The following is a 56,414-nucleotide window of genomic DNA, read 5'->3' on the forward strand; positions in this document are numbered from 1 at the left end:
GAGGACTTCCAGCCGCCGAAGGAGTAGTAGGCGACCGGCACCGGGATCGGTACGTTGATGCCGACCATGCCGACCTCGACCTCGTGCTGGAAGCGGCGGGCGGCGCCGCCGTCGTTGGTGAACAGCGCGGTGCCGTTGCCGTACGGATTGGCGTTGATCAGCGCCAGGCCCTCCTCGTAGGAGGCGACGCGGACGACGGAGAGCACCGGGCCGAAGATCTCGTCGTCGTAGACGGACATGCCGGGGCGGACCCGGTCGAAGACGGTGGGGCCGAGCCAGAAGCCGCCGTCGCCCTCGGCGCCGGTGACGGGGTGCCCGCGGCCGTCGACGGCCAGTTCGGCGCCGTCGGCGACGCCGGAGTCCAGGTAGGCGGTGACCTTGTCGCGGTGCGCGCCGGTGACCAGCGGGCCCATCGCGGACCCGGCGGCGCAGCCCGGGCCGACGGTCAGGCCCTTGATGCGCTCCTTGATCCGCTCGACCAGGCCGTCGCCGACCGGGTCGACGGCGACCAGCACCGAGACGGCCATGCAGCGCTCGCCGGCGGCGCCGAAGCCGGCGTTCACGGCGGCGTCCGCGGCCAGGTCCAGGTCGGCGTCGGGCAGCACCAGCATGTGGTTCTTGGCGCCGCCGAGCGCCTGGACGCGCTTGCCGGCCCGGGTGCCGGTCTCGTACACGTAGCGGGCGATCGGCGTGGAGCCGACGAAGGAGACGGCCTTGATGTCGGGGTGCTCCAGCAGCCGGTCGACGGCGGCCTTGTCGCCGTGCACGACGTTGAAGACGCCGTCGGGCAGGCCGGCCTCCTGCCAGAGCCCGGCGAGGAAGTTCGCGGCGGAAGGGTCCTTCTCGGACGGCTTGACGACGACGGTGTTGCCTGCGGCGATGGCCAGCGGGAAGAACCACATCGGCACCATGGCGGGGAAGTTGAAGGGCGAGATGATCGCGACCGGGCCGAGCGGCTGGCGGATGGAGTAGACGTCGACGCCGGTGGACGCCTGTTCGGTGAAGCCGCCCTTGATCAGCTGCGGGATGCCGCACGCGTACTCCACCACCTCGATGCCGCGGGCGACCTCGCCGAGGGCGTCGGAGTGCACCTTGCCGTGTTCGGCGACGATGACCGCGGCCAGTTCGTCGCGCCGCGCGTTGAGCAGTTCGCGGAACGCGAAGAGCACCCCGGTGCGCTTGGCGACGGAGGTGTGCCGCCACTGCTGGAACGCCTCGCGCGCCGCGTCGACCGCCTGGTCGACGACGTCGGCGGAGGCGAAGTCCACCTGCCCGGTGACCGCGCCGGTCGCCGGGTCGTACACGTCGCCGTGCCGCTCCGCGCCGCCGGTCCAGCCCTTGCCTGCGATCCAGTGGGTGATGTGCTTGGTCGTCACGGGCTGACCCTTCCGTCGATGTCTCATGTCAGTCTCCCCACGCCGGGGAGCCGGTCACAAGCACCGTGCGGTGGGCTCGCCGCGGTGCCTGTCGTCAGCCGCCGTCCGCGATCCGGGCGGCGGCCTCGTGCATGGCCAGTTCCAGCAGCACCGGGTCGGTGAGGTGCCCGCTGCCGTCCGGCGGCACCAGCCACCGCACCCCGCCGGTGGCCCGGCCCGGGTACGGGACGACGATCCAGGTGCCGCGTCCTGCCGTGCGCACGCCGGTGGCCAGCCAGCGTGCCGCGGTGCCCGGCGGGACGAAGAACCCCATCCGGGAGTCGCCGAAGTCGGCGAGCACCGGGCCCGGCCGCTCCACGAGCCGGGCGAGGACGTCCAGGGTGGGATAGCCCAGTTCCCCGGTGAGGATCAGGACGTCCCACAGCCGTCCGGCGGGCAGCAGCGCGACCCCCAGCGGGTTGCGTTCCCATTCCCACCGGCAGCCCTCCGGGTCCGCCGCCACCGACACCAGCCACTCGACCGCGCTTCTCGCACCGGTGCTGACCATGACCGGCCCCTCCGCTTCTTCCGTGCCGACCGCCGTGGACGGTCGCTGTCAGGGGAGAGAGCGGGTTGGGCGCGGATCATTACGCGGGTTTCACTACTCATTGGTAGTGAACAGGCTCACAGCGCGGGGGTGTTGTGCGCCGGTTCGCTCATCCGGGAGCGCGGCCGATGATCGGATCAGCGCATGACCTGCGTGATTGTCGAAAGGACATGACTCAGCTGTCGAAGCCGAGGCCGGCGCGGTCCATGGCCTTGAGCCACAGATTGCGCCGCCCGCCGGTCCGGTCGGCGCGGGCCAGCGACCACTGGGTGAGGCCGATCCCGACGGTGGCCAGCGGCTCGGGCGGGAAGGGCAGCGGCTTCCTGCGGACCATCTCCAGCCGGGTCCGCTCGGTCTCCTCCCCCGCCAGCAGGTCGAGCATCACCTCGGCGCCGAAGCGGGTGGCACCGACGCCGAGCCCGGTGTAGCCGGCCGCGTAGGCGGTCCTGCCGCCGTGCGCGGTGCCGAAGAAGGCGGAGAAGCGCGAGCAGGTGTCGATCGCGCCGCCCCAGGCGTGGGTGAAGCGGACGTCCGCCAGCTGCGGGAAGCAGGTGCGGAAGTGCTCGGCGAGCCGCAGGAAGGTCGCCGGCCGCTGGTCGTACTCGGCGCGCATCCGGCCGCCGCGCGGGTACACCGCGTCGTAGCCGCCCCACAGGATGCGGTTGTCGGCGGTGAGCCGGAAGTAGTGGAAGTGGTTGGCGCTGTCGCTGAGCCCCTGGCGGCCCTTCCAGCCGATGGCCGCGCGCTGCTCGTCGGTCAGCGGCTCGGTCATCAGCGCGTAGTCGTAGACCGGCACGGTGTACGGGCGGGTCCGGCGCACCAGTGACGGGAAGGCGTTGGTGCCGAGCGCGACCTGCCGGGCGGTCACCCTGCCGTACGGGGTGCGGACGGCGAGCGCGGTGCCGTGCCGTCCCAGGTCGCTGCCGGGGGTGCGCTCGTGGATCCGTACGCCCGCCTCCTTGGCGGCGCGGGCCAGGCCCCAGGCGAGCTTTGCCGGGTGCAGCATGGCCACGCCGTGCCGGTCGTACAGGCCGCCGAGGAAGGTCGGCGAGTCGACCTCGGCGCGCACCTGGTCGCGGTCGAGCAGGGTGACGTCCAGGCCGTGCTCGGCGCCCTGGGCGGCGGCCTCGCGCAGCTCCTCGTACTGGTGCGGCGCGGTCGCCACGTCGATCTCGCCGGTGCGCTCGAAGTCGCAGTCGATGCCGTAACGGGCGACCGCCTCCTCGATGGCGTCGAGATTGCGGGCGCCGAGCCGCTGGAGGGTGTCGAATTCGTCCGGCCAGCGGGCGAGGCCGTTGGCGGCGCCGTGGGTGAGGCTGGCGGCGCAGAAGCCGCCGTTGCGGCCCGAGGCGGCCCAGCCGATCCTGTCCCCCTCGATCAGCACCACATCACGGCCGGGGTCGCGCTCCTTGGCCAGCAGCGCCGTCCACAGCCCGCTGTAACCACCGCCGACCACCAGCAGGTCGCAGCTCTCGTCGCCGGTGAGCGCGGGTTCCGGGTCCGGCCGGCCGGGGTCGTCCAGCCAGTACGGCCGGGGCTCGGCCTCGGCGAGCGAGCGGGCTGCGTCCTTGGTGGTCACTGCGGTCACCGCACCTTTCTGCGACTGCTGCCGAGGAGCTGCCCGGCCAGCACGAGCAGCACCGCGATCACGAACATCGCCGTACCGATCACATTGACCTGGACCGGGGTGCCGCGCTGCGCGGAGCCCCAGACGAACATCGGGAAGGTCACGGTGTTGCCGGCGTTGAAGCTGGTGATGATGTAGTCGTCGAAGGAGAGCGCGAAGGACAGCAGCGCGCCCGCGGCGATGCCGGGCGCGGCCAGCGGCAGCGTGACCCGCAGGAAGGTCTGCGTCGGCGAGGCGTAGAGATCCTGGGCGGCCTGCTCCAGACGGGGGTCCATGCTCATCACGCGGGCCTTGACGGCGACGACGACGAAGCTCAGGCAGAACATGATGTGCGCGATCAGGATGGTCCAGAAGCCGAACTGGATCCGCATGTTGAGGAAGAGGGTGCCGAGCGAGGCGCCCATCACCACCTCGGGCATCGCCATCGGCAGGAAGATCAGCATGTTGGTGGTGGCGCGGCCCCGGAAGCGGTAGCGGGCCAGCGCGAAGGCGGTCATCGTGCCGAGCACGGTGGCGCCGATCGTCGCGTACACGGCGAGCTTCAGGCTGAGGGTGAGGGAGTCGCACATGCCCGCGACGCCGCAGGGGTGCTGCCAGGCGTCGGTGGAGAAGCGGGTCCACGTGTAGTTGTAGCGGCCGTTGGGCTTGTTGAAGGAGAACAGCAGCACCACGAGGTTCGGCACGATCAGGTACACCAGGGTGAGCACCCCGAAGACGACCACGAGGTTCTTGCGCAGCCAGCGGATCGGACGCATCAGACCAGTTCCTCCGTTCCCGCGCGGCGGACGTAGACCATGACGATCGCCAGGATGACCGCCATGAGGATGAAGGACAGGGCGGCGGCCGTCGGGTAGTCCAGCACCCGCAGGAACTGCGACTGGATGACGCTGCCGATCATCTTCTGGTTGGTGGAGCCCAGCAACTCGGCGTTGATGTAGTCGCCGGAGGCCGGGATGAAGGTGAGCAGGGTGCCCGCGACCACGCCCGGCATGGACAGCGGGAAGGTCACCTTGCGGAAGGTGGTGAACGGGGTCGCATACAGGTCGCCCGCCGCCTCGTGCAGCCGTCCGTCGACCCGCTCCAGCGAGGTGTAGAGCGGCAGGATCATGAACGGCAGGAAGTTGTACGTCAGGCCGCAGACCACGGCCAGCGGGGTGGCCATCACCCGGTCGCCCTCGGTGATGCCCAGGGCCGAGGTGACGTCCAGCAGGTGGATGGTGTTGAGGAAGTGCACCAGCGGGCTCTCGTCGGCGAGGATCGTCTCCCAGGCCAGGGTGCGGATCAGGAAGCTGGTGAAGAAGGGCGCGATCACCAGGATCAGCACCAGATTGCGCCAGCGTCCGGCCCGGAAGGCGATGGTGTACGCCAGCGGGTAGCCGATGCCGAGGCAGAGCACGGTGGCGATGCCGGAGTAGACCAGGGACTTCACGAACTGCGGCCAGTAGGCGTCGAAGGCGTCCCAGTAGGTCGAGAAGTGCCAGGTGACCTTGAAGCCCTCGTCGAGGGAACCGGTCTGCACGGAGGTCGACGCCTGGTAGACCATCGGGGCGACGAAGAACACCAGCAGCCAGGCGACGCCCGCGAGCAGCAGCAGGTACGGCACGGCACGGCGCCTGCGGGCGGCCTTCTTCAGCGCGGCGGGCAGCGGGGCGGGCGCGGCGGGGTCCGGCAGCGGCGCGGGCCCGGCGACCGGGGCGGTCGCGGCGCTCACGCGGCGCCCCCGCCGGCGGAGGCGGTGCCGGACTCGGCGTCGGTGTCGGTGTCGGTCCCGGCGTCGATGTCCTGGGCGGCGTCGAGGCCGAAGGTGTGCTCGGGGTTCCAGTGCAGGACGACGGGGGCGCCGGGCAGCAGGCGGCCGTCGCGCTCCACATTGGGCACGAAGACCTCCAGCTCCGGGCAGACGGGGCTGTCGATCACGAACTGCGTGGAGACGCCGATGAAGCTGGAGTCGACGATGGTGCCGCGCACCTGGTTGCGGCCGGCGGGTATCGCGTCGGCGTCGTCGGCGTGCGCCAGGGTGATCTTCTCCGGCCGCACCCCGGCCAGCACCCGGCCGCCGGCCGTCACGTCGGGGCGACATCGGGCGGCGGGCAGCGTGAGCCGTTCGCCCGCGGCGCCGAGCGTCAGCGTGTCGCCGTCGGCGCCGAGCACCTCGGTCTCGATCAGGTTGGAGGTGCCGAGGAAGTTGGCGACGAAGGTGGAGGCGGGGTTCTCGTAGAGGTCGGCGGGGGCGCCCATCTGCTCGACGCGTCCGGCGTTCATCACCGCGACGGTGTCGGCCATCGTCATGGCCTCCTCCTGGTCGTGGGTGACGTGGATGAAGGTGATGCCCACCTCGGTCTGGATGCGCTTGAGTTCGAGCTGCATCTGGCGGCGCAGCTTGAGGTCGAGGGCGCCGAGCGGTTCGTCGAGGAGCAGCACCTGCGGCTGGTTGATCAGCGCGCGGGCGACCGCGACGCGCTGCTGCTGGCCGCCGGAGAGCTGATGCGGCTTGCGGCGGGCCAGTGCGCCGAGCTGGACCAGGTCGAGCATCTCGGCGACCTGCTTCTTGACCGACTTGATGCCGCGCCGGCGCAGCCCGAAGGCGACGTTCTCGAAGACGTCGAGGTGCGGGAAGAGCGCGTAGTTCTGGAAGACGGTGTTGACCGGCCGCTTGTACGGCGGCAGCGCGGTGACGTCGGCGCCGCCGAGCCGTACCGAGCCCGACGACGGGTCCTCCAGTCCGGCGATCATCCGCAAGGTGGTGGTCTTGCCGCAGCCGGAGGCACCGAGCAGCGCGAAGAACGAACCGGCGGGCACGGTGAGATCGAGCGGGTGGACGGCGGTGAAGGAGCCGTAGGTCTTGCTGATCCCGGTCAGGCGTACGGCGTCGGCCGGGGCTTCGGCCGCGGTGCCGGACACGGCGGTGGCGGCGGCGTCCTTGTCGGCCGGGCCGTTGAGCGTTTCTGGCGTCGTCATGAGGGGTCCAAGTGAGTCGTCGTCGGGGGCGTCAGGCGCCGATGAGCTTGGAGAACTTGGCCTCGTACCGGGTGTCCTCGTCCTCGCTGAGCGAGCGGAAGGCGTGCGACGTGGCGTTCATCTGTGCGTTCGGGATGATCAGCGGGTTGTCGGCCAGCGACTGGTCGATCTTGGCCAGCTCCTCGCGGACGCCCATCACCGGCGACACGTACGTGGTGTACGCGGCCAGTTCCGCGGCGATCCGCGGCTGGTAGTACCAGTCGATGAGCCGCTCGGCGTTGGTCTTGTGCCGCGCCTTGGCGGGGATCAGCAGATTGTCGGTGGACGTCATGTATCCGGCGGCCGGGAAGGCGTATTCGATGTTGGGGTCGTCGAGCCGGAGCTGCACCAGGTCACCGGCCCAGGCGATGCACGCGGCGATGTCGCCCTTGCTGAGCCCGTCGGTGTACTCGCCGCCGGTGAACTTGCGGATCTGCCCCTTGTCGACCGCGCCCTGGATCCGGGAGAGCGCCGCGTCGTAGTCGTCGTCGGTGACGGTCTCCGGCTTCTTGCCCATGTCGAGCAGCGTCATCCCGACGGTGTCGCGCATCTCGGAGAGCATCGCGGCCTTGCCCTTGAGCGCGGGGTCGTCGAGCAGTTGGGACACCGAGGTGACCTTGCGGCCCTTGGTGACCTTCTTGTTGTAGGCGATGCAGGTCGGGATGCCGGCCCAGGGGTAGGAGTAGGCGCGGCCCGGGTCCCAGTCGGGGCTGCGGAAGCGCTGCTCCAGGTTGGCGAAGGCGTGCGGCAGGTGCGCGGCGTCCAGCTGCTGCACCCAGCCGAGCCGGATCATCCGGCCCGCCAGCCAGTCGGTGAGCACCATCAGGTCGCGGCCGGTGTCCTGCCCCGCGGACAGTTGGGGCTTGATCTTGCCGAAGAACTCGACGTTGTCGTTGATGTCCTCGGTGTAGTCGACCTTGATGCCGGTGGCCTTGGTGAACTGCTCAAGGCTGGGCCGGTGTTTGCCGTCGTCGCTGACGTCGATGTACTGGTCCCAGTTGGAGAAGTTGACCACCTTCTCCTGCGCCGAGTGGTCGGTCGACGCGGCGGTGTCGCCCTTGCGGCCCGCGGCCGGGATGCCGCACGCGGTCAGCCCCGCGGTCGCGACGGCGCCCAGGCCCGCGGCGCGCAGCAGCGACCGGCGGCCGAGGGCGGCGCGTCCGCCGTTCATGCTGCGGAGCAGCGCCGCGCGCTGGGGCGGGGACAGGGTCTCGTGGTGCTCCATGGGTGGTGTGCCCTTCCGCTGACGTGACGGACGTGACGGGACGTTGGGGTATGTGCGGGACGTGGGGACGTGGGGTGCTAGACGGCTCCGAAGACGGTGCGGTGCCAGTCCTTGCGCGCCACCCCGGTGTTGTCCGACATGACGTGCTTGACCTGGGTGTACTCCTCGAAGGAGTAGGAGGACATGTCCTTGCCGAAACCGGACCGCTTGGCGCCGCCGTGCGGCATCTCGCTGACGATCGGGATGTGGTCGTTGATCCAGACACAGCCCGCGGTGATCTCCCGCGCGGCCCGCCCGGCCCGGTAGACGTCCCGCGTCCAGGCGGACGCGGCCAGCCCGTACGGGGTGTCGTTCGCGTACGCCAGGCCCTGCTCGTCGCCGTCGAAGGGCAGCACGGTGAGCACCGGGCCGAAGATCTCCCGCTGCACCGCCTCGCTCTCCTGCGGGGCGCCGGTCAGCAGTGTCGGCCGGTAGTACGCGCCGGCCGCGAGCTTGTCGCCGGGCGCGCTACCGCCGGTGACGACGGTGGCGTACGCGCGGGCCCGCTCGACGACGGCCGCGACACGGTCGCGGTGCGCGAAGGACGTCAGCGGGCCGAGGTCGGTGGCCGGGTCGGCCGGGTCACCGAGCCGCACGGTCGCCATCAGGTCGGCGACACCGGCCACGAAGGCGTCGTACAGCGGGCGTTGGACATAGGCGCGGGTGGCGGCGGTGCAGTCCTGGCCGCTGTTGATCAGCGCGGCGGCGACCGCGCCGTGCACGGACGCCTCCAGGTCGGCGTCGTCGAAGACCACGAAGGGCGCCTTGCCGCCGAGTTCGAGGTGCAGCCGCTTGACGGTGCCCGCGGCGAGCGCGGCGATCCGGGTGCCGACGGCGGTGGAGCCGGTGAAGGACGTCATCGCGACATCGGGGTGCGTGACGAGGTGTTCGCCCGCGACGGGTCCGGTGCCGGTGACGATGTTGAGCACGCCGTCGGGCAGTCCGGCCTCGGTGGCGGCCCGGGCGAACAGCAGGGCGGTCAGCGGGGTCAGTTCCGACGGCTTGAGCACGATCGTGTTGCCGGCCGCGACCGCCGGGAGGATCTTCCAGCCGGCCATCTGCAGCGGGTAGTTCCAGGGCGCGATCGAACCGACGACACCGACCGGCTCGCGCCGCACGTACGAGGTGTGGTCCGGGCTGTACTCCCCCGCCGCCTTGCCCTCCAGGTGGCGGGCGGCACCGGCGAAGAAGGCGGTGTTGTCGACGGTGCCCGGCACGTCGAAGCCACTGCTGAGCCTGATCGGCTTGCCGCACTGGAGGGTCTCGGCGCGGGCGAGTTCACCGGCCGTGGCGTCCAGGGCGGCGGACAGCCGGTGCAGTACGGCCGAGCGCTCGGCGGGCGCGGTGGCCGCCCAGCCGGGCAGGGCGGCCTTCGCGGCGGCGACGGCGGCGTCCACGTCCGCGGGCCCCGCGGTGGCGTAGCTCCACACCGTGCGGCCGGTCGCCGGGTCCACCACCGCGTGCGGGGCGCCGCCGCCGGCCCGCGGCCGGCCGTCGATGTACTGGGCTCCGCCCGCGACGCGTTCCAGCACGTCGGCCACATCCGCATCCGTGGCGCCGGTCGCGTCCGTCGCGTGGTCCATCACCGTTCTCCTCGCCTCCGCGCCCACATCTGGCGGCGTGGCCAAAGTCTGGATTGGTCGCCGATCCTGGCAGAGGAGCCGCCCTTCAACAAGTGATTCCGTTGTTGCCTTTTGGTTACGCGACGAATTCTGTGCACATCCGGTGGCCGGAACGACGGTCCGCGTCCCTTCCCTGGCTGTCCGAGGGCGCCGTTTACGATGAACCGCACGCACCGGCCCCTGGGAGGACACCGCATGCCCGACACCGCACCCGGCCCCGTACCCGGCACCGGCCCCTCCGGCGGCCCCGGTCCCGCGGGCCTGGACGCCTTCATCGCCGGGCTCCCCAAGGCCGAGCTGCACGTCCACCACGTGGGGTCCGCGTCGCCGCGGATCGTCGCGGAGCTGGCCGCCCGGCACCCGGATTCCGCGGTCCCCGCCGACCCGGCCGCGCTCGCCGACTTCTTCACCTTCCGGGACTTCGCGCACTTCATCCAGGTCTATCTCTCGGTGGTCGACCTGATCAGGGACGCCGAGGACGTCCGGCTGCTCACCTTCGAGGTGGCGCGGGACATGGCCCGGCAGAACATCCGCTACGCCGAGCTGACCGTGACCCCGTTCAGCTCGACCCGGCGCGGCATCCACGAGCAGGCGTTCATGGAGGCGATCGAGGACGCGCGCAAGGCCGCGGAGTCCGAGCTGGGCGTGACGCTGCGCTGGTGCTTCGACATCCCCGGTGAGGCGGGCCTGGAATCGGCCGAGCAGACCGCGCACCTGGCGCTCGACCTGCGACCCGAGGGCCTGGTCTCGTTCGGGCTCGGCGGCCCGGAGATCGGCGTGCCCCGCCCGCAGTTCAAGCCGTACTTCGACCGGGCCCGCGCCGCCGGTCTGCACAGCGTGCCGCACGCGGGCGAGACCACCGGGCCGGAGACGATCTGGGACGCGCTGCGCGACCTGGGCGCCGAGCGGATCGGCCACGGCACCAGCGCGGTGCGGGACCCGCGGCTGCTGGAGCACCTGGCCGAGCACCGCGTCCCGCTGGAGGTCTGCCCGACCTCCAACATCGCCACCCGCGCGGTGGCCACGCTCGACGAGCACCCGATGAAGGAGATGGTGGCGGCCGGCGTCCTGGTCACCGTGAACAGCGACGACCCGCCGATGTTCGGCACCGACCTGAACACCGAGTACGCGGTCGCCGCCCGGCTGCTCGGCCTGGACCACACCGGGGTCGCGGCCCTCGCCCGGAACGCCGTCGAGGCGTCCTTCCTCGACGCGGCGGGCAAGCGGGCGCTGGCCGCCGAGATCGACGCGTACGCGGCGGCATACACGGCGGCGGGGCCCGGCGCGCGGACGGCATCATGACGGCGCCGATCGCGGTCGCGCACCGCGGCGACCCGTACGTGGTCCGCGAGAACACCCTGCCGTCGGTGCGGTCCGCGCTGGTCAAGGGCGCCGGCGCGGTCGAGGTCGACGTCAAGATGACGGCCGACGGTGTGCCGGTGCTGCTGCACGACGACACCCTGGAGCGGCTCTGGAAGGTCCCGGAGGCGGTCGGCGACCTGACGTCGAAGGACGTCACGGACCTCACCGACGGCGGGGTGCCGACCCTGGCGGACGCCTTCGCCGAGCTGCGCCGGCACCCGACCGGCGGCCGGATGATGCTCGACCTGACCGGGGTGGACCAGGTGGAGCCGACGCTCGCCGCCGTCGTGGAGGCGGATGTCGCCGACCGGGTCTACTACTGCGGCGGGCTCGGCGCGATGCGCACCCTGCGCGAACGGGACGCGGACGCCGAGATCGCCATGACGTGGAAGACGGTGGCCCGGCCGCCGCAGTCGCTGCTGGACGAGCTGCGCCCGCGCTGGATCAATCTGCGCTTCGGCCTCGTCGACGAGTCGACCGTACGGTGGGCGGCGGCGCACGGTCTGCTGGTCGGCGCCTGGACGGCGGACTGGCGGCGCAACATGGTGCGGCTGCTCGACCTCGGCGTGGACGCGGTGACCACCAACCGCCTCGACACCTTCCAGCGGCTGCTGGTCAAGCGCGCCGCGTCCGTCCGGGCGTGAGTCCCGTCCGTCCGGGCGTGAGTCCCGTACGACCGTAGGCAGTCTCGTACGCACGGTCCGGCCCCCGCGGGCACTTCTCCGCGGGGGCCGGACCGTACCGGTACGGGGAGGGCTCAGCCGTCCAGCGACGTCATCACGTGCTTGATCCGCGTGTAGTCCTCGAAGCCGTAGCCCGACAGGTCCTTGCCGTAGCCGGACTGCTTGAAGCCGCCGTGCGGCATCTCGGCGACCAGCGGGATGTGGGTGTTGATCCACACGCAGCCGAAGTCGAGCCGCTTGGACATCCGCATGGCGCGCGCGTGGTCCTTGGTCCACACCGAGGATGCGAGCGCGTAGTCCACCCCGTTGGCCCAGGCGACGGCCTGCTCCTCGTCGGTGAAGGACTGCACGGTGATGACCGGGCCGAACACCTCGCGCTGGATGATCTCGTCGTCCTGCCGCAGCCCGGAGACGACGGTCGGCGCGTAGAAGAAGCCGCGCTCACCCACCCGGTGGCCGCCGGTCTCGACCTTGGCGTGCGCGGGCAGCCGCTCGATGAAGCCGCTGACCTGGGCGAGCTGGTTGGCGTTGTTCAGCGGCCCGTACAGCACGTCTTCGTCATCGGGCAGGCCGGTCTTGGTGTCGGCCGCCGCCTTGGCCAGCGCCGCGGTGAACTCCTCGTGGATGGACTCGTGCACCAGCACGCGGGTGGCGGCGGTGCAGTCCTGCCCGGCGTTGAAGAAACCGGCGACGGCGATGTCCTCGACGGCCTTGGCGATGTCGGTGTCCTCGAAGACCACGACGGGCGCCTTGCCGCCCAGCTCCAGGTGGACCCGCTTGACGTCCTTGGCGGCGGACCCGGCGACCTCGATGCCGGCCCGGACCGAGCCGGTGATGGAGGCCATCGCGGGCACCGGGTGCTCGACCATCGCGCGGCCGGTGTCGCGGTCACCGCAGACGACGTTGAAGACGCCCTTGGGGAGGATGCCGCCGAGGATCTCGGCGAGCAGCACCGTGGAGGCGGGCGTGGTGTCGGACGGCTTGAGGACGACGGTGTTGCCCGCAGCGACCGCCGGGGCGAACTTCCACACGGCCATCATCATCGGGTAGTTCCACGGCGCGACCTGCGCGCAGACCCCGACCGGCTCGCGCCGCACGATCGACGTCATGCCCTCCATGTACTCGCCCGCCGAGCGGCCCTCCAGCATCCGCGCGGCGCCCGCGAAGAACCGGATCTGGTCGACCATCGGCGGGATCTCCTCGCTCGCGGTCAGCCCGATCGGCTTGCCGGTGTTCTCGCTCTCCACCGCGACCAGTTCGTCGGCCCGCGCCTCGATCGCGTCGGCGATCTTGAGCAGCGCCTTCTGCCGCTCCGACGGGGTGGTGTCGCGCCAGGCCGGGAAGGCCGCCGCGGCGGCGGCCATCGCCGCGTCCACATCGGCAGCGCCGGACAGCGGCGCGGTCGCGTACGCCTCGCCGGTCACCGGATCGACCACATCGGTGGTGCGGCCGTCGGCGGCGTCACGGAATTCTCCGTCGATGTAATTGCGCAGAGTACGGAGTTCGGTCACGGCGCTTGCTCCCTGGTCGTACGAGTCCGGTCGGTCGGGCGGCCACCCGGGACGCGGGGTGGGCGCCGCCGGATGTCCACGTGCTGAGACGCCTCCAGCTTAGCCGCAGGACTGCCGTATTCGACATACCCACCACCCCCCAACAACCGATTCGGTACCCCAGAGGGCCATGAGCAACGGTTTTCATCGTGGAGGGCTTGCGCGACCGTCGACCTCTCCTGCACAGTGGGGCGCGTGGCCACTCGGGACAGGAACGGCGCGGCGCCGCAGATAGACGCGGTGTCCAACGCGATCATCGAACAGCTCCAGCAGGACGGACGCCGTCCGTACGCGACGATCGGCAAGGCCGTGGGCCTGTCCGAGGCGGCCGTGCGACAGCGCGTACAGAAACTGCTCGACCAGGGCGTCATGCAGATCGTCGCCGTCACCGACCCGCTCACCGTGGGCTTCCGGCGGCAGGCGATGGTCGGCATCAATGTGGATGGCGACATCGATCCGGTCGCCGACACGCTGACCGCGCTGGACGAGGTCGACTACGTCGTCGTCACCGCCGGCTCCTTCGACCTGATGGTGGAGGTCGTCTGCGAGGACGACGACCACCTGCTCGACCTGGTGAACAAGCGGATCCGCGCGCTGCCCGGCGTGCGCTCCACCGAGACCTTCGTCTACCTCAAGCTGCGGAAGCAGACCTACACCTGGGGAACCCGATAGCCATGACGCCTTCCTCCGATTCCTCCGCCTCGCCCGTGTCGTCCGACGCCTCCTCGAAGACCGCCCGCGACCACCTGTGGATGCACTTCACCCGCATGTCGTCGTACGAGAACGCGCCCGTGCCGACCATCGTGCGCGGCGAGGGCACGTACATCTACGACGACCACGGCAAGCGGTACATCGACGGTCTGTCCGGGCTGTTCGTGGTCAACGCCGGGCACGGCAGGCACGAGCTGGCGGAGACCGCGTACAAGCAGGCGCAGGAGCTGGCCTTCTTCCCGATCTGGAGCTACGCGCACCCCAAGGCGATCGAACTGGCCGAGCGGCTGGCGCAGTACGCGCCCGGCGACCTCAACAAGGTCTTCTTCACCACCGGCGGCGGCGAGGCCGTCGAGACGGCCTGGAAGCTGGCGAAGCAGTATCACAAGCTCAACGGCAACCACACCAAGTACAAGGTGATCTCGCGGGCCGTCGCCTACCACGGCACCCCGCAGGGAGCCCTGTCCATCACCGGCCTGCCCGCCCTCAAGGCGCCCTTCGAGCCGCTGGTGCCCGGCGCCCGCAAGGTGCCCAACACCAACATCTACCGGGCGCCGATCCACGGCGACGACCCGGTGGCATTCGGCCGCTGGGCCGCCGACCAGATCGAGCAGCAGATCCTCTTCGAGGGCCCGGACACCGTCGCCGCGGTCTTCCTCGAACCCGTGCAGAACGCCGGTGGCTGCTTCCCGCCGCCGCCCGGCTACTTCCAGCGGGTCCGCGAGATCTGCGACCAGTACGACGTGCTGCTCGTCTCGGACGAGGTGATCTGTGCCTTCGGGCGGCTCGGCACGATGTTCGCCTGCGACAAGTTCGACTTCGTCCCGGACATGATCACCTGCGCCAAGGGGATGACGTCCGGCTACTCCCCCATCGGGGCCTGCATCGTCTCCGACCGGGTCGCCGAGCCCTTCTACAAGGGCAGCAACACCTTCCTGCACGGGTACACCTTCGGCGGCCACCCCGTCTCGGCCGCGGTCGGCCTCGCCAACCTCGACATCTTCGAGCGCGAAGGGCTCAACCAGCACGTCCTCGACAACGAGGCGCGCTTCTTCGAGACGCTCAGCCGGCTCAACGACCTGCCGATCGTCGGCGACGTCCGCGGCAACGGCTACTTCTACGGCATCGAACTCGTCAAGGACAAGGCCACGAAGGAGACCTTCACCGACGAGGAGACCGAGCGCGTCCTGTACGGCTTCCTCTCCAAGGAGCTGTACGCCTCCGGCCTCTACTGCCGCGCCGACGACCGCGGCGACCCCGTCGTCCAGCTCGCCCCGCCCCTCACCGCCGACGCCGCCCTCTTCGACGACATCGAGGCGATTCTGCGCGGCGTGCTGACGGAGGCATGGAAGAAGCTCTGACGCTTCCAGCGCGGTTCCCCTCGTCCCCGGGTGCCCCCGGCCGGCCCGCTCCCGCGGAGCGGGGTGCCTTCTCGCCTGACGGCGAGTCAGGTCTTTTAGGGGCGCGGGGAACTGCGCGCTCAGCCCGCGCGGGGCTGCTGCTGACAAACCGCCCCCAGCGGGGCAGACGCTGTTTGTTTTGCGACCACCGGGCCGGTGGGGGCGGGCCGCGCAGTTCCCCGCGCCCCTAAAGACATCAGGCACCGCACTCCGCAGGAGGAGACGGGTCACCCGGACGAGGGGTACGGGGGTGGCCCCCGACGTGCCTGCGGGGAGAACGGGGCGCCGTTGTCTAGCGTGCCCTCCCGGAGGGAATGTCTCGCGAGACGCGGAGGTACGGGATGGCGCCGCCCGACAATGACGTGTTGTGGGCGAGGTCGCTGCGCCACGCGCACAACGGCTCGCCGGCACTGCTGGGCGTATCGCTGGGGGTGCGGCAGGGCGAGATCCTGGCGGTGGTCGGCCCGCGCGGCGCGGGCAAGTCGACACTGCTGCGCTGCCTGTCGGGCCAACTGGTGCCCGACCAGGGCGAGGTGTGGTTCAACAGCGCCCCTGTGCACACCCTCACCGAAATCGCCCGGGACGAACTGCGCCGGGACCGCTTCGGCTGGGTGGGCAGCACCGCCCAGCTGCTCCCCGAGCTGACGGCCTGGGAGAACGCGGCGTTGCCGCTGCTGCTGACCGGCACCAAGTACCGCGCGGCCCGGGCCGCGGCCCAGGAGTGGCTCGACCGGCTGGACATCGGCGCCGCGGCCCGCAAACGCCCGGCCGAGCTGCTGCAGGCGCAGCGGCAGCGGATCGCGGTGGCGCGCGCCCTGGTCACCACCCCGGAAGTGGTCTTCGCGGACGACCCGGGCGCCCCGCTGCACCGCCCCGACCGGGCCCTGGTGATGCGGACGCTGACCAGCGCGGCCCGTTCGCACGGCATCACCGTGGTGTTCAGCGCCTGCGACCACGAGATCGCGCCCTTCGCGGACCGGGTGATCCCGCTGGTGGACGGCCGTATCAACGCGTCGATGCCGACGCAGGACCGGGACGACCGGGACGACTCCACGACGACCGCGCGGGCCGCGTCCGTATGACGACGGACGCGACGGCAGCCGTCGTACGGAATTCCGCCGCACCGACGTCCGTGGGGCCGCGGCGCGCGGCGCGGGAAGGGAGCCGGACGTGATGGGTCTGCGGGTGCTGCGCGGGGCACGGTTCGCCGCGCTGGCACGGTGGGTGCTGGTGGCCGCCGCGTCGGCCGGGACCGGCATGCTGCTGCTGGCGGCGCTGGGCTGGGCGCTGGCCCACCCGCACCGGCCGTCGGACGCGGCGGTGCGGCTGGTGTGGTGCGCGGTGCCGGTGGTGGTGACCGTGCAGTTCGCGGTCGCCGCGGGCCGCGCGGTGCCCGGCGGGTGGCCGCGGGCCGGTCTGGCCGCGGTGGGCCTGGGCCGGGCCGGTGTGGCGCTGCTGGCCGCCTCGGCGACCGCGATCGCCTGCGCGGCCGGCAGCGCGGTGGCGCTGCTGGTCTTCCTGCACCTGCGCGGCGACCTGGGCGGCCTGCCCTTCCACGGCGCCGCCTCCGACGTCCTGGGCGGCGGCGGATCGGTGCCGCTGGCGGGCGCCTTGACGCTGCTCGCGGTGGTGCCGGTGAGCGCGGCCGTCACGGGCGCGGCCCGGCTGTGGCCACCGCGTACGGTCTCCACCGCGCCCGCGCCCGCCGAGGTGTCCGCCACGGCGCCGCCGAAGGGGCTGCCGTGGGGTGTCGCGCTGACCGCGGTCGGCCTGGCCGCGGAAGTGGCCGCGCCGCACGGTCACGGGATGCCGCTGCCGGGCGGTCTCGGCTCCATCGCGCCGCTGGCGTTGGGCGGTTGGGCCGTCGCCACGGTCGGCATGGTGCTCGCGGGCCCCGGTGTGGTGCACGCCTGCGGCCGGCTGCTGGCCGCCTTCCGGCCGGGCGCGCTGCGGCTGCTGGCCGGGCGGGCGCTCCAGGAGGAGTCCCGTGCGATCGGCCGCCCGCTGGGCGCGCTGTGCGCGACGGCCGCGGCGGTGCCCGCCGTCTACGACCTGCACCGCGGCGGGCGTCCCTTCGGCCCGCTGACGGCGCTGGCCGCCGTCCTGGTGGTGCTGTGCGTCCTGGCCACCGTGGGCACCGCGCTGCTGGAGGCCAAGCGGGGGCGCGAGCCCGCGAACGCGGCGCTGCGGCAGTTCGGGGCGTCGCCCGCGCTGCTGCGTGGCGCCGTCGCGCTGCGTGCCGGGGTGGTGCTGGCCGCGGCCGTTCCGCTGACGGCTCTGGTGGCCGCGCTCGCCACGGTCCCGCCCGGCCGGTGAAGCGGGCCGGGGACTATCGTGGCGCCGTGCCCGCCGACACCCCGCCCGATTCACCGTCAGGTTCCCCGTCCGCCGACGCCCCGCGCCCGCCGGGCCGGGACCGGGAGATCGAGTCCCTGGTGGAGTTCGACCGGGTCGCGCTGACCGGTTCCTTCGCCGGCTACCGGGTGCAGGCCGTCGACCTGACCGACCGTACGTTCGCGCTGCTGGTCGCCGACACCTCGCGGGCCGTCTTCCTCGGCTGCCCGATGGAGCCGCAAGCCCTCGCGCACGTCCGGGCCGGCGGCGCCCTGGTCTTCCCGCCCGTTCCCGACCTGCCCTTCGACCCGTACCGCGGCGCGCTCTACGCTCCCGACGAGCTGTACGCGGGCCTCGCCGACGACGGCTACCCGGCCACCCCCGACGCCCGTACGTATGCCTGGGCCCGGAGCACCGCGGCGGACGGCGACATACTGGCCTCGATGCTGCGCTCGATCCACGACGACGCGGTCTCCGACGCGCTCGACGAACTCCTCGGCGGCCTCAAGGTCGTGGGCGTCATGGGCGGCCACGCCATGGAGCGCGGCACCGACGCCTACGCGGGGGCCGCCCGCCTCGGGCGCGACCTCGCCCGGGCCGGCTTCACCGTCGCCACCGGCGGCGGACCCGGCGCCATGGAGGCCGCCAACTTCGGTGCCTACGCGGCGCCCTTCGACGATCTGATGCTCCGCAAGGCCCTGGACGTCCTCGGCGAGGTGCCCTCCTTCCGGCCCTCGGTCGCCGCCTGGGCGCGCACCGCCTTCGAGGTCCGGGACCGCTGGCCCGGCGGCGGCTCCTCCTACGGGCTGCCCACCTGGTTCTACGGCCACGAGCCGCCCAACGCCTTCGCGTCCGGCATCGCGAAATTCTTCGCCAACGCGACCCGGGAGGACGGTCTGCTCTCGCGCTGCTCGGGCGGCGTCGTCTTCCTGCCCGGCGCGGCCGGCACCGTCCAGGAGATCTTCGACGCCGCGACCCCGGCCTACTACTCCTCCCGAGGGAAGCCCGTCCCCCTCGTCCTGGTCGACCGCGCCCACTGGACGTCCGTCCTCCCCGCCTGGCCCCTCCTCCAGTCCCTCGCCACCGACCGCCCCATGTCCACCCGCATCACCCTCGTCGACTCCGTCACCGAAGCCCCGGCCGCCCTGGCCGCCCTCTCCGAGGGCGCCCGATAGGGGCTGCGCCCCTGGAAGACCTCACTCGGCCGGGAGGAGGACGACCTCGTCCGGGGTGAAGGTCACCGCGACCTCGGCGCCCACTTCCGGAGCGCCCCGCAGGGGGGCGGCGGCGTCGATGCGGGGGGCGGCGTCGGGCGGGGCGAGGGTGAGGGCGAGGTGGGAGCCGCGGAAGGTGCGGGCGAGAACGGTGCAGCGCAGGCCGGAGGAGGCGTCGGTGAGGCGGACCCCGGCGGGCCGGACGAGGATCTGGCAGGGGCCGGAAGGGCTCCCGGTGGGAACCGGCACCTTGCCCCAGGGGGTGTCGGCGTAGGCACCGGCGACGACCGCGTCGGCGACATTCTCGAAGCCGAGGAAGCGCGCGACGAAGGCGGAGGCCGGCCGCTGCCAGACGTCGAGCGGGGTGCCGGTCTGCGCGATCCGTCCGTCGCGCATGACGACGACCCGGTCGGCGAGCGCGAACGCCTCGCCCTGGTCGTGGGTGACGGCGAGCACCGTGGTCCCGAGCCGCCCGAACAGCTCACGCAGTTCGACCACGAGGCGTTCCCGCAGCGAGCGGTCGAGTTGCCCGAGCGGCTCGTCGAGCATGAGCAGCCGCGGCTCGGGCGCCAGCGCCCGGGCGAGCGCGACGCGCTGCTGTTCGCCGCCGGACAGCGTGCCGACGGCACGCCCCGCGGCGCCGGGCAGCCCGACGAGGTCGAGGAGTTCGCGCACCCGCGCCTCCCGTCGCTCGCGCGGCACCTTGTGCATGCGCGGCCCGAAGGCGACATTGCCGCCGACGTCGCGCTGCGGGAAGAGCTGGTGGTCCTGGAACATCAGCCCGACGCCGCGCCGGTGCGCGGGCACGGCGCCCTGGTCGGCGCCGTCGAGCAGCACCCGGCCGCCGTCCAGCGGCTGGAGCCCGGCGACCGCCCGCAGCAGCGTGGACTTGCCGCTGCCGCTGGGCCCGAGCACGCACACGGTCTCGTGCGCGGCGACCTCCAGGGTGACGGCGTCGAGCGCGGCCCGCGGCCCGAACCGTACGGTGGCGTCCTCGACGCGCAGCAGCGCCCGCTTCGACAGTGGAGACGTCATCAGAACTCCCCGGGGGACGGGTCGGCGCCCTTGGCGCGGGGCCGCAGATTCTCCAGCACCAGCAGGGACGCGGCGCAGACCAGCATGAGGATGGTGCTGAGCGCCATCGCCTGGCCGTAGGTGTCGGGCCCCGCCCGGCCGAGCAGGCGGGCGACGGCGACCGGCAGGGTCGGGCTGTCGGGCCGGGCGATGAAGACGGTGGCGCCGAATTCGCCGAGCGAGACGGCGAAGGCGAAACCGGCGGCGACGGCCAGCGCCCGTCCCACGAGCGGGAGTTCGATCTCCCGCCAGACCCGGAGCGGCGAGGCGCCGAGCACGGCCGCGGCCTCCCGCAGCCGGTCGTCGACGGCCCGCAGCACCGGCAGCATGACGCGTACGACGAACGGCACGCCGACCAGCGCCTGCGCGAGCGGCACGAGGATCCAGGAGGAGCGCAGGTCCAGCGGCGGCTTGTCGAGGGTGATCAGGAAGCCGAAGCCGACGGTGACGGCCGAGGTGCCCAGCGGCAGCATCAGCAGCGCGTCGAAGCCGCGGACCAGCCGTCCGGCCCTGCGGACCAGCGCGGCGGCGGCGAGCCCGCCGACGGCGAGGGCGATGACGGTGGCGACGGCCGCGTACCGCAGCGAATTCCCGACCGTCTCCAGCGGGGCGACGACGAAGGTGCTGCTGGTGCCGAGGGAGTTCAGGGAACGGTAGAAGGTGAATCCGTAGCCGTCGGGGCCGTCGAGGGAGCGGGCCACGAGGACGCCGAGCGGCAGCAGGATGAGCAGCGCGATGACGGCGAGCACACCGCCGAGCAGGGCGCGTTCGCCGCCGCGCGGGCGGTGCGCGGTGGTGCCGGCGTCCACGAGCCGCAGCGTGGATTCGCGGCGCCGCACCGTCCACGCGTGCACCGCGAGGATGGCGCCGACGGCCGCGAACTGGACGAGAGTGAGGACGGCGGCGGTCGGCAGGTCGAGAAGCTGCGCGGTCTGCCGGTAGATCTCCACTTCGAGGGTGGAGTACGTGGGGCCGCCGAGGATCTGGACCACGCCGAAGGAGGTGAAGGTGAACAGGAACACCATCAGCGCGGCGGCGGCCACGGCCGGGCCGAGCGCCGGCAGCGTGATCTGTCGCCAGGCGGCGGGCCGGCTCGCGCCGAGCATCCGCGCGGCCTCCTCCTGGCGCGGGTCGAGCTGCGCCCACAGGCCGCCGACGGTGCGGACGACGACCGCGTAGTTGAAGAAGACGTGCGCGATGAGGATCGCCCACACACTGGTGTCCAGGCGCACCCCCCACAGCGAGTCGGTGAAGCCGCCGCGGCCGAGCAGCGCGAGGAAGGCCGAGCCCGCGACGACCGTCGGCAGCACGAACGGCACGGTGACGACCGCCCGCAGCAGCCGCTTGCCGGGGAAGTCCAGCCGGGCGAAGACGTACGCGCCGGGCAGCGCGACGGCGAGGGTGAGCGCGGTGGACGCGGCGGCCTGCCAGCAGGTGAACCACAGCACATGCCGGATGCCGGCGTCGCCGAGCACGTCGCCGATCCGGCCGAACCGCCAGTGCCCGCCCTCGTGCAGGCCGCGGCCGACGATGGCGGCGACGGGGTAGGCGAAGAAGACGCAGAAGAAGGCGGCGGGCACGGCCATCAGGCCGAGGCGTACGACGATGCCGCGGCGGCGTACGGCGGCGGCCCGCCGCCGTACGACCGTCACGTCCGTCGCGTCCGTCACCTGTGGTGTCACTTGAGGACGATCGACGACCATGACTTGGCCCACTCGTCGCGCTTGGCGGCGATCTTGTCGGGCGCCATCGACTCGGGGTCGGTGATCTTCGCGCCGTACTTGGTGAACACCTCGGGCTCGGCGGCGTCCTTGCGCACCGGGTCGACGTACATGTTCAGCGGCATGTCCTCCTGGAACGCCTTGCTCAGCATGAAGTCGATCAGCGCCTGGCCGCCCGCGGTGTTCTTCGCGCCGTGCAGCAGGCCGGCGAATTCGATCTGCCGGAAGCAGGTGCCGGTGGCGACGCCGACCGGGGATTGCGCGGGCGCCGGGGTGACGCCGACGACCTCGGCGGGCGGGCTGGAGGCGTAGGAGACCACCAGCGGCTTGTCGCCCTTGGCCTTCTTCCCGGCCGCCGAGCCGGAGAAGCGCTCGTTGTACGCCTGCTCCCAGCTGTCGACGACCTCGACGCCGTTGGACTTGAGCTGCTTCCAGTACGCCTGCCACTGGTCGTCGCCGTAGCTCGCGGCGCTGCCCAGCAGGAAGGCCAGGCCGGGCGAGGACGTGGCGACGTTCTCGGTGACCAGCAGGTTCTTGTACTGCGGTTTGACCAGGTCCGCGAAGGTCGTGGGCGGGGTCAGCTTGTGCGTGGTGAAGTACGCCCGGTCGTAGTTGACGCAGACATCGCCGGAGTCGATGGGCGTCACCCGGTGCTCGGCGGCGTCGAGTTGCACGTCGGCGGGCACCTGGCCGAGGTCCTTGGCGGTGTACGGGGTGAACAGGCCGTTGTCGAGCGCGCGCGAGAGCAGGGTGTTGTCGACGCCGAAGAAGACGTCGCCCTGCGGGTGGTCCTTGGTGAGGATCGCCTGGTTGACGGCGGCTCCCGCGTCGCCGCCGCGCAGCACCTTGACGGTGTAGCCGGTCTCCTTGGTGAACTCCTTGAGCACGGCGTCGGAGGCCGCGAAGGAGTCGTGGCTGACCAGGGTGACGGTCGTGGACTTCTTGGCGGAGCCGCCGGTGCCGGGGCTACTGGTGTCGCCGGAACCGCCGCTCGAATCGCTGCCGCAGGCGGCGAGGACGGTGGCGCCGACCGTGGCGAGCACGAGCGCGCCCACGGCACGCCGACGGATGGTGTTCATGATGCAGACTCCCTACGCCGGTATGACCCGGATCAGGTCCGAGGGTCTGCGGTCTCGTGGAGGTCCCCGGGATTCCCCGGGTCTCCATGGGCCGCACTCTCAGCGCCGTCGCAGGCGCTCCCCTGTCGGAATGTTCACTTGTGCGATTGCACGAGCACGATAGCAGCAGCGGAAAAGCCGCTGGTCAGCGCACCCGATCCGTTACCTTTCGGCGGCGGCGAGCTGGCCGCACGCGCCGTCGATCTCCTGCCCACGGGTGTCCCGTACGGTCACGGGCACACCATGGCTTTCCAGCGCGGCCACGAACGCCCGCTCGTCCTCCGGGCGGGAGGCCGTCCACTTGGAGCCGGGCGTCGGGTTGAGCGGGATCAGATTGACGTGCACCCGGTGGTTCTTGAGCATCCGGCCGAGCCGGTCGGCCCGCCACGCCTGGTCGTTGATGTCGCGGATCAGCGCGTACTCGATGGAGATCCGGCGGCCGGAGACCTCGGCGTAGTGCCAGGCCGCGTCCAGCACCTCGCGGACCTTCCAGCGGGTGTTGACCGGCACCAGGGTGTCGCGCAGTTCGTCGTCCGGGGCGTGCAGCGAGACCGCGAGGCGGCACTTCAGGCCCTCGTCGGCGAAGCGGTATATCGCCGGGACCAGGCCGACGGTGGAGACGGTGATGCCGCGCTGCGACAGGCCGAGCCCGTCCGGCTCGGGGTCGGTCAGCCGGCGGATCGCGCCGATCACCCGCTTGTAGTTGGCCAGCGGCTCGCCCATGCCCATGAAGACGATGTTGGACAGCCGCGCCGGGCCGCCGGGCACCTCGCCGTCGCGCAGGCTCTTCATGCCCGCGACGATCTGGTGCACGATCTCGGCCGTCGACAGATTCCGGTCGAGACCGGCCTGTCCGGTCGCGCAGAACGGGCAGTTCATGCCGCAGCCCGCCTGCGAGGAGATGCACATCGTGACGCGGTCCGGATACCGCATCAGCACCGACTCGACCAGCGTCCCGTCGAACAGCTTCCACAGCGTCTTACGGGTCTCCCCGTCGTCGCACGCCGCGTGCCGCACCACCGTCATCAGCTCCGGCAGCAGCTCCTCCGCGAGCTTCCCGCGCGCCCCGGCCGGAATGTCCGTCCACGCCGCCGGATCGTCGGCGTACCGCGCGAAGTAGTGCTGCGACAGCTGCTTGGCCCGGAACGGCTTCTCGCCGAGCGCGGCCACCGCCTCCCGCCGCTCGGCGGGACTGAGATCGGCAAGGTGCCGCGGCGGCTTCTTGGCCCCCCGCGGCGCGGCGAAAGTGAGTTCTCCGGGTACAGGCATGATCTGTCAAGTGTCGCAGATCGGGAGCGGTGGTCCGGCGCGCCTGTGGACAACCTTCTGGCCGTGCGGCCGGCGAGCCAAAGGGCACCGGGCATGAGCGCCCGGAGGCGGGAAGGCGGGAAAAAATCAGCCCGAGCCGACGAAGACGACCAGCAGGAGCCAGACGACCGGGGCGGTGGGGAGGAGGGAGTCGAGGCGGTCCATGATGCCGCCGTGGCCCGGGAGGAGGGTGCCCATGTCCTTGATGCCGAGGTCGCGCTTGATCATGGACTCGCCGAGGTCGCCGAGGGTGGCGCTGGTGGCCGCCGCGAGGCCGAGCAGCAGGCCCTGCCACCACCGGCCGTCGTCGATGACGTACTGCATGAGCAGGGCGCCGGCGACCATGGCGAAGGAGATCGCGCCGAGCAGGCCCTCGCGGGTCTTGCCGGGGCTGATCCGCGGGGCGAGCTTGTGCTTGCCGAAGCGCCAGCCGACGGCGTAGGCGCCGGTGTCGCTGATCACGGTGAGCAGCAGGAAGACCAGGACGCGGCGCGGGCCGTCGTCCGCGGCGAGCATCATGACCACGAAGGTGGCCAGGAACGGCACGTAGAAGGCGGCGAAGACGCCGGCGGTGACGTCCCGCAGGTAGTTCTCCGGCGGCTGCGCCATGCGCCAGACGAGGATGGCGAGCGCGGTGAGCGCCATCGCGACCCAGGCGCCGACGGCGCCGCTCGCGTACCCCGCGATGACCATGGCCGCGCCGCCGGCCGCGATCGGGACCAGCGGGGCGCGGATGCCCTTGCGCTCGGCGAGCCGGGAGGTGAGTTCCCAGACGCCGACCAGGACGGCGGCCACGACGACGCCGACGAAGACCGCCTTCACGATGAACAGCGACGCGATGATGATCACGCCGAGACCGAGACCGACCCCTATCGCCGCCCGCAGATTGCGCCCGGCGGACTTCTTCGCGGGCGGCTGCGACGACGGTGCGGGCTCCGGAGAGGGCTCCGGTGCGGGCGGCTCGGACGGGGCGGATGGCGGCATAGGAGGAGTCTTCCTCCCGCGCCCGGATTCGGGTGCGGAACCCGCCGGATACATGATCGAGTCGTCGAGGACCGCGTCGTTCGCCGCGGCACGGCCGGTGACCGCGTCCTCGGGCGCTCCCCAGTGACCGGCGCGTGGCGAAGCGCCCCAGGAAGAGTCGTTCACTGAGCTTCGCCTCGCGTCGTCGTGTGTCGGCCGGGAAGGGCTGAGGGCGGGATCGTGGATGCGGTCGCGGGTACGGTCACCGGAAGGGGTCCCGGTCAGACTTCCAGCAGCTCGGCTTCCTTGTGCTTGAGCAGCTCGTCGACCTGGGCGACGTACTTCGCCGTGGTGTCGTCCAGCTCCTTCTCCGCGCGGCGCACCTCGTCCTCGCCCGACTCGCCGTCCTTGACGAGCTTGTCGAGCGTCTCCTTGGCCTTGCGGCGGACGCTGCGGATCGAGATCTTCGCGTCCTCACCCTTGGTCTTGGCGACCTTGATGTACTCGCGGCGGCGCTCCTCGGTGAGCTGCGGGAAGACCACCCGGATGATACGGCCGTCGTTGCTCGGGTTGACGCCGAGGTCGGAGTTGCGGATCGCCTCTTCGATGTTGCGCAGGCTGCTGCTGTCGAAGGGGGTGACGACCGCCATCCGCGGCTCGGGGACCGCGAAGGAGGCGAGCTGATTGATCGGGGTGACCGCGCCGTAGTACTCGGCGACGATCTTGTTGAACATCGCCGGGTGCGCACGGCCGGTGCGGATCGCGGCGAAGTCCTCCTTGGCCACGACGACGGCCTTCTCCATCTTCTCCTCGGCCTCGAGGAGGGTCTCTTCAATCACGGTGTGCTCCTGGTATGTGGACGTACGTGGACGTGTACGTGTCGTCTGCCGGTGTCCGGAACCGTCACTAAGCCCTGGAGCCCCGGTCGTTGACCAGCGTGCCGATCTTCTCACCCTTCACGGCCCGCGCGATGTTCCCTTCGGCGAGCAGCTCGAAGACGAGGATCGGCAGTTTGTTGTCCTGGCAGAGGGTGATCGCGGTGAGGTCGGCGACCCGCAGGTCGCGGGTGATGACCTCGCCGTACTCCAGGGCGTCGAACTTCACCGCGTCCGGGTTGTGCTTGGGGTCGGAGTCGTAGACCCCGTCCACCCCGTTCTTGCCCATCAGCATCGCCGACGCGTCGATCTCCAGGGCGCGCTGGGCGGCGGTGGTGTCGGTCGAGAAGTACGGCATGCCCATACCGGCGCCGAAGATCACGACGCGGCCCTTCTCCAGGTGCCGCACGGCCCGCAGCGGGATGTACGGCTCGGCGACCTGGCCCATGGTGATGGCGGTCTGCACCCGGGTCTCGACGCCCTCCTTCTCCAGGAAGTCCTGGAGGGCCAGGCAGTTCATGACGGTGCCGAGCATGCCCATGTAGTCGGAGCGGGCCCGGTCCATGCCGCGCTGCTGGAGTTCGGCGCCGCGGAAGAAGTTGCCGCCGCCGACGACGAGGGCGATCTCGTAGCCGTCCGCGACGACCGCGGCGATCTCCCGGGCGATGGCGTGCACGACATCGGGGTCGACGCCGAGCCCGCCGCCCCCGGCGAACGCCTCGCCGGACAGCTTCAGCAGGTAGCGGCGGTGAGCGGTGGTGTGCTGGGCCGTGTCGGCGCCTTTGTCCATGGAGATCTCCTCGTGCACGTACGAAGGAGGCCATTGCCGCGGGTCCTCTGGGGTTCCCTCTACGGCAATGGCCTCCTCGTCACATCTGCGGCCGGCCGGCGGGCGGCCGACCGCGTACGACCCTAGCCGGGCCGTCGGTCATTCGCTGCTTCGTGTCGGACGCGATCAGACGCCGACGCGGAAGCGCGCGAAGCTCTTCAGCGTGACGCCGGCCTCGTCGAGCACCTTCTGGACGGTCTTCTTGGAGTCCTTGGCGAACGCCTGCTCCAGGACGACGTTCTCCTTGAAGAAGCCGTTCACCCGGCCCTCGACGATGCGCGCGAGCGCGGCCTCGGGCTTGCCCTCCTCGCGGGCGGTGGCCTCGGCGACGCGGCGCTCGTTCTCCACCGTCTCGGCGGGGATGTCGTCGCGGGACAGCGCGGTCGGCGCGAAGGCGGCGATGTGCTGGGCGAGGTCCTTGGCGGTCTGCGCGTCGGCCTTGTCCAGCTCGACCAGGACGCCGACCTGCGGCGGCAGGTCGGGGCTGGTGCGGTGCAGATAGGACGCGACGTAGGCGCCGGAGAACTGCGCGAAGCGGTCGAGCACGATCTTCTCGCCGAGGGTGGCGTTGGCCTCGTCGACGAACGCCTGGACGGTCTGGCCGTCCTTGATCTCGGAGGCGAGCAGCGCGGTGATGTCGGCCGGCTTGGTCGCGGCCACGTGGGCGGCGATCGCGTCGGCGACGGCCACGAACTTGTCGCCCTTGGCGACGAAGTCCGTCTCGCACTTCAGCTCGACGAGGACGCCCTCGGAGTTGTCGGGGGCGATCAGGGAGACGACCGCGCCGTTGGAGGCCGAGCGGCCCTCGCGCTTGGTGACGCCCTTCTGGCCCTTCACCCGGAGGATCTCGACGGCCTTGTCCAGGTCGCCTTCGGCCTCGGTGAGGGCGTTCTTGCAGTCCATCATGCCCGCGGCGGTCAGCTCGCGGAGCTTCTTGACGTCGGCGGCGGTGAAGTTCGCCATGGGTTTGAGTCTCTTCCCGAATGGTCGGTGGATCTACGGGTGGACGGCGGGGGCATGGGCCCCCGCCGTCGTCACGCGTGGTTCACGACGTACGTGCCGTGCGCCGTGGCCGGCGCCGTGCGCGGTACGCGTTCTGCTGCTGTGCTGTGCGGCTGTCCGAGCGGACGGTCCGGGCGGGCTCAGGCCTGCTCGGCGTCACCCTCGGTCGCGGCCGGGGCCTCGGTGGCGGCCGGAGCGTCGGCCGCCGGGGCGGACTCGGCGGCGGGCGCCTCGGCCGGGGCGGGCACGGCGGCGTCGGCGGCGGGCGCCTCGTCGGCCTTCTTCTCGCCCTCGAGCAGGTCACGCTCCCACTCGGCGAGCGGCTCGGCGGCGCCTTCGGCCTTCTTGTCGCCGGTCGCGGCGCCGGAGCGGGCGATGAGGCCCTCGGCGACGGCGTCGGCGATCACACGGGTGAGCAGCGTGACGGAACGGATCGCGTCGTCGTTGCCCGGGATCTTGTAGTCGACCTCGTCGGGGTCGCAGTTGGTGTCGAGGATCGCGACGACCGGGATGCGGAGCTTGCGCGCCTCGCCGACGGCGATGTGCTCCTTCTTGGTGTCGACGATCCAGACGGCGCTCGGCACCTTCTGCATCTCGCGGATGCCGCCGAGGGTCTTCTCCAGCTTGTCCTTCTCGCGGGAGAGGACCAGCAGCTCCTTCTTGGTGAGGCCGGAGGCGGCCACGTCCTCGAAGTCGATCTCCTCGAGCTCCTTCAGGCGCTGCAGGCGCTTGTAGACGGTCGAGAAGTTGGTGAGCATGCCGCCCAGCCACCGCTGGTTGACGTAGGGCATGCCGACGCGGGAGGCCTGCTCCGCGATGGCTTCCTGCGCCTGCTTCTTGGTGCCGACGAACATGATGGAGCCGCCGTGCGCGACGGTCTCCTTGACGAACTCGTAGGCGCGGTCGATGTACGACAGCGACTGGAGCAGGTCGATGATGTAGATGCCGTTGCGCTCGGTGAAGATGAAGCGCTTCATCTTCGGGTTCCAGCGGCGGGTCTGGTGCCCGAAGTGGACGCCGCTCTCCAGCAGCTCCCGCATCGTGACGACGGCCATGGCCGTACTCCTTGAGGTACTCGGTTACCGCGGCCGCCGGACGGCGGTCGCGCCTGACGTCCCGACGCGCCGTGCCACGAGGGACCGAGGGGCGCGGCCACCGTCCCGGTGAGGGGAGTGGGTGGCGGGGCGTGCGAAGTCGACCCGGTGACCCGGATCGCCAGAGAAAGTGTACGGGACCGGCGGAGTCCCAGGCGACACTCAAGTTGTCCACAGGCAGGGACCAAGATCATCGCGGGTGGCCCCGGGTACGGGATCGTGGATGTCATGGCACTTCACCTGTGGTTGACGATGACGATGGCGGCACTGTTCGCCGCTCTTCCGGGCGTCCCGGGCGCTCCGGGCGCGGCTGCGCCGGGTGTCCCCGGCGCGGTCGGCACGGCGGCCGCTCCCGGGTGCGCGGGCAGCGGGGCGGTGGCGCGCTGCTGGCCGGTGGCGGGACCGGGCGTACGGGGCCGGCCGGTGGTGCTGCGCGCCTTCGAGCCGCCCGCGACACCGTGGGCGGCGGGGCACCGCGGGGTCGACTTACGTGCCGGGCCCGGCACTCCGGTGCGGGCGGCGGCTCCCGGCGAGGTGGCCTTCGCGGGCCAGGTCGCGGGCACGGGTGTGGTGGTGCTGCGCATCGCGCCCGGTCTGCGCGTCACCTACGAACCGGTACGTGCCACGGTCCCGGTCGGCGCGCGGGTGCCGGCGGGCGGGCAGGTGGGGGTGCTCGATCCGGCGACCGGGCACTGCGGGACGACCTGCCTGCACTGGGGGCTGCTGCGGGGCGACGCCTATCTCGACCCGCTGTCGCTGCTGCCGGCCGTGCTGCTGCGCGCGGGCCCGTCCCGGCTGCTGCCGGTGTTCGGACCCGCCGGAGCGGGCGGACCTGAAGGAGGTCCTTTGAGGCAAGTCAGCCGGTGACGCCGTGCAGCGCCATCGTCACGGCGGCCTCGACGATCCGGTCGGGGTCCTCGGCGGCGCCCAGCTCGATCCGGCGGACGGCGGCGTCGACCACGCCCTGGAGCAGCATGGCGGTCAGCCGGGGCTCGTCGTGGCCGAGGGCGGCGAGCGCGGCACCGACCATGGTGACCAGCCCACCGTGCGCGGCGCGGATCTTCTCCCGGGCGCCCGCGTCCAGTTCGCCCGCGGAGATCGCGACGACGGCGCGGTGCCTGCGGTCGCCGACCAGCGCAAGCTGACTGCGGACGTACGCCTCGATCTTGCCCTGCGCGGTGTCGGCGGCCCGCATGGCGTCCTCGACCTCGGCGGCCCACACCGGGAAGTCGACGGCGCACAGCTCCTCGACCACGGCGGCGCGGGAGCGGAAGTATTCGTAGACCGAGGAGCGGGCCAGGCCGGTGCGCTCGGCCAGGGCGGGAAAGGTCAGCGCTTCCGTGCCGCCGTCGGACAGCAGCGAACGCGCGGCGTCCAGCAGGGCCTGGCGCTGCATGGTCCGGTGTTCGGCCACCGAGGCCGCTCGAATCCTGGGCATCCCACCACTGTAGACACTGTGGTCCGCCTGTCACCGGCCGACGTCGGCCAGCTTTGCCCGCAGTTGGAGGACGGACTTGGTGTGGATCTGGCTGACCCGGCTCTCGGTGACGCCCAGCACCTGGCCGATCTCGGCGAGTGTCAGGCCCTCGTAGTAGTAGAGGGTGACGACCGTCTTCTCGCGTTCGGGCAGGGTGTTGACGGCCCGGGCGAGCAGCCGGCGCAGCTCGCGGTCCTCGGCGACCTCGACGGGGTTGTCGGCGCCGGTGTCCTCCAGGGTGTCCACCAGGCTGAGCCGGTCGCCGCCCTCGCCGCCGGCGTGCAGCAGGTCTTCGAGCGCGACGACGTTGGCCAGCGACAGCGCGCTGAACACGGCGTGCAGGTCTTCGAGGCCGACGCCCATCTCGGCGGCGACCTCCGGTTCGCTGGGGGTGCGGCGGAGCTTGGCCTCCAGCGTGGCGTAGGCGCGTTCGACGGCGCGGGCCTTCTGCCGGACCGAGCGCGGGATCCAGTCGAGCGCGCGCAGTTCGTCGATCATGGCGCCGCGGATCCGGGTGATCGCATAGGTCTCGAATTTGATCGCGCGTTCCGGGTCGAACTTCTCGATCGCGTCGATCAGGCCGAACACCCCGGAGGAGACGAAGTCGGCCTGCTCGACATTGGCGGGCAGGCCGACGCTGACCCGGCCCGCCACGTATTTGACCAGGGGCGAGTAGTGCAGGATCAGCTGCTCGCGCAGCCGGGCGTCCCCCGTTGCCTTGTAGCTACGCCACAGTTCGTCGAGCGACGTGGGGGCGGCGGGCCGAGGGGAGGTGCGGGGGGCGGTCGTTGCCGTCGCCCGCTCGGACCCGGGGGTGTACCGGTGCATGCGTCGTTTTGAGCCGTTCTGCCGTGACGTGGGCGGGAAATCGAGCCTCTGCGAGCGTAGCGTGACCAAGGTGTCGCTTATTGCTACATCATCCGTATGAGACATGCGCAGATACGTTCCTCTGCGAATAGGCGCCCACCGGACCGGCGGTGCCGCCCGGCGCCGGGTCCGCACGGGGGCCCGTCGGGCCCATCATGGTGGGCCGTCGGGCCGCGCGTGGCCAGTCCTACGATCGTCCCAGGTCACGGCGTTTTCCTGTCACCTGATGGTGTGTCGATAGCGTCAACTCTCCGGGTGTGCCGCCCTGTCGTGTGCGGTACGGACCAACTTCCATCGCCCGTCGTCGCGTTCGACATGGCCGAGTGCTCGCAAATCATGCAGGCGCCTCAGCGTGTCGTCCCTGGTGGCCCCCACCGTGAGCGCGATGTCGGCGGCGTCGGCGTCCCCCTGGCCGGGGAGTGCTTCGAGCACCGCGGCTGCGGCCGGGTCGAGCAGATCGCGCGGGAGGACCGGGCCGCGCCGCACAGGGGCGAGGTCGGTGCCGATCTCCCCGACCATCTCGATCACCTCCGCCGCGTCCGTCACCACGACGGCCTCACCGCGCAGTAATTCGTGCACGCCTTCGGACAGACCGCTGGTGCAGGGCCCCGGCACCCCCATCGTCACCCGCCCGAGCTTTGCCGCGCGGCGGGCGGTGACCAGGGAGCCGCTGCGGTAGCGGGCCTCGACCACGACGGTGCCGCGGGTGAGGGCGGCGATGACGCGGTTGCGCAGCACGAATCTGCTGCGGGTCGGATGGTCGCCGGGCGGCAGTTCGCCGATCAGCAGGCCGTGTTCGGCGATGTCACCGATCAGCCGGGCGTTGCCGGGCGGATACGGCTGGTCGACACCGCTGGCGACCACACCGATGGTGGCGCCGTCGGCCCGCAGGGCGCTGCGGTGCGCCGTGCCGTCGACTCCGTAGGCGGCGCCCGAGACCACCGTCCAGCCCGCCCGGGCCAGGCCGCCGCCCAGCCGGGCCGCCATGTGGGCGCCGTAGTCCGTGCAGGCCCTGGCGCCGACGACGGCGACCGAGCGCAGCGCCCACAGCCGCAGTGAGGGCCGGCCGCGGACCCACAGCCCGTAGGGCCGCTGCGGCCCGAGGTCGTCGAGCTGGCTCGGCCAGTCGGTGTCCCCCGGGGTGACGAACCGCGCGCCCGCCAGGCGGGCCGTCTCCAGGTCGCGTTCCGGCTCCCCGGCCCGGCCGGACCGCGTCCGGTAGCCCTCGGTCCGTCTCGGGCTCGCGCCCGGCAGCGGCTCCCCCGTCCGGAGCGCGGCCAGCACCGCTTCCGCGCCCCGCTCCCCCAGTGCCCGCCCGACCACCTCGTCCCCGGGGTCGGCGATCCGGGTGATCGCCACCCGGGCGACCGTCTCGGCCTCCGGCACGGCGGCGGCCGCCTCCGGCACCCGTGACCCGCGCCCTCCGCCCGGCTCGGCGCGGGCCCGCCCGCCGACGGCAGGTCCGGTTTGGGCCCCAGCCCTGTCCTCGGCGCCTGCGTCGGGCTCGACCTCGGCCCAGCCCCCGTCATCAGCACCGGCACCGGCGTCAGCCGATCCCGTGTTCCGCGCCCACCTGGCGGTCACCGCCGGACCGGCGTCACCCGCATCACGCGCACGGCCCAAGGCGGCCGGGTCGGCCGCGTCCCCCCTCGGCCCGGGCCCGCCGTACTCGCGTTCTCCCCGCGGTAGCGCCACCGTCACACACCTCCCGGGACGGGCACGCCGCGGCTGATGCCGGTGCGCAGGTGGAGGGCCTGGACGACGTCGTCGGCGTCGGGGCGGTCGTGGGAGGCGAGGTCGGCGAGGGTCCAGGCGACGCGCAGGACGCGGTCGAGGCCGCGCGCGGTGAGCAGGCCGCGCTCCATGTCGCGCTCGGCCGGGTGCAGGGCGCCGGGGGCGACATGCCAGCGGGTGCGCATCTCGTGGCCGGGGATCTCGCTGTTCAGCCGCCACGGGGTGCCGTGGTAGCGGGCCGCGGCGCGTTCCCTGGCGGCCAGGACGCGGGCGGCGACGGTGGCGCTGGACTCGCCGTGGTCGCAGCCGAGGAAGTCGGATCTGGTGACCGATTCGACCTCGACCCGCAGATCGACCCGGTCGAGCAACGGCCCGGAAAGCCGTGCCTGGTAGCGCCGGACGGAGGTGGGTGAGCAGTCGCAGCCCTCGCCCAGCATCGAATAGCGCCCGCAGGGACACGGATTGGCGGCCAGCACCAGCATGAAGCGGGCGGGCAGCCGCATCACCCCGGCCGTACGGGCGACGACGACATGCCCGGATTCGAGCGGCTGCCGCAGCGCCTCCAGCGCCCGCACGCTGAATTCCGGCGCTTCGTCCAGAAAGAGCACACCTCTATGGGCCAGGGAGACCGCGCCGGGCCGGGGGATGCCGCTGCCGCCGCCGACCAGGGACGGCATGGTGGCCGAGTGGTGCGGCGCGCAGTAGGGCGGGGCGTCGATCATCGGGCGGCCCGGCGGGAGGATGCCGGCGACGGAGTGGACGGCGGTGACCTCCAGGGACTCCTGCCGGGTCAGCGGTGGCAGGATGCCCGGCAGCCGCTCGGCCAGCATCGTCTTGCCCGCGCCCGGCGGCCCCTTGAGATAGAGGTGGTGCCCGCCCGCGGCGGCGACCTCCAGGGCGATGCGCGCGGTGCGCTGCCCCGCGACATCGGCGAGGTCGGGCCCGTGACCGGTGGCCGCCGCGCCGCCGAAGCTGCTGGCCAGGCCCGTGCCGACGCCACCGCCCGGCACGGTGAGCCCGGCGAGCATCGGGTCGGGGCGGCCGTCGCCCGCGGGGTCGGGGTCCTCCTTCGGTGCCAGTTCGTCGTTGAGCACGGCGACGAGCTGGCGCAGGGTGCGGACGCCGAGGACGGAGACACCGGGGACCAGGGACGCCTCGGCGGTGGTCAGCTCCGGCACCACGACCTGCCGGTAGCCGGCGTCCGCGGCGGCGAGCACCGCGGGCAGCACCCCGCGGACCGGCCGGACCCGGCCGTCCAGGCCCAGCTCGCCGATCATCATCAGGTCGGCGATGGACGCGGGGTCGATCCGGTCGTTGGCGGCGAGGATCGCGCAGGCCACGGCCAGGTCGAAGCCGGAGCCGCCCTTGGGGACGGAGGCCGGGCTGAGGCCGACGGTGAGCTTCTTCTGCGGCCAGACCTCGCCGCTGTTGACGATGGCGGCGCGGACCCGGTCGCGGCTCTCGGTGAGGCTCTTGTCGGGCAGGCCGACGAGGGCGAACGCGGCGAGCCCGGGTTCGAGGTCGGCCTGGACCTCCACCACGACGCCTTCCACGCCGATCAGCGCGACCGAGCACGTACGGGCGAACCCCATCAGGCCACCCCCCGCACATGCTCCACCCGGGCGGCGCCGCGGGCGGGCAGCAGGACACCGACGACGTCGATCCTGACGCCGCCCGGTGGCGCGCCCCCGTGTTCCGCGGCCCACCGGTCGGCGAGCGAGCGCAGCCGGCCGATCTTCTCGGCGGTCAGTGCCGCCATCGGGTGCTGGAAGCCGCCGTCCCGGCGGGTCTTCACCTCGCACACCACCAGCGCGTCACCGTCGGACGCCAGGATGTCGATCTCCCCGCGCCGCCCTGACCGCCAGTTGCGGTCGAGCACGGTCAGTCCCGCGTTCTCCAGCGTGCGGGCCGCGAGCCCCTCGCCGTACCGCCCCAGCGCACCTCGTGCGTTCATGCGTACCACCTCCGTCACTCACTGTGACAGAGGCGGCGCAACCCGAGACGATCTTGATCCGCGGCCTGTGGAAAACTCCGCGACCGCCGGGACCGGAGGGATCAGCCGTTGAAGCCCGAGTCGTCCGACGGCAGGTCCAGATCCGCCTTGTTCAACTCCTCGATGTTCACGTCCTTGAACGTGAGCACCCGCACCTGCTTGACGAAGCGGGCCGGCCGGTACATGTCCCAGACCCAGGCGTCGGCCATCGAGACCTCGAAGAACACCTCGCCCTGGACCGAGTGCACCTGCATCTCGTAGTCATTGGTGAGGTAGAAGCGCCGCTCGGTCTCGATCACGTACTTGAACAGGCCAACGACATCGCGGTACTCCCGGTAGAGCTTCAGCTCCATCTCGGTCTCGTACTTCTCGAGGTCCTCGGCGCTCATGGCATGTTCCCCTTCAGCCGTACGTGCCCCCATTGTGCGTCAGTCGCGCTCCGTCCCCAGGGGGATCGGGGACGGCGGTGGGCCTTCGTCGAGCAGCGTACGCAGCAGCCCGGCGAGTCTGATGGGGTACACCGTCTCACGAGTGCGCAAAAGTTCCTCGTAGGTCCACCAGCGCAGCGAGGTCACGCTCCGGCGTTCGAGGTCGGTCTGACCGCTGGTGTCGAGGGCCACCGTCTCCGTACGGCCCAGGTGGTACCACTCGTCCTGCTCCCAGCGGCGCCCGTCGAAGGTGAAGAGACTGGTCCGCTCCCACAGCACCGGGCCCAGCCGCACATCGGTGATCCCGGTCTCCTCCGCGACCTCCCGCAGCGCCGTCTGCTCCAGGCTCTCGCCCGCCTCGACACCGCCGCCGGGGGTGAACAGATACCTGACCGACGGGTCGGCCGGGTCGTAGCCGCTCAGCAGCAGTATCCGGTCGGCGGGGTCGAGCAGCACGACCCGGGAGACCCGGCGCCGCCCACCCGTTACGCCCGTCATGCCCGTCACGCGCGCCGCTTCCGCAGCAGCGCGGCCACCGGGGTGTAGGCCGCCCCGCCCAGGATCAGCACGGCGCCGGCGACCACCATGATCACGATCCAGCGCAGCGGCCCCTCGGAGGCCCCGCCGCCGGGCACCGCGTCGAAGGCGGAGGTCGCCGACAGCGCCCCCATCCGCCCCAGCGGCCACGCGGTGCCGTCCACCCGGCCCTTCACGTCGCTCGCGGGCACCGCGCCGTGCTCGGCGTCGGTGAGCCGGATCCGGGAGTCCTGCGAGACGGCGCGATTGTCACCGAGCAGGAAGAGCGAGCCGCGCGGCACCGTGGTGCTGAAGTCGTTCATCGAGGCGCGGGTGCCGGCGTCCAGATAACCCTCGTCGACGGCCTTGCCGTTCACGGTGAGACGGCCCTGCTTGTCGCAGCACTTCACGACGTCGCCGCCGACGCCCACCACCCGCTTGACCTCCGGCAGGTCGCCCCAGAGCTTGTCCTGGAAGACGACCACGTCACCGCGGCGCACGTCGGACGCCGCGATCTTCTGGGCCAGCACCCGGTCCCCCGGGTGCACGGTCGGCTGCATGGAGTTGGTGGGCACCGTGTACGGCCGGTATTCCACCGCTCCCCAGGCGAAACCGCCGAGGAACAGCACGCAGCCGAGGGCGATGGCCACGCCGGACACCGTTCGTCCGAGCCGGCCGCCGCCCTTGGCGTTGGCTATCGCGCCGCGACGCGTCGTACTGCTGCTCATGGACCGGAACCCTACCCGGCGGTACGCCCGTGGTCAGCCGTCGTCAGCGATCTTCCGGTTCCGCCGGGGTCCCCGCCTGCGGCGCGGCGGCCTTCAGCAGCCTACGGCGGCGCAGCATCACCAGCGGCACCGCGCCGAGGAAGCCCGCGGCGGCCGGGGCGAGGCTGCCCTCGGCATTGATGCCCGGCTGGTCGAAGGTGCCCGGGATGGAGAGCCAGTCCCAGCGGTTGATCGGCCAGGCCACCGTGATGGCGCGGCCGACGACCTCGTTGTCCGAGACCGTGCCGCCGCCGGGCAGCGTCATGTGATACCGGGAGTCCAGCGAGTCCTGGCGGTGGTCGCCCATCACCCAGATCCGGTTCTTGGGCACGGTGATCTTGAACGGCCGGTCCGGCGTGCAGGGGGTGTTGCCCGCGAACACATACGGCTCGTCCAGCGCCTTGCCGTTGACCTTGACCGGTCCGGTGCCGCTGCACTCGACCGTGTCGCCGCCGACGCCGATGACCCGCTTGATCAGGTCCTTCTCCTCGGCGGACGGCATCAGGCCGATGAAGCTGAGGCCCTTCTGGATGCCCTTGGTCACCGCATTGCCGCCGGCCGGCGGATTCTCGCCGAGCCAGCCGCCCGGGTCGTGGAAGACGACGACCTCGCCGCGGGTCGGCTTGGAGCCGAACCACGGGGTGAGCTTGTCGACCAGGACGCGGTCGCCGCGCTCCAGGGTGTGCTGCATGGAGTCGGACGGGATGGAGAACGCCTGCACCAGGAAGGTCTTGATCAGCAGTGCGAGGACGAGGGCGATGCCGACCAGCAGCGGCAGCTCCTTCCAGAAGGAGCGCTGCTTGCCCGACGAGCCGCCCGACGGGCGCGACGGTTCGCCGTCGCCCGGGTCGTCGGGACCGCCGGGACCCGCGGGAAGGCCCTCGGGCAGGCCGCCGGGACCGCCGGAGCGGTCGGCCGGGCCCGGGACGTCAGCGGGACCGCCGGGACCCGTGGGGCCCTCCGGGGTCACCCCGTCCGTACCGTCCGGATCGCCGGGCTGCGGCCCGCCGCCGTACCCCGTGCCGTATCCGGTCCCGTCCGCGGGTTCGGGGACTCGGCCATCGGCCGCCGGCCCGTTGACGGGGGGCGCCGCGGCATCCCCCTTCTCGGGCTCGCCGGATCCAGACCGTGCGCCGACCACCAGGTCCCCCACATCCACTCCTCACTCCAGTCCGCCGCCCGCCCCGTCGCCGGCGCAGGCCCACCACTCCCATAACGAGCGGGAGTTCCGCAGGAGTCGGTATCTGGCTCGTTCCTTGACCGTTGTTGACCTGGGCCACCCTAGCCGCCCCGGCTGTGGCGTCCGTGCCCGCGGCCCTCGGGTCGGGGACGGACGAGAAGGTGCCCGGTTCCTTCAGTCGCTCCCAGTGACCGAGCGGCCAGGCGATGACGAACGCCCTGCCCACCACCAGGTTGAGCGGAATCGTGCCGTCCCCCGGCTTGTCCATGTGGTAGCGGGAGTCGGCGGAGTCCGAGCGGTGGTCGCCCATCACCCACAGCCGCCCCTGGGGGACGTGCACGGTGAACGGCCGCTCGGACGGCGGATTCCCGGTGTACAGATACGGCTCGGTGAGCGGCACCCCGTTGACGGTGATCCGCCCGGACGCGTCGCAGCACTTGACGGTGTCGCCGCCGACGCCGATGACCCGCTTGATCAGGTCCTGCTCGTTGGAGGACGGCAGCAGGCCGATGAAGGTGAAGAACTGTTTCACCTGCTTGATCACCACAGGGTCGGGCTTCTTCTGCTCCTCGGGCGGCAGCCAGCCGCCGGGGTCCTTGAAGACCACGACGTCACCGCGGTGCGGCTCGGCGCCGAACCAGGGGGTGAGCTTGTCGACCAGCACCCGGTCGCCGATCTTGATGGTCTGTTCCATCGATCCGGACGGGATCACGAACGCCTGGAGCAGGAACGTCTTGAGCACCAGCGCGATCAGCAGCGCGACCATGACCAGCAGCGGCACTTCCCTGGCCAGCGAGCGGCGGCGCTTGCGCTTGACCTTGCGGGCCAGTCTGCGGCGCTCGATCCGGGTGGTGCCGGTCGGGCCCGCGGGCGCGCCGCCCGGCTGGGACGGGACGGCGGGGTGCGAGCCGGTGCCACTGCCCGTACCGCCGGCGCCGTTGCCCGTACCGCCCTCGCCGGGCGCGGGCGCGCGGTGGTGCCCGTAGCGGGGCCTGCCGCGGTTACCCATGGTGACCCGCGGCGGGTGCGGGGACGGCGGAGAAGGTCCCGGGGCGGCGCAGCTTGGTCCAGTGGCCGAAGGGCCAGCCGATCCACTCGGCGCGGCCGATCACCTTGCCCACGGGTACGGTGCCGCCGCCGGGGTCGCCGAGGTGGTCCCGGGAGTCGCGGGAGTCGTCCCGGTGATCGCCCATCACCCACAGCCTTCCGTCCGGCACCACGATGTCGAACGGTACCCGCGAGGGCACGTCCCCGGGGAAGAGGTAGCCCTCGTCCAGCGGCTGTCCGTTCACCAGCAGCCTGCCCCGCTTGTCGCAGCAGGTGACCCGGTCGCCGCCGACACCGATGACGCGCTTGACGTAGTCGGTGCCGCCGCTCTGGCTGAAGGAGCCGTTCCCGTCGAAGACGATCACGTCACCGCGCCGCGGGTGCCCGCCGAATCGATACGCCAGCTTGTTCACCAGCACCCGGTCGCCGACCCGCAGGGTGTTCTCCATGGAGCCGCTGGGCACTTGGAAGGGCTGGACGACATAGGTGCTCACCAGCAGCAGCGCCACCACGCAGCCGACCGCGAGCAGCACCGTACGCCGCCACTCGCGCCACCACCGGGCCGCCCGGCCCGGCCCCGGCTCCGTTTCCTGTTCCAGACTCGGTTCCTGCCCCGGACTCGGTTCCTGTCCCGGCACGACGGAACGCGACCGCTCCTCCGGGTCCGCCTCGACGGCGGGGGAGGAACGGTCGCGTTCCGGAAGTGTCGCTTCGCTGTCCATCGAGGCCAGAGCTTATCCGGCCTTCCCATGGATTCAGTTGTCGCGCTTCTCCTTGATCTTCGCGGCCTTGCCGCGCAGCTCACGGAGGTAGTAGAGCTTCGCGCGGCGGACGTCACCGCGGGTGACGACCTCGATCTTCTCGACGATCGGGGTGTGCACCGGGAAGGTGCGCTCGACGCCGACGGAGAAGCTGACCTTGCGGACCGTGAAGGTCTCGCTGATGCCCGCGCCCTGGCGGCGGATGACGACGCCCTTGAACTGCTGCACACGGGAGCGGTTGCCCTCGATGACGCGCACGTGGACGTTGACGGTGTCGCCGGGGCGGAAGGCCGGGACGTCGGTGCGCAGCGAGGCGCTGTTGACGCTGTCGATCAGATTGGGCACAGGATTCTGCTTCCTCGCCGATGCCACAGGTCATCGACGGAACGTCGGGAGAGAGATGACGGTCGCTGCCGCGTCGGGCGGACGTCGTTCCCCCTGTGGCAGGGGCGCGCGCCGGACGGACAGCAGCGGCTCATTCTTCCACGTCGTCCGGGGTTGGCCCAAATCGGCCGTCGGGGCCCTGCCGCCAGCCCAGGATGGAGAGCATCTCGCGGTCCTTCTTGTCGAACGCCGCCGGGTCGCAACGCGCCACCAGGTCGGGCCGGTTGGCGACCGTACGGCGCAGCGCCTCGTCCCGCCGCCAGCGCGCGATCTTCCCGTGGTGGCCGCTGAGCAGCACCTCGGGGATGCCGCGGCCGCGCCACTGCGGGGGCTTGGTGAAGACCGGGCCCTCCAGCAGATTGGCCATCGGGCCCGGTGCGAAGGAGTCGTCGCGGTGCGACTCGGCGTTGCCGAGGACGCCGGGCAGCAGCCGGGCGACGGCCTCGGTGATCACCAGGACCGCCGCCTCGCCGCCGGCCAGCACATAGTCGCCGATGGAGACCTCGTGGACCGGCAGCCGGGTCGCGTACTCGGCGGTGACGCGGGTGTCGATGCCCTCGTAGCGGGCGGGGGTGAAGATCAGCCAGGGGCTGGCCGACAGCTCCACGGCGAGCGCCTGTGTGAACGGCCGGCCGCCGGGGGTGGGGACGACCAGGGCCGGGGTGCGCGCGCCCGCCTCGTACCCGTCGGCGAGGGTCTGGTCGAGCGCGTCGCCCCAGGGGCCGGTCTTCATGACCATGCCGGGGCCGCCGCCGTACGGGGTGTCGTCCACGGTGTTGTGCCGGTCGTACGCCCAGCCGCGCAGGTCGTGCACGCGGACGTCGAGCAGGCCGGCCGCCCGCGCCTTGCCGACCAGCGAGACGTTCAGCGGTTCCAGGTACTCGGGGAAGATCGTGACGACGTCGATCCGCATCTCAGGCGCCGCCCGCCGCGTCGGCCTCTTCACCGTCCGCGTCATCGGCGTCGCGGGCAGACGCGACCTCCGCGTCCGCCTCGTCCAGCAGCCCCGGCGGCGGGTCGATCACCGCGCGCTGCTCCTCCAGGTCGATCTCCGGCACGATCTCGCCGACGAACGGGACCAGCACCTCGCTGCCGTCAGGGCGTTCGACGACCAGCAGGTCCTGGTACGGCAGGTGGCTGATCTCGGTGATCCGGCCGACCGCGCGGCCGTCGACCGTCACCACGTCGAGGTCGATGAGCTGATGGTCGTAGAACTCCTCGGGGTCCTCCGGGGTCTGCTCCGGGTCGACCTCGGCGATCAGCAGCGTATTGCGCAGCGCCTCGGCCGCGTTGCGGTCCGCGACGCCTTCGAAGCGCAGCATCAGCCGGCCGCTGTGCACCCGGCCGGTGGCGATGGTCAGCGGGCCCGCGCTCGCCGGGTCGGTGGCCAGGACGGCGCCGGGCGCGAGCCGCAGCTCGGGCTCGTCGGTGCGCACCTCGACACTGACCTCGCCCTTGATCCCGTGGGCGCGGCCGATCCTGCCGACTACCAGCTGCATGTACGGCTCACTCTCAGACTTCCGGGGACAACGATGCGATGCCGAACGCGGCGCGGGCCGGGAGCGGCGACTGCCACCCCCGGCCCGCGCCGGTGTTCTCTGTGTCGGCCCGCTCAGCGAACCTGGTCCACGTCGACGAGATCGACGCGGACACCACGGCCGCCGAGGGCGCCCACGACGGTGCGCAGCGCACGGGCGGTCCGGCCGTTGCGGCCGATCACCTTGCCGAGGTCGTCGGGGTGCACCCGGACCTCGAGCACGCTTCCGCGGCGCAGTGTGCGCATGCCCACCTGCACATCGTCGGGATTGTCGACGATGCCCTTCACGAGGTGCTCAAGAGCCTCCTCGAGCATGCTCAGGCCTCGGTGGACTCGGCCGCGGCCGGGGCCTCGGCGGTGTCATCGGCCTTCTTGTCGGACTTCTTCGCCTTCGGGGTGATCGCCTCACCCTTGGGCTCGTCCGCGGTGTCCTTGGCGGCGGCCTCGAACAGGGCGCGCTTGTCGGCCTTCGGCTCGGCGACGAGCAGCGGCGCCGGGGCGGGCTCGCCCTTGTACTTCTGCCAGTCGCCGGTCAGCTTCAGGATGGCGAGCACGGGCTCGGTCGGCTGGGCGCCGACGGAGAGCCAGTACTGCGCGCGGTCCGAGTCGACCTCGATGCGCGAGGGGTTCTGCACCGGGTGGTACAGGCCGATCTCCTCGATGGCCCGGCCGTCACGGCGGGTACGGGAGTCGGCGACGACGATGCGGTAGTGAGGCGAACGGATCTTGCCCAGACGCTTCAGCTTGATCTTGACTGCCACGGGAGTGGGTTCTCCTGGAATTGACGTGTTTGGGCACAGCGGACTCCCACGTGGGGTTGCGGGAGTCGTCGCGCCCGGTGGACGCGTCAGCCGAAGGAGAGAGGGTTCCTGCACGGCTGTCGAGTTCTCGACTGGACATTCTGCCACACTCAGCCGACGCCGACGACCTCCGGGATACGGAAGGGCTGCCCGCAGGCGCCGCACATGATGGGCGCCTGGGCCAGCACCGACGGGACGACGCGGACATTGCGCCCGCAGTCGCACACGGCCTTGACGCGTACGCCGCCGCCGGACGAACCGTGCCGGGCCGCGGGGCCGCGGAAGGAACGGGCGGTGTCGGCGGTGGTCGCCACGCTGTGCGCCTTGAGGGCGCGCTGCAGCCGGTCGATGGTGACCCGGTACCGCTTGCGGGTGTCCGGGCGCATCACCACGAGCGAGAAGCCGCTGCTCGGGTGCGGTTCCTCGGCATGGTCCAGGCCCATTTCGTCGGCGATCGCGAGGAAACGGCGGTTGTGATAGCGGCCGGCGCGCGAGGTGTCACGGATGCCGCGGGCAGCGGCGATCCCGTGCACGGCCTCGTGCAGCAGCCTTTCGAAGGAGAGTTCGTTGCCACAGGCGGACGACGACTCTCCGATGAGGGACTCGGGCGCGGCCAGGTCGGGCAGCTCGGGGTGGTGCCGTTGAATATCGGCCCACGCGACTGCCAGCTCGGCGGCGAGAACAGGTGGTGTCGTGCTCACGCCGTGACAACGAGCCGGGCGCTCCCGGTGTTCCGATACCGGGCTACCGTAAATAATTTGCACTGATCGGTCAGTTCCGGATGATGCGCATGACGAAGGGCGGGTGCACAGGTCTGTGGTGAACCCGCACACCCGCCCCATCGGCGGACGATTGCCGTATTCCGTACGCTGCTTTTCGGTCAGCGGACGCCCGGCGGCCGGCTGAGCGCTCAGTAGGCGCGCGCGCAGATCGCCAGCGTGCCCGGAGAGTCGTCGGCGTCCGGCACCGAACCGTCCGGCGAGACCAGGCAGCGCACGGAAACGCCCTGCTCGGCGAGCTTGGCCTCGCCCTCCGGGCCGAGGTCGGCCCACGGGATGCGGGCCCAGCCGGTGGCGGCGGCCTCGACGGCCTCCTCGATGGACGTGACGTCCACGGTGCGGGACAGCCGGCGCTCGCGCGCCTCGCGCAGCAGCGTCGCCTGGTCCTCGTCCAGCACCTTGGGCAGCAGGTCGGCCAGCGTGTCGATGGCGACCGGCTCCTTGCCCCCGGGGATCCGGCGGGCCAGCATCGCGGTGCCGGCCTCCAGGTCGCGCGGCCCGATCTCGACCCGGACCGGTACGCCCTTCAGCTCCCAGTCCACGGCCCGGCGGCCGAACGGGGTGTCGGTGCGGTCGTCCACGTGGACGCGCAGGCCCGCCGCGCGCAGCGCCGCGCCGATCTCCCGCACCTTGGCGACGACTTCCTCGTCGCCCTTGATCGCCAGCACCACGACCTGGGTCTGCGCCAGCCGCGGCGGCACCCGCAGGCCGTTGTCGTCGCCGTGCATCATCACCAGGGCGCCGATCATCCGCGTGGTGCTGCCCCAGGAGGTCTGCCAGACGTGCTCCTGGGCGCCGTCCTTGGACAGGTACTGGGTGTTGAACGCCTTGGCGAAGTTCTGCCCCAGCTCATGGCTGGTGCCCAGCTGCAGCGCCTTGCCGTCGCCCATCATCCCTTCCAGGGTGAGGGTGTTGATGGCGCCGGCGAACCGCTCCTTGGCGGTCTTGCGGCCCAGCACGACGTCCATCGCGAGCACGTTCTCCATGAAGTCCGCGTAGACGTCCTTCTGGATGCGGGCGGCGTAGGCGCGGGCGTCCTCGTACGTGGCGTGGGCGGTGTGGCCCTCCTGCCAGAGGAATTCGGTGGTGCGCAGGAACAGCCGCGGGCGCAGCTCCCAACGGACCACGTTCGCCCACTGGTTGATCAGCAGCGGCAGGTCGCGGTAGCTCTGCACCCACTTGGAGAAGTATTCGTTGATGATCGTCTCGGAGGTCGGCCGGACGACGATCGGCTCCTCCAGCTCCTTGCCACCGCCGTGCGTGACGACCGCGAGCTCGGGCGCGAAGCCCTCGACGTGCTCGGCCTCGCGGGTCAGGTAGGACTGCGGGATGAAGAGCGGGAAGTACGCGTTCTGCGCGCCCGCCTCCTTGATCCGCGCGTCCATGTCCTGCTGCATCCGCTCCCACAGGCCGTAGCCGTAAGGCCGGATGACCATGGTGCCGCGCACCGGGCCGTTGTCGGCCAGCTCGGCCTTGCTGATCAGGTCCTGGTACCAGCGCGGGAAATCGTCCGCCTGGGGGGTGAGAACGGGAGCCTTTGCCATGACGCAGATGTTACGGCCCCGCCCGCCCCGAGCGTGAATCGGCCGGTCGGCGCGGACCCGGGGCAGCGCGCGCGGGCGTACGGCCGCGGCGCCCGGGCGGGTGCCTTCAAAAATGGGCACTCCGGACCCTGGACGGCGTCCGCATTCAGCAGTTGTCTGGCTTTCGGGGACGCAAGCGGCAGGACCGGCAGCACGGGGGCAAAACGACAGCGCACATCTGATTGGGGCGGTCGATGGCTTCTACGCTCTATCGCGGTACCAGGTCCGACGCGGAGCGCAGGGCGCGGGACTGGGCGGAGATCCAGGAACGGATGCTGGTCCCGCTGTACGGATGCGTGTACGACCGGCTGGAGGTCGGTGCGGACACCCGGTTACTGGGCCTCGGCTGCGGCTCGGGGCTCGCGCTCCTGCTCGCGGCCGGCCGGGGCGCCGCCGTCACCGGCTACGACACCGACGAGCAGCGGCTCGCGCTGGCCCGCGAACGCCTGCTGCCCGCGCCCGCCTGGGGCATGCCGGCCCGGCACCGCGGCCGGGCCCGGCTGACGGCGGGCGTCCCGCACCGGCTCACCGGCGGCTTCGACGTCGTCACCGCCTTCGACCCGGCGACCCCTGCGGCCGATCTGCTGCCGTCGCTGTGCGCCGTGGCGGCCGGCGCGGGTCCCGACACCGCGGTGGTGCTGGCCGGCTGGGGGCCGCCGGAGCGCTGCGCCACCTCCCGAGTGCTGCGGGTCGCTGCCCGTCTCGGCGAGCCGCGCGGCGCGGCGGCGCCCGAGGCGCGGCTCAGCGGTCGGGACGACCTGGAGGACCTGGCCCGCGCGGCGGGGCTGCGCCCGGACGGCTCCGGCCGGGTCTCATGCCCCTTCGGCTACCCGGACCCGGCCAGCGCGGTGCGCGGCCTGCTCTCCACCGGGCTGTTCGACGCGGCGGTGGAGGCCACCGACCCGCAGCAGGTCGACAAGGAGATCGCCGAGGCGCTGCACCCGTACCGGCGGCCGGACGGCACGGTGCGGATGGAGAACGTCTTCCGGTACGTGATCGCCCGCGTGCCCGGCGCATAGGCCGTATCCGCCGCACACGGCGTACGAAAACCGGTGGTGCGTCGGCCGTTCGGTCCGCGAGGGTCGGGGCATGCCCGACACTCCCCCGCTGACACCCGGCGCGCCCACGACCGTACGGCTGACCAAGGCCGGCCGTGACAAGCGCGGCTACCCCGCCACCGTGCTGGCCGACGACGGCGTGCGCGTGACCGTACGCGCCGACTGGGCCGCGCCCGGGGCCCGCGACTTCGGCTTCGTGCGCTTCGAGCCCGGCGACGTCTTCACCGAGACCTACTGGCGCGACCGCTGGTACGCGGTCAAGGAGGTACGGGACGCGGGCGGCGCGCTCAAGGGCTGGTACTGCGACATCGCCCGGCCCGCGGTCGTCACCGCCGACGGCCTGACCGTCGACGATCTCGACCTGGACCTGTGGGTGTCGGCGGACGGCACGGCCGTACTGCGGCTGGACGAGGACGAGTTCGCGACCGGCGGTCTGCCGGAGCGCGACCCGGCCGCCGCGGCGCGCGCCGCGCGCACGCTGGACGAACTGGAGGCACGGGCGCGCGCCGGCGGACCGGGCGCGCTGCTGGCCTGACGTATACGAAGTCGCGGACGGGGCGGGCCGTCAGCCGGCGGTCAGGCCGGGCCACTCCTCCGCGGTGAGCGCGTACCGCTCGTGGTCGCGCCAGGCGTCGTTGATGTAGAGCATGCGCGGCGAGTAGCCCTCCAGGCGGAAGCCGAGGCGCTTGGCCATCGCGACCGAACGGCTGTTGTCCGGCTGGACGTTGATCTCCAGCCGGTGCAGCCCGAGGCCGTCCGGATAGCTGGTGAAGCAGCGGTCCACCACCTGCCGCAGCCCCTCGGTCATCCGTCCCGTACCGCTGTACGGCAGGTAACTGTCGTATCCCAGCGAGGCGTTGCGGAAGCGGGCCCGCACGATGTTGGCGACATTGACCTTGCCGACGATGCCGCTGTCCTCGTCATTGACGACGAGGAAGGTCCGCAGTTCGGCGCCCTGCCGGCGCAGCAGTTCGCCGAAGCCGTCCGGCTCCACCGGATTCCACAGCTTGAGGTGTTCGACGGAGCGCAGCACCGCGGCGCGGTGCGGTTCGGCGTCGGCGGGCCTTGGCTCTCGAATGGATACGCGCATGCGCCCATCATGGCGCGCCGCCCGGATGCGCACGCCGGCCGGGGCCGGGTCAGCCCATGAACTTCTTGAACTCGTCGGGCAGTTCGAAGTCCTGTCCGGCGGGCAGGCCGAACGGGCTGTCGCCGCCCTGCCCCTGGCCCTGCTGCTCGCGCTTGGCCGCGGCGGCGGCCGCCTCCGCCTTGCGCTTCATCGGGTTGCCGGACTGCCGCTTGCCCTTGGCCTGCTTCTGCTGCTTCTTCTGCCGGCCGGGGCCGCCGCCCATGCCCGGCATCCCCGGCATGCCCGGCATACCGCCGCCCTGGGCCATCCGCGACATCATCTTGCGGGCCTCGAAGAACCGCTCCACCAGGCCCTTGACCGCGCTGACCTCGACACCGGAACCCTTGGCGATCCGGGCCCGGCGCGAGCCGTTGATGATGTGCGGGTCCTGCCGCTCGCCCGGCGTCATCGATTTGATGATCGCGGCGGTGCGGTCGACGTCCTTCTCGTCCAGATTGTTGATCTGGTCCTTGATCTGGCCCATGCCCGGCAGCATGCCGAGCAGCTTGGAGATGGAGCCCATCTTGCGGACCTGCTCCATCTGTGCGAGGAAGTCGTCCAGCGTGAAGTCCTTGCCGCCCTTGCTGCTCTGCAGCTTGGCGGCCATCTTCTCGGCCTCGGCCTGGCTGAAGGTCTGTTCGGCCTTCTCGATCAGCGACAGCACGTCGCCCATGCCGAGGATCCGGGACGCCATCCGGTCCGGGTGGAAGGCGTCGAAGTCGTCCAGCTTCTCGCCGTTGGACGCGAACATGATCTGCTTGCCGGTGACGTGCGCGATGGACAGCGCCGCGCCGCCGCGGGCGTCGCCGTCCAGCTTGGAGAGCACCACACCGTCGAAGCCGACGCCGTCGCGGAACGCCTCTGCGGTGTTCACCGCGTCCTGGCCGATCATCGCGTCGACGACGAAGAGGATCTCGTCGGGGCGGACCGCGTCGCGGATGTCGGCGGCCTGCCGCATCAGCTCCTCGTCCACACCGAGGCGGCCCGCGGTGTCCACGATCACGATGTCGTGCTGCCGGGCCTTGGCGAATTCGATGGAGTCCTGCGCGACCTTGACCGGGTCGCCCACCCCGTTGCCCGGCTCGGGCGCGAAGACGGCGACGCCCGCCCGCTCGGCGACGACGCTGAGCTGGTTGACCGCGTTGGGGCGCTGGAGGTCGCAGGCGACCAGCAGCGGGGTGTGGCCCTGGCCCTGGAGCCACTTGCCGAGCTTTCCGGCGAGCGTGGTCTTGCCGGCGCCCTGGAGGCCCGCGAGCATGATCACGGTCGGCGGCTGCTTGGCGAACCGCAGCCGGCGGGTCTCGCCGCCGAGGATGCCGACCAGCTCGTCGTTGACGATCTTGATAATTTGTTGCGCTGGATTGAGCGCCTTCGAAACCTCGGCGCCGAGCGCGCGCTGCTTGACGTTGGCGATGAAGGCGCGCACCGCGGGCAGCGCGACGTCCGCTTCGAGCAGGGCGATCCGGATCTCACGCGCGGTGGCGTCGATGTCCGCCTCGGAAAGACGGCCTTTGCCCCGGAGGTTTTTGAAGGTTGCTGCAAGGCGGTCTGAGAGCGTATCGAACACGGTGGCTGCAGATCCTCAGGTCGAGGGCGGACACAATCTCCCCCAGGGTATCCGGCCGGGACGGGTAACCGCCCTCGTCGGGCGGATCGGCCGGGCGGGACCCGGTGCCGCGCGCCGGGTCCCTGGCTCAGCGCAGGGCCTTCTCCACCTGCCGGGCCACCTCGGCCGCGCGGGCCGACGGCAGCGGACTGCCGTCCTTGCCGACGACGTAGAAGGCGTCGACCGCGTTGGCGCCGAGGGTGGAGATCCGGGCGGAGCGGATGGTGACGGCGGTGCCGGCCAGGGCCAGGCCGATGCGGTGCAGCAGCCCGGGGGCGTCGTGCGCGCGGACCTCCAGGACGGTCGCGGTCTGCGAGGTGCCGCCGGGGGCGACGGTGACCCGGGGCGGCGGCGGGGTGATGCCGCGCCGCCGCGGGTAGGCGGCCTCCCGCTCGGCGAGCCTGGCCTCGATGTCGAGGCCGCCGTCGAAGGCGCGGGCCAGATCGGCGCGCAGCCGCGCGGCCTCCGGCAGGGCGCCGTATTCGGCGGACACCCGCCAGGTGAGCAGGCCGATCGGACCCTCGCCGATCGGATCGAAGGAGCGCAGGTCGGCGGCGCGGACGGTGAGCCGGTGCAGCGCCAGGACACCGGCGGCCAGCGCGACGAGGCCGGGCCGGTCGGGGACGGCGAGGATCAGTTCCACGCCGAGCGCCTCCTCCTGCGCGTCGCCCTCGGGTTCCGGCTCTGCCTGGGCGTGCAGGGCCAGGACGGGGCCGCCGGTGCGGGCGGCCTCGATGGCCAGGCGCTCCTCCTCGGCGGTGGGGTCGCGGTCGGCGGCCCGCGGCAGGGCGCCGCTGTCGAGGGCGCCCGCGACCCGGTCGACGAGGTCGGCGAGCAGCGAGGCCCGCCAGGTGCTCCAGGCGGCCGGCCCGGTGGCGAGCGCGTCGGCCTCGGTGAGCGCGGCGAGCAGTTCCAGCGTGGAGGTGTCCCGTACGGTCTCGGCGACCGACCGTACGGTCTCGGGGTCGTCCAGGTCGCGGCGGGTGGCGGTGTCGATGAGCAGCAGGTGGTGGCGGACCAGCAGGGCGAGGGTGGTGGCGTCGGCGGGGTTGAAGCCGATCCGGGTGGCGACGTCGCGGGCGATGACCTCACCGGCCTCGCTGTGGTCGCCCGGCCAGCCCTTGCCGATGTCGTGCAGCAGCGCGGCGGTCAGCAGCAGGTCGGGGCGGCCGACCCGGCGGGTCAGCTCCGAGGCGCGCACGGCGGTCTCCACCAGGTGCCGGTCGACGGTGAAGCGGTGCACGGCGTTGCGCTGCGGGCGGCAGCGCACCCGGTCCCAGTCCGGCAGCAGCCGGGTGATCAGCCCCTCGGCCTCCAGCGCCTCCCAGACCTGGACGGTGGCCTCGCCCGCGCCGAGCAGTGTGACCAGCTGCTCGCGGGCCTCGGCGGGCCACGGCACGGGCAGCTGGGGCGCGGCGGCGGCCAGCCGGCGCACCGCGTGCAGCGACAGCGGGAGGCCGGCCTGCGCGGCAGCGGCGGCGGCGCGCAGCGGCAGCAGGGGGTCGCGGTCGGGTTTGGCGGCGAGCGCGAGGACGGCCTCGCCCTCCTGCTCCACGACGCCGTCGGCGAGCGGTACGCGCTCGGGGGCGTGGCCTGCGGGGGACGTACGGCCGAGGCCGAGCAGTCCGCGGCGGCGCGGGCGCTGCTGCCGGGAGCGCAGCACCCGGCCGACCTCGCGCCAGGTGACGTCGGAGGCGTAGGCGATCCGGCGGGCGGCCTCGTAGACCTGGCGGAGCAGGGCGTCGGCGTCGAGCAGGCCGAGGGCGTCGGCGACCTGGTCCTGTTCCTGGAGGGCGAGGCGGTCGGTGGCGCGGCCGGTGGCCAGGTGCAGGGCGTCGCGGGTGTCGAGCAGGGTGGTGCGGGCGGCGTCGAGCCCTTCGCGGGGCGCGTCGGCCAGCCAGGAGGCGGCGACGGCGCGCAGGGCGGTGGCGTCGCGCAGGCCGCCGCGGGCCTCCTTGAGGTCGGGTTCGAGCAGGTACGACAGTTCGCCCTGGCGCTCGGCGCGTTCCTGGCACATCTCGTGCAGGGCGGGCAGCCGTTTGGGCGCCTGATTGCGCCAGTCGGCCAGGACGCTGCCGCGCAGCGCGGAGGTGAGCGCGGGGTCGCCCGCCAGGTGCCGGGCGTCGAGCAGGCCGAGCTGCACCTTGAGGTCCTCGGCGGCGGCCTTCAGCGCCTCGGCGGGGGTGCGCACCGAGTGGTCCAGGGCCAGGCCCAGGTCCCAGACCGGGTACCAGAGGCGGTCGGCGAGCGCGGCGACGGACTTCTCGTTGTCGTGCAGCAGCACCAGGTCGAGGTCGCTGCGCGGCGACAGCTCGCCGCGGCCGTAGCCGCCGACGGCCAGCAGGGCGAAGCCGCCGGTGCCGGTGGCCTCGGCGGCGCTGGTGGCCAGGGCGGCGAGCCACTGGTCGGTGAGGGCGGCCAGGGCCGCGCGGCGCGGCGGCCCGGACTGCGCCTCCTGGGTGAGGAGGCGCAGCCGGGCCGCCGCGTAACTGCTGTCCTGCGCTTCGACGCTGTCGGTCACTCGTACTCCACGCTGGGGGCCGCGCGGGGCGGCCGGTGGTCCGGTTCTCCTGTGCCCCGGATCAGGGCAGGCCCTGGGGTCAGGGCCAAGAGCAGGGCCTAGAGCGCGTCGGGCCCGCGCTCGCCGGTGCGGACCCGGACGGCCGTGTCGACCGGGAGGCTCCACACCTTGCCGTCACCGATCTTGCCCGTTCTGGCCGCCTTGACGACGACTTCGATGAGCTGATCGGCGTCCGCGTCGTCCACCAGGATCTCGATGCGGATCTTCGGCACCAGGTCGACGGTGTACTCCGCGCCCCGGTAGACCTCGGTGTGGCCGCGCTGTCTGCCGTACCCGCTGGCCTCGGTGACGGTGAGGCCGTGCACTCCGAACGCCTGGAGCGCTTCCTTGATCTCGTCGAGCCGGTGCGGCTTCACGACGGCGGTGATGAGCTTCACGCGTCCACCTTCTTGCTGGCGGCGGCATCACTGGACGAGCCGGCCGGGACGGAGGCGGCGGAGCGGCTGCCGACGCCGGCGAAGTCGTACGCGGTCTCGGCGTGCAGCACCTGGTCGACGCCGGTGACCTCCTCGTCGTCGGTGACCCGGAAGCCCATGGTCACGTCGATGAGCTTGGCGAGGATCGCCGCGCACACCAGGGAGTAGCCGAGGACCGAGCCGACCCCGATGAACTGCAGGCCCAGCTGGTGCCAGCCGCCGCCGTAGAAGACGCCCTTGGCGGTCTGGCCGACGCCGCCGGTGGCGAAGAAGCCGATCAGCAGGGAGCCGACGATGCCGCCGACCATGTGGACGCCGACCACGTCGAGCGAGTCGTCGTAGTTGAAGCGGTACTTCAGGCCGACGGCCGCGGCGCAGGCGACACCGGCGATCACACCGACGGCGATGGCACCGAGCGGGGAGACCGAGCCGCAGGACGGGGTGATGGCGACCAGGCCGGCGACCGCGCCGGAGGCCGCGCCCAGGGTGGTGAAGGAGCCGTGCCGGAGCCGCTCGTACAGGAGCCAGCCGAGCATCGCGGCGGCGGTGGCGATCTGGGTGTTGATGAAGGCCACGGCGGCGACGCCGTCGGAGCCGAGCCAGGAGCCCGCGTTGAAGCCGAACCAGCCGAACCACAGCAGACCGCACCCGAGCATGACCAGCGGCAGGTTGTGCGGGCGCATCGGGTCCTTCTTGAACCCGTTGCGCTTGCCGATGACGAGGATGACGCCGAGGGCCGCCGCACCCGCGTTGATGTGCACCGCCGTACCGCCGGCGAAGTCGATGACGCCCTTCTTGAACAGCCAGCCGTCCGACGCCCACACCCAGTGCGCGACCGGGAAGTAGACGACCGTGGCCCACAGCGCGATGAACAGCGACCACGCGGTGAATTTGACCCGGTCGGCGAGGGCGCCGCTGATCAGGGCCGGGGTGATGACCGCGAACATGAGCTGGAAGACGGCGAAGACATAGACCGGGATTCCGTATCCCGGCCACAGTTCCGCGATGCCGATGTCCCGCATGCCGAGCCAGTCGGTGCCGCCGAGGAAGCCGTTGCCGCTGTCGAAGGCGAAACTGAATCCGTAGAGCGTCCACAGAATGGTGATGATGCCCAGGCTGATAAAACTCATCATCAGCATGTTCAGGGCGCTCTTGACCCGCACCATGCCGCCGTAGAAGAAGGCGAGACCCGGGGTCATCACCATCACGAGAGCGGCGCTGATCAATATGAACGCCGTACTTCCGGTATCGAGCTTGGGCGCATCCGCGGCAAGCGTGATGATGGCTGGTGCCATCGGCGTCTCCTCGTCATCCGAACGGCCCGTGCGGGCGGTGCAAGGGTTGGGCCGGTTTTCGCCATGAGATTCGCTCAGGCGGGTTTCGGTCGATGCCGCACGGTGTTTCGGGGCCGTGACGAAGAAGTCGCACGTGTTACGCGAAGGTGAACCACCCGCGCGTGCGCGTAAGGATGTATACGGGTGTGACGGGCTGCGATTAGGCGGACTCGGGCGGGCGGAGTCGGTCGGAGCCGGTCGAGCCGAATCGGCTAGGCGGACTCGGCGACTTCCGGGAGTTCCACCGAGAGCCGGTCGGCGAGCGCGACGACTTCCGCGACGCCGCCGTAGTCGCGGACCGCGGACTGGGTGGTCTTGCGGATCCGGGTGTTGACGCGCTCGGAGCGGACCCGCTTGGCGACGGTGATGGCGCGGTCGGTGAAGTGCGCGGCCTGTTCCGGGCTCTCCTGGAGCAGGTGCACGGTGGCCAGGCCGACCAGATTGAGGGCGTACGCGCGCTGGTGCACCGCGTCGTCGCTGAACAGCTCGACGGCGCGCTCCATGACGGGGTGCGCGAGCGAGGCGTAGGCGGGGCTGCGGCCCGCGACATAGGCGAGGTCGCGGTAGGAGTGCGCGTTCTCCGCGTTCAGCTCGGCCTCGTTGAAGAAGCTGATCCAGGACGGGTCCTCGTCCGGGCGGGAGTCGGTCCAGGTGTCCTCGGCCATCCGGACCGCGCGGTGGCACTTGTTGACCTGGCCCATGTTGGCGTACGCGCGCGCCTCCAGGGAGTGCAGCATCGCCTGGGTGGTGGCGGTGGCCGTGTCCCGGCTGCCGTACTGCGCGAGGTGGATCAGCTCCAACGCGTCGTCGGGCCGGTTGAGATGGATCATCTGACGGCTCATCGAGGACAGGATGAACGCGCCCAGCGGCCGGTCGCCGGCCTCCTTGGCGGCGTGCAGCGCGAGCACCAGGTACTTCTGGGCGGTGGGCTGGAGTCCGACGTCGTAGCTCATCCAGCCGGCAAGGGCGGCGAGGTCGGCGGTGATCCGGTAGAGCCTGCGGGCGACGTGCTCCGACTGCGGTTCCTGGAGCAGGTCGGTGACTTCGTGGAGCTGGCCGACAACGGCCTTGCGGCGCAGGCCGCCACCGCACTGATTGTCCCATTCGCGGAACATCACGGTGGTGGACTCCAGGAGTTGCAGCTCCTGTTCCGACAGCCGGGAGGGGCGGCCCGCGGTGTCGCGGGGCGCGCTGAGCAGCGGACCGTCCTGATCGGCGGTCCCCAGAGGCCCGTTGGTGGGCACCAGCCAGCGCTGCATCGGCTCGATGAGCGCGGGGCCCGCGGACAGCGCGAGGGAGGCGCCGAGGAAGCCGCGGCGGCCGAGCATCAGGTCGCTGCGGGAGAACTCGCTGATCAGCTGGACGGTCTGCGGGCCGGCCCACGGCAGGTCGACGTCGCCGCCCGCGGCGGGCTGGTGCGCGGAGCGCAGCCCGAGGTCCTCGACGGGCACGACGCAGCCGAAGCGCTCGGAGAACAGCTCGGACATGATGCGCGGGATGGGCTCGCGGGGCTGCTCGCCGTCGAGCCAGCGGCGCACCCGGGAGGTGTCGGTGCTGACGTGATGGGCGCCCAACTGCCGTGCCCTGCGGTTCACCTGACGGGCCAGCTCGCCCTTGGACCAGCCGCTGCGCACGAACCACGAGGTCAACTGCGCGTTGGGCTGCTTCTCTTGTGTGCCGCCCACGGTCAAGCCCCCATCCGACTAGCCCAACTCCGTGGATACCAGGGTTGGTTGAGTCCTGTCGACCCCCGGCGTCCGTCGCACACATGCCCCCGGCACAACCGGACGCACATGCGGACGACACTCGCCGATGTACGAACCGAAAGTAATCCTACGATCACCCGTCCGCGACCGTTGTTGCGGAAACGCCACCATTCGCCACCCCTTCGAATGAACTCCTTCGCCGCGACAGACGATTCACTTGACACATGCCGGTCGCACGAGGTCAGGCAGGCGCGTAACCATCGGGCGCGGCGATCCGTTGGAGGTGTCATGGTGTTCACGATCGGCAGCATGCGGGAGATCCGGCAGCAGCGGCCCGGAGGGCGGCCGGGGGTGCGCCCCGGCGCGCGCCGTCGGACGCGCGCCGCTGTGTGCACCACTGTCGCGGAGTACACCGGGCTGTGCGGCTGGTCCGTGGTCCCGGGGGCGCGGGCGGCGCGCGGCGGCGGCGCGTGTTCGTGCGGCGCCGCCGACTGCCGGCGGCCGGGCGCGCATCCGCTGCCCTTCGCCGACACGATTCCCGCGGGCAGCACCCTGGAGGAGGCCGCGCGGGCCTGGGCGCAGGTGCCGGGCGCGGCGGTGCTGCTGCCGGTGGGGCGGTCCTTCGACGTCCTGGACGTGACGGAGGCGTCGGGGCGCCGCGCGCTGGTCCGGCTGGAGCGGATGGGGCTGCGGCTCGGCCCGGTGCTGCTGACGCCGACCGGGCGCGCGCAGTTCTTCGTCGCGCCGGGCGCCGCCGCCGAACTGCCGCATCTGCTCTACCGGATGGGCTGGGACGACGCGCGGCTCGACCTGCGCTGCCTGGGCCCCGGTGACCATGTCACCGCTCCCCCGTCCGACCTCGGCGGCCTCGGCCCGGTCCGCTGGCTGCGCGAGCCACTCCTGGGCCGCGCCGCCTGCGCCGCCCAGCCCCCCGAGGCCCGCCTCCTGCTCGGCACCCTCGCCTACGTCAGCCACCGCGACAGCGCGTACGCGTAGCGCCGGCCCGCAAACCGTCGGCCCGCACGCGTCGGCCCGCAGGCACACGTAAGGGGCGCCCGCCTGGTTGGGCGCCCCTTACGCATGGGATACGGGACCTCGGTCCCGGTCAGCGCGTCCGCTCCCCGATCGGCTACTCCCCGATCAGCGCGTCCACGAAAGCGCCCGGCTCGAACGGGGCCATGTCGTCCGCGCCCTCGCCGAGGCCGACGAGCTTGACCGGGACGCCCAGCTCGCGCTGGACGGCGACGACGATGCCACCCTTGGCGGTGCCGTCGAGCTTGGTGAGGACGATGCCGGTGATGTCCACGACCTCGGCGAAGACCCGGGCCTGGACCAGGCCGTTCTGACCGGTGGTGGCGTCCAGCACGAGCAGCACCTCGTCGACCGGGCCGTGCTTCTCCACGACCCGCTTGACCTTGCCCAGCTCGTCCATCAGGCCGGTCTTGGTGTGCAGCCGGCCCGCGGTGTCGATGAGGACGGCGTCGGCGCCCTCGGCGATGCCCTCCTTGACCGCGTCGAAGGCGATCGAGGCGGGGTCGCCGCCCTCGGGGCCGCGTACAGTCCTGGCGCCGACCCGCTCGCCCCAGGTCTGCAGCTGGTCGGCGGCGGCGGCGCGGAAGGTGTCGGCGGCGCCGAGCACGACGCTGTGGCCGTCGGCGACCAGCACCCGGGCGAGCTTGCCGGTGGTGGTGGTCTTCCCGGTGCCGTTGACCCCGACGACCATCAGGACGGCCGGGGACTCCTCGTGGCTCTCGGTGTGCAGGGTGCGGTCCAGCTCCGGGTCGAGGAGGGTGATCAGCTCCTCGCGCAGCAGCGCGCGCAGCTCGTCGGGGGTGCGGGTGCCGAGCACCCGGACCCGGGTGCGCAGCCGCTCCACCAGTTCCTGGGTGGGCGCGACGCCGACGTCCGCGGTGAGCAGGATCTCCTCGATCTCCTCCCAGGTGTCCTCGTCGAGGCGTTCCCGGGAGAGCAGGGTGAGCAGGCCCTTGCCGAGCGAATTCTGCGAGCGGGACAGCCGCGAG

Annotated in this window: 54 protein-coding genes and 1 riboswitch (2 of these 55 cut by a window edge); of the genes, 11 read left to right on the forward strand and 43 right to left on the reverse strand. The window is 72.0% G+C overall.

The window, feature by feature from the left end; all coding sequences use genetic code 11:
• From BM076_RS28130 to BM076_RS28165, 8 genes are all read right to left on the reverse strand, one after another.
• On the reverse strand, positions 1 to 1,403 hold the 5' portion of the coding sequence (locus BM076_RS28130) for a CoA-acylating methylmalonate-semialdehyde dehydrogenase (protein WP_218160124.1). It extends 130 nt beyond the left edge of the window; only the first 1,403 of its 1,533 coding nucleotides appear in the window; its start codon is at positions 1,401 to 1,403; its stop codon lies off the left edge, out of view.
• 67 nt (positions 1,404 to 1,470) lie between these two features.
• On the reverse strand, positions 1,471 to 1,923 hold the full coding sequence (locus tag BM076_RS28135; protein ID WP_093716539.1) for a hypothetical protein: 453 nt from the start codon (positions 1,921 to 1,923) through the stop codon (positions 1,471 to 1,473).
• Between the two features lie 214 nt (positions 1,924 to 2,137).
• Positions 2,138 to 3,550 carry an NAD(P)/FAD-dependent oxidoreductase gene (locus BM076_RS28140; RefSeq protein ID WP_177246656.1) on the reverse strand — a complete coding sequence of 471 codons (1,413 nt, stop codon included), beginning with the start codon at positions 3,548 to 3,550 and terminating at the stop codon, positions 2,138 to 2,140.
• A complete protein-coding gene (locus BM076_RS28145) occupies positions 3,547 to 4,344 on the reverse strand; it encodes an ABC transporter permease (RefSeq protein WP_093716541.1) in 798 nt (265 codons plus the stop codon). Before BM076_RS28145 ends, BM076_RS28140 begins: the two co-directional genes overlap by 4 nt.
• Entirely contained in the window at positions 4,344 to 5,300 is a 957-nt protein-coding gene (locus tag BM076_RS28150; RefSeq protein ID WP_407640723.1) for an ABC transporter permease, read from the reverse strand. Before BM076_RS28150 ends, BM076_RS28145 begins: the two co-directional genes overlap by 1 nt.
• On the reverse strand, positions 5,297 to 6,547 hold the full coding sequence (locus BM076_RS28155; protein ID WP_093716542.1) for an ABC transporter ATP-binding protein: 1,251 nt from the start codon (positions 6,545 to 6,547) through the stop codon (positions 5,297 to 5,299). Before BM076_RS28155 ends, BM076_RS28150 begins: the two co-directional genes overlap by 4 nt.
• Positions 6,548 to 6,578: 31 nt before the next feature.
• Positions 6,579 to 7,811: an ABC transporter substrate-binding protein gene (locus BM076_RS28160; protein ID WP_093716543.1), complete on the reverse strand. Its 1,233-nt coding sequence runs from the start codon at positions 7,809 to 7,811 to the stop codon at positions 6,579 to 6,581.
• Positions 7,812 to 7,888: 77 nt separating this feature from the next.
• Positions 7,889 to 9,433: a gamma-aminobutyraldehyde dehydrogenase gene (locus BM076_RS28165; protein WP_093716544.1), complete on the reverse strand. Its 1,545-nt coding sequence runs from the start codon at positions 9,431 to 9,433 to the stop codon at positions 7,889 to 7,891.
• Between the two features lie 234 nt (positions 9,434 to 9,667).
• Between BM076_RS28165 and BM076_RS28170 the strand changes: the two genes are divergently transcribed.
• Together BM076_RS28170 and BM076_RS28175 are read left to right on the forward strand one after the other, a co-directional pair.
• On the forward strand, positions 9,668 to 10,774 hold the full coding sequence (locus BM076_RS28170; RefSeq protein WP_093716545.1) for an adenosine deaminase: 1,107 nt from the start codon (positions 9,668 to 9,670) through the stop codon (positions 10,772 to 10,774).
• Positions 10,771 to 11,478: a glycerophosphodiester phosphodiesterase gene (locus BM076_RS28175; RefSeq protein WP_093716546.1), complete on the forward strand. Its 708-nt coding sequence runs from the start codon at positions 10,771 to 10,773 to the stop codon at positions 11,476 to 11,478. Before BM076_RS28170 ends, BM076_RS28175 begins: the two co-directional genes overlap by 4 nt.
• Positions 11,479 to 11,591: 113 nt before the next feature.
• Here BM076_RS28175 and BM076_RS28180 read toward each other — a convergent pair whose 3' ends face one another.
• Complete coding sequence (locus BM076_RS28180; protein WP_093716547.1) at positions 11,592 to 13,028, reverse strand: gamma-aminobutyraldehyde dehydrogenase; 1,437 nt, start codon at positions 13,026 to 13,028, stop codon at positions 11,592 to 11,594.
• 234 nt (positions 13,029 to 13,262) lie between these two features.
• Here BM076_RS28180 and BM076_RS28185 point away from each other — a divergent pair, with 234 nt between their 5' ends.
• The 5 genes from BM076_RS28185 (at position 13,263) to BM076_RS28205 (ending at position 18,687) form a co-directional block, all read left to right on the forward strand.
• Positions 13,263 to 13,739, forward strand: a complete 477-nt coding sequence (locus tag BM076_RS28185) for an Lrp/AsnC family transcriptional regulator (protein ID WP_093716622.1) — start codon at positions 13,263 to 13,265, stop codon at positions 13,737 to 13,739.
• On the forward strand, positions 13,724 to 15,139 hold the full coding sequence (locus BM076_RS28190) for an aspartate aminotransferase family protein (RefSeq protein WP_407640724.1): 1,416 nt from the start codon (positions 13,724 to 13,726) through the stop codon (positions 15,137 to 15,139). Before BM076_RS28185 ends, BM076_RS28190 begins: the two co-directional genes overlap by 16 nt.
• A gap of 380 nt (positions 15,140 to 15,519) precedes the next feature.
• A complete protein-coding gene (locus BM076_RS28195) occupies positions 15,520 to 16,260 on the forward strand; it encodes an ABC transporter ATP-binding protein (RefSeq protein WP_093716549.1) in 741 nt (246 codons plus the stop codon).
• A 91-nt stretch (positions 16,261 to 16,351) separates the two neighbouring features.
• A complete protein-coding gene (locus BM076_RS28200; RefSeq protein ID WP_407640725.1) occupies positions 16,352 to 17,494 on the forward strand; it encodes a hypothetical protein in 1,143 nt (380 codons plus the stop codon).
• A gap of 26 nt (positions 17,495 to 17,520) precedes the next feature.
• The gene (locus tag BM076_RS28205) at positions 17,521 to 18,687 is read left to right on the forward strand and encodes an LOG family protein (protein ID WP_107416994.1); all 1,167 of its coding nucleotides are present in this window, start codon (positions 17,521 to 17,523) and stop codon (positions 18,685 to 18,687) included.
• Between the two features lie 21 nt (positions 18,688 to 18,708).
• On the opposite strand, the gene BM076_RS28210 is transcribed toward BM076_RS28205, so the two are convergent.
• From BM076_RS28210 to rpsB, 9 genes are all read right to left on the reverse strand, one after another.
• Positions 18,709 to 19,761 (reverse strand): ABC transporter ATP-binding protein, encoded by a 1,053-nt coding sequence (locus BM076_RS28210; protein ID WP_093716551.1) that lies wholly within the window; start codon positions 19,759 to 19,761, stop codon positions 18,709 to 18,711.
• Positions 19,761 to 21,386 (reverse strand): ABC transporter permease, encoded by a 1,626-nt coding sequence (locus BM076_RS28215; RefSeq protein ID WP_093716624.1) that lies wholly within the window; start codon positions 21,384 to 21,386, stop codon positions 19,761 to 19,763. Before BM076_RS28215 ends, BM076_RS28210 begins: the two co-directional genes overlap by 1 nt.
• 92 nt (positions 21,387 to 21,478) lie before the next feature.
• Positions 21,479 to 22,600, reverse strand: coding sequence for a thiamine ABC transporter substrate-binding protein (locus BM076_RS28220; RefSeq protein ID WP_093716552.1), 1,122 nt, complete (start codon positions 22,598 to 22,600; stop codon positions 21,479 to 21,481).
• A riboswitch (TPP riboswitch) is annotated at positions 22,593 to 22,734 on the reverse strand. Its footprint overlaps the gene before it by 8 nt.
• A gap of 67 nt (positions 22,735 to 22,801) precedes the next feature.
• On the reverse strand, positions 22,802 to 23,908 hold the full coding sequence (gene rlmN, locus BM076_RS28225; protein WP_093716553.1) for a 23S rRNA (adenine(2503)-C(2))-methyltransferase RlmN: 1,107 nt from the start codon (positions 23,906 to 23,908) through the stop codon (positions 22,802 to 22,804).
• Positions 23,909 to 24,034: 126 nt separating this feature from the next.
• Positions 24,035 to 25,096 carry a phosphatidate cytidylyltransferase gene (locus BM076_RS28230; protein ID WP_177246657.1) on the reverse strand — a complete coding sequence of 354 codons (1,062 nt, stop codon included), beginning with the start codon at positions 25,094 to 25,096 and terminating at the stop codon, positions 24,035 to 24,037.
• A 95-nt stretch (positions 25,097 to 25,191) separates the two neighbouring features.
• Entirely contained in the window at positions 25,192 to 25,749 is a 558-nt protein-coding gene (gene frr / locus BM076_RS28235; protein ID WP_093716554.1) for a ribosome recycling factor, read from the reverse strand.
• Between the two features lie 67 nt (positions 25,750 to 25,816).
• Positions 25,817 to 26,575: a UMP kinase gene (pyrH, locus tag BM076_RS28240; RefSeq protein ID WP_093716626.1), complete on the reverse strand. Its 759-nt coding sequence runs from the start codon at positions 26,573 to 26,575 to the stop codon at positions 25,817 to 25,819.
• A gap of 165 nt (positions 26,576 to 26,740) precedes the next feature.
• On the reverse strand, positions 26,741 to 27,577 hold the full coding sequence (gene tsf / locus BM076_RS28245; RefSeq protein WP_093716555.1) for a translation elongation factor Ts: 837 nt from the start codon (positions 27,575 to 27,577) through the stop codon (positions 26,741 to 26,743).
• 179 nt (positions 27,578 to 27,756) lie between these two features.
• Positions 27,757 to 28,671 (reverse strand): 30S ribosomal protein S2, encoded by a 915-nt coding sequence (rpsB, locus tag BM076_RS28250; protein ID WP_093716556.1) that lies wholly within the window; start codon positions 28,669 to 28,671, stop codon positions 27,757 to 27,759.
• Positions 28,672 to 28,938: 267 nt separating this feature from the next.
• On the opposite strand from rpsB, the gene BM076_RS28255 reads away from it, so the two are divergent.
• On the forward strand, positions 28,939 to 29,577 hold the full coding sequence (locus BM076_RS28255; RefSeq protein WP_093716557.1) for a murein hydrolase activator EnvC family protein: 639 nt from the start codon (positions 28,939 to 28,941) through the stop codon (positions 29,575 to 29,577).
• Here the strand turns inward: BM076_RS28255 and BM076_RS28260 are convergent.
• The 18 genes from BM076_RS28260 to proS form a co-directional block, all read right to left on the reverse strand.
• The gene (locus BM076_RS28260) at positions 29,567 to 30,148 is read right to left on the reverse strand and encodes a TetR/AcrR family transcriptional regulator (RefSeq protein WP_177246658.1); all 582 of its coding nucleotides are present in this window, start codon (positions 30,146 to 30,148) and stop codon (positions 29,567 to 29,569) included. The two genes, BM076_RS28255 and BM076_RS28260, sit on opposite strands and share 11 nt — an antisense overlap.
• A 30-nt stretch (positions 30,149 to 30,178) precedes the next feature.
• Positions 30,179 to 31,015: an RNA polymerase sigma factor WhiG gene (gene whiG / locus BM076_RS28265; RefSeq protein ID WP_093716559.1), complete on the reverse strand. Its 837-nt coding sequence runs from the start codon at positions 31,013 to 31,015 to the stop codon at positions 30,179 to 30,181.
• A 282-nt stretch (positions 31,016 to 31,297) separates the two neighbouring features.
• The gene (gene dprA / locus BM076_RS28270; protein WP_245796453.1) at positions 31,298 to 32,461 is read right to left on the reverse strand and encodes a DNA-processing protein DprA; all 1,164 of its coding nucleotides are present in this window, start codon (positions 32,459 to 32,461) and stop codon (positions 31,298 to 31,300) included.
• A gap of 290 nt (positions 32,462 to 32,751) precedes the next feature.
• Complete coding sequence (locus BM076_RS28275; protein ID WP_093716560.1) at positions 32,752 to 34,380, reverse strand: YifB family Mg chelatase-like AAA ATPase; 1,629 nt, start codon at positions 34,378 to 34,380, stop codon at positions 32,752 to 32,754.
• On the reverse strand, positions 34,380 to 34,742 hold the full coding sequence (locus BM076_RS28280; protein ID WP_093716561.1) for a YraN family protein: 363 nt from the start codon (positions 34,740 to 34,742) through the stop codon (positions 34,380 to 34,382). Before BM076_RS28280 ends, BM076_RS28275 begins: the two co-directional genes overlap by 1 nt.
• A gap of 101 nt (positions 34,743 to 34,843) precedes the next feature.
• A complete protein-coding gene (locus BM076_RS28285) occupies positions 34,844 to 35,170 on the reverse strand; it encodes a DUF2469 domain-containing protein (RefSeq protein WP_018562949.1) in 327 nt (108 codons plus the stop codon).
• Positions 35,171 to 35,209: 39 nt separating this feature from the next.
• The gene (locus tag BM076_RS28290) at positions 35,210 to 35,707 is read right to left on the reverse strand and encodes an NUDIX hydrolase (protein ID WP_093716628.1); all 498 of its coding nucleotides are present in this window, start codon (positions 35,705 to 35,707) and stop codon (positions 35,210 to 35,212) included.
• Positions 35,708 to 35,712: 5 nt separating this feature from the next.
• The gene (lepB, locus tag BM076_RS28295) at positions 35,713 to 36,453 is read right to left on the reverse strand and encodes a signal peptidase I (RefSeq protein WP_093716562.1); all 741 of its coding nucleotides are present in this window, start codon (positions 36,451 to 36,453) and stop codon (positions 35,713 to 35,715) included.
• 43 nt (positions 36,454 to 36,496) lie between these two features.
• Entirely contained in the window at positions 36,497 to 37,462 is a 966-nt protein-coding gene (lepB, locus tag BM076_RS28300; RefSeq protein ID WP_177246659.1) for a signal peptidase I, read from the reverse strand.
• A complete protein-coding gene (gene lepB / locus BM076_RS28305) occupies positions 37,422 to 38,681 on the reverse strand; it encodes a signal peptidase I (RefSeq protein ID WP_177246660.1) in 1,260 nt (419 codons plus the stop codon). Before lepB (BM076_RS28305) ends, lepB (BM076_RS28300) begins: the two co-directional genes overlap by 41 nt.
• Entirely contained in the window at positions 38,674 to 39,441 is a 768-nt protein-coding gene (lepB, locus tag BM076_RS28310) for a signal peptidase I (RefSeq protein WP_093716564.1), read from the reverse strand. Before lepB (BM076_RS28310) ends, lepB (BM076_RS28305) begins: the two co-directional genes overlap by 8 nt.
• A 33-nt stretch (positions 39,442 to 39,474) precedes the next feature.
• Positions 39,475 to 39,825 (reverse strand): 50S ribosomal protein L19, encoded by a 351-nt coding sequence (gene rplS / locus BM076_RS28315; protein ID WP_093716565.1) that lies wholly within the window; start codon positions 39,823 to 39,825, stop codon positions 39,475 to 39,477.
• A gap of 130 nt (positions 39,826 to 39,955) precedes the next feature.
• Positions 39,956 to 40,777, reverse strand: a complete 822-nt coding sequence (gene trmD / locus BM076_RS28320) for a tRNA (guanosine(37)-N1)-methyltransferase TrmD (RefSeq protein WP_093716566.1) — start codon at positions 40,775 to 40,777, stop codon at positions 39,956 to 39,958.
• Position 40,778: 1 nt separating this feature from the next.
• A complete protein-coding gene (gene rimM / locus BM076_RS28325; protein ID WP_093716567.1) occupies positions 40,779 to 41,363 on the reverse strand; it encodes a ribosome maturation factor RimM in 585 nt (194 codons plus the stop codon).
• 113 nt (positions 41,364 to 41,476) lie between these two features.
• Entirely contained in the window at positions 41,477 to 41,716 is a 240-nt protein-coding gene (locus tag BM076_RS28330) for an RNA-binding protein (RefSeq protein ID WP_093716568.1), read from the reverse strand.
• 2 nt (positions 41,717 to 41,718) lie between these two features.
• Positions 41,719 to 42,162 (reverse strand): 30S ribosomal protein S16, encoded by a 444-nt coding sequence (rpsP, locus tag BM076_RS28335; protein ID WP_093716569.1) that lies wholly within the window; start codon positions 42,160 to 42,162, stop codon positions 41,719 to 41,721.
• A 149-nt stretch (positions 42,163 to 42,311) separates the two neighbouring features.
• The gene (locus BM076_RS28340; protein WP_093716570.1) at positions 42,312 to 42,902 is read right to left on the reverse strand and encodes a hypothetical protein; all 591 of its coding nucleotides are present in this window, start codon (positions 42,900 to 42,902) and stop codon (positions 42,312 to 42,314) included.
• Positions 42,903 to 43,111: 209 nt separating this feature from the next.
• Positions 43,112 to 44,524, reverse strand: coding sequence for a proline--tRNA ligase (proS, locus tag BM076_RS28345; RefSeq protein WP_093716571.1), 1,413 nt, complete (start codon positions 44,522 to 44,524; stop codon positions 43,112 to 43,114).
• Positions 44,525 to 44,757: 233 nt separating this feature from the next.
• Between proS and BM076_RS28350 the strand changes: the two genes are divergently transcribed.
• Both BM076_RS28350 and BM076_RS28355 read left to right on the forward strand, forming a co-directional pair.
• A complete protein-coding gene (locus BM076_RS28350) occupies positions 44,758 to 45,582 on the forward strand; it encodes an SAM-dependent methyltransferase (protein WP_093716572.1) in 825 nt (274 codons plus the stop codon).
• A 70-nt stretch (positions 45,583 to 45,652) separates the two neighbouring features.
• Complete coding sequence (locus tag BM076_RS28355) at positions 45,653 to 46,156, forward strand: DUF402 domain-containing protein (protein WP_093716573.1); 504 nt, start codon at positions 45,653 to 45,655, stop codon at positions 46,154 to 46,156.
• A gap of 30 nt (positions 46,157 to 46,186) precedes the next feature.
• Here the strand turns inward: BM076_RS28355 and BM076_RS28360 are convergent, their stop codons facing one another.
• From BM076_RS28360 to nsdA, 6 genes are all read right to left on the reverse strand, one after another.
• Positions 46,187 to 46,711, reverse strand: coding sequence for a GNAT family N-acetyltransferase (locus tag BM076_RS28360; RefSeq protein ID WP_093716574.1), 525 nt, complete (start codon positions 46,709 to 46,711; stop codon positions 46,187 to 46,189).
• Positions 46,712 to 46,760: 49 nt separating this feature from the next.
• The gene (gene ffh, locus BM076_RS28365; RefSeq protein ID WP_093716575.1) at positions 46,761 to 48,317 is read right to left on the reverse strand and encodes a signal recognition particle protein; all 1,557 of its coding nucleotides are present in this window, start codon (positions 48,315 to 48,317) and stop codon (positions 46,761 to 46,763) included.
• Positions 48,318 to 48,444: 127 nt separating this feature from the next.
• Complete coding sequence (locus BM076_RS28370; RefSeq protein ID WP_093716576.1) at positions 48,445 to 50,877, reverse strand: [protein-PII] uridylyltransferase; 2,433 nt, start codon at positions 50,875 to 50,877, stop codon at positions 48,445 to 48,447.
• 98 nt (positions 50,878 to 50,975) lie between these two features.
• Entirely contained in the window at positions 50,976 to 51,314 is a 339-nt protein-coding gene (locus BM076_RS28375) for a P-II family nitrogen regulator (protein WP_093716577.1), read from the reverse strand.
• The gene (locus BM076_RS28380; RefSeq protein WP_093716578.1) at positions 51,311 to 52,648 is read right to left on the reverse strand and encodes an ammonium transporter; all 1,338 of its coding nucleotides are present in this window, start codon (positions 52,646 to 52,648) and stop codon (positions 51,311 to 51,313) included. The genes BM076_RS28375 and BM076_RS28380 overlap by 4 nt, the downstream gene beginning before the upstream one ends.
• A 251-nt stretch (positions 52,649 to 52,899) precedes the next feature.
• Positions 52,900 to 54,372 carry a transcriptional repressor NsdA gene (gene nsdA / locus BM076_RS28385; protein ID WP_245796455.1) on the reverse strand — a complete coding sequence of 491 codons (1,473 nt, stop codon included), beginning with the start codon at positions 54,370 to 54,372 and terminating at the stop codon, positions 52,900 to 52,902.
• Between the two features lie 309 nt (positions 54,373 to 54,681).
• Here nsdA and BM076_RS28390 point away from each other — a divergent pair, with 309 nt between their 5' ends.
• Positions 54,682 to 55,389 (forward strand): bifunctional DNA primase/polymerase, encoded by a 708-nt coding sequence (locus tag BM076_RS28390; RefSeq protein WP_093716580.1) that lies wholly within the window; start codon positions 54,682 to 54,684, stop codon positions 55,387 to 55,389.
• Positions 55,390 to 55,522: 133 nt separating this feature from the next.
• Here BM076_RS28390 and ftsY read toward each other — a convergent pair whose 3' ends face one another.
• On the reverse strand, positions 55,523 to 56,414 hold the 3' portion of the coding sequence (ftsY, locus tag BM076_RS28395; RefSeq protein ID WP_093716581.1) for a signal recognition particle-docking protein FtsY. The gene runs 314 nt beyond the window's last position; the window shows 892 of its 1,206 coding nt (coding positions 315–1,206); the start codon falls outside the window, past its right edge; the stop codon is at positions 55,523 to 55,525.

Origin of the sequence: Actinacidiphila alni (assembly GCF_900112845.1) — a bacterium.
GTDB classification, from domain to species: Bacteria; Actinomycetota; Actinomycetes; order Streptomycetales; family Streptomycetaceae; genus Actinacidiphila; species Actinacidiphila alni.

Excerpts from the sequence above, each read along its gene's own strand:
- BM076_RS28160 (WP_093716543.1), bottom strand. The coding sequence starts at position 7,811 with ATGGAGCACCACGAGACCCTGTCCCCGCCCCAGCGCGCGGCGCTGCTC.
- BM076_RS28380 (WP_093716578.1), bottom strand. The coding sequence starts at position 52,648 with ATGGCACCAGCCATCATCACGCTTGCCGCGGATGCGCCCAAGCTCGAT.
- BM076_RS28155 (WP_093716542.1), bottom strand. The coding sequence starts at position 6,547 with ATGACGACGCCAGAAACGCTCAACGGCCCGGCCGACAAGGACGCCGCC.
- trmD (WP_093716566.1), bottom strand. The coding sequence starts at position 40,777 with ATGCGGATCGACGTCGTCACGATCTTCCCCGAGTACCTGGAACCGCTG.
- BM076_RS28215 (WP_093716624.1), bottom strand. The coding sequence starts at position 21,386 with ATGGCCGTGCCCGCCGCCTTCTTCTGCGTCTTCTTCGCCTACCCCGTC.
- BM076_RS28275 (WP_093716560.1), bottom strand. The coding sequence starts at position 34,380 with ATGGGGTTCGCCCGTACGTGCTCGGTCGCGCTGATCGGCGTGGAAGGC.
- rpsB (WP_093716556.1), bottom strand. The coding sequence starts at position 28,671 with ATGGCCGTCGTCACGATGCGGGAGCTGCTGGAGAGCGGCGTCCACTTC.
- BM076_RS28260 (WP_177246658.1), bottom strand. The coding sequence starts at position 30,148 with ATGCCCAGGATTCGAGCGGCCTCGGTGGCCGAACACCGGACCATGCAG.
- tsf (WP_093716555.1), bottom strand. The coding sequence starts at position 27,577 with ATGGCGAACTTCACCGCCGCCGACGTCAAGAAGCTCCGCGAGCTGACC.
- BM076_RS28350 (WP_093716572.1), top strand. The coding sequence starts at position 44,758 with ATGGCTTCTACGCTCTATCGCGGTACCAGGTCCGACGCGGAGCGCAGG.
- BM076_RS28280 (WP_093716561.1), bottom strand. The coding sequence starts at position 34,742 with ATGAACGCACGAGGTGCGCTGGGGCGGTACGGCGAGGGGCTCGCGGCC.
- pyrH (WP_093716626.1), bottom strand. The coding sequence starts at position 26,575 with ATGGACAAAGGCGCCGACACGGCCCAGCACACCACCGCTCACCGCCGC.
- rlmN (WP_093716553.1), bottom strand. The coding sequence starts at position 23,908 with ATGCCTGTACCCGGAGAACTCACTTTCGCCGCGCCGCGGGGGGCCAAG.
- BM076_RS28165 (WP_093716544.1), bottom strand. The coding sequence starts at position 9,433 with ATGGACCACGCGACGGACGCGACCGGCGCCACGGATGCGGATGTGGCC.
- BM076_RS28290 (WP_093716628.1), bottom strand. The coding sequence starts at position 35,707 with ATGACGGGCGTAACGGGTGGGCGGCGCCGGGTCTCCCGGGTCGTGCTG.
- BM076_RS28355 (WP_093716573.1), top strand. The coding sequence starts at position 45,653 with ATGCCCGACACTCCCCCGCTGACACCCGGCGCGCCCACGACCGTACGG.
- BM076_RS28255 (WP_093716557.1), top strand. The coding sequence starts at position 28,939 with ATGGCACTTCACCTGTGGTTGACGATGACGATGGCGGCACTGTTCGCC.
- BM076_RS28135 (WP_093716539.1), bottom strand. The coding sequence starts at position 1,923 with ATGGTCAGCACCGGTGCGAGAAGCGCGGTCGAGTGGCTGGTGTCGGTG.
- rimM (WP_093716567.1), bottom strand. The coding sequence starts at position 41,363 with ATGCAGCTGGTAGTCGGCAGGATCGGCCGCGCCCACGGGATCAAGGGC.
- BM076_RS28360 (WP_093716574.1), bottom strand. The coding sequence starts at position 46,711 with ATGCGCGTATCCATTCGAGAGCCAAGGCCCGCCGACGCCGAACCGCAC.
- BM076_RS28145 (WP_093716541.1), bottom strand. The coding sequence starts at position 4,344 with ATGCGTCCGATCCGCTGGCTGCGCAAGAACCTCGTGGTCGTCTTCGGG.
- BM076_RS28390 (WP_093716580.1), top strand. The coding sequence starts at position 54,682 with ATGGTGTTCACGATCGGCAGCATGCGGGAGATCCGGCAGCAGCGGCCC.
- BM076_RS28195 (WP_093716549.1), top strand. The coding sequence starts at position 15,520 with ATGGCGCCGCCCGACAATGACGTGTTGTGGGCGAGGTCGCTGCGCCAC.
- BM076_RS28170 (WP_093716545.1), top strand. The coding sequence starts at position 9,668 with ATGCCCGACACCGCACCCGGCCCCGTACCCGGCACCGGCCCCTCCGGC.
- BM076_RS28220 (WP_093716552.1), bottom strand. The coding sequence starts at position 22,600 with ATGAACACCATCCGTCGGCGTGCCGTGGGCGCGCTCGTGCTCGCCACG.
- lepB (WP_177246660.1), bottom strand. The coding sequence starts at position 38,681 with ATGGGTAACCGCGGCAGGCCCCGCTACGGGCACCACCGCGCGCCCGCG.
- BM076_RS28210 (WP_093716551.1), bottom strand. The coding sequence starts at position 19,761 with ATGACGTCTCCACTGTCGAAGCGGGCGCTGCTGCGCGTCGAGGACGCC.
- BM076_RS28200 (WP_407640725.1), top strand. The coding sequence starts at position 16,352 with ATGGGTCTGCGGGTGCTGCGCGGGGCACGGTTCGCCGCGCTGGCACGG.
- BM076_RS28285 (WP_018562949.1), bottom strand. The coding sequence starts at position 35,170 with ATGAGCGCCGAGGACCTCGAGAAGTACGAGACCGAGATGGAGCTGAAG.
- BM076_RS28175 (WP_093716546.1), top strand. The coding sequence starts at position 10,771 with ATGACGGCGCCGATCGCGGTCGCGCACCGCGGCGACCCGTACGTGGTC.
- lepB (WP_093716564.1), bottom strand. The coding sequence starts at position 39,441 with ATGGACAGCGAAGCGACACTTCCGGAACGCGACCGTTCCTCCCCCGCC.
- BM076_RS28330 (WP_093716568.1), bottom strand. The coding sequence starts at position 41,716 with ATGCTCGAGGAGGCTCTTGAGCACCTCGTGAAGGGCATCGTCGACAAT.
- proS (WP_093716571.1), bottom strand. The coding sequence starts at position 44,524 with ATGGCAAAGGCTCCCGTTCTCACCCCCCAGGCGGACGATTTCCCGCGC.
- whiG (WP_093716559.1), bottom strand. The coding sequence starts at position 31,015 with ATGCACCGGTACACCCCCGGGTCCGAGCGGGCGACGGCAACGACCGCC.
- lepB (WP_093716562.1), bottom strand. The coding sequence starts at position 36,453 with ATGAGCAGCAGTACGACGCGTCGCGGCGCGATAGCCAACGCCAAGGGC.